This is a genomic window from Modestobacter roseus (assembly GCF_007994135.1).
Taxonomy (GTDB): Bacteria; Actinomycetota; Actinomycetes; order Mycobacteriales; family Geodermatophilaceae; genus Modestobacter; species Modestobacter roseus.
On record NZ_VLKF01000001.1, the window covers coordinates 1,038,090 to 1,093,621 of the forward strand.

Genomic DNA, 55,532 nt, shown 5'->3' on the forward strand with positions numbered 1-55,532 from the left:
GCCAGCTCGCCGGCCGAGGAGCGCCAGCCGGGGGAGAACTGGTTCTGCACGCTCACCAGTGCCGGGCCGACGATCTGTCGGGCGCTGTCGATCTGGGCGACGTCGGCGTTGGAGATCCCGGCCAGCTGCACCAGCCCGTCGTCGACGAGCGAGCGCAGCGCACCCATCGACTCCTCCCACGGCACCGCCGGGTCGGGCCGGTGGAACTGGTACAGCCCGATCGCCTCGACGCCCAGCCGGCGCAGCGAGGCCTCGCAGGCCCGGCGCAGGTAGGACGGCGACCCGTCCAGCTCCCAGTCGGCGCCGCGCCGGGTGTGTCCGCCCTTGGTGGCGACCAGCACGTCGTCGGAAGAGCCGGCCGAGCGCAGCGCCCGGGCGACCAGCTCCTCGTTGTGGCCGAACTCCGCCTCGTCGCGGGCGTAGGCGTCCGCGGTGTCGATCAGCGTCACGCCGGCGTCGAGCGCCGCGTGCACCACCGCCTCCGCGTCGGCCGGGGACGGGCGGTCGTCCTTGGTGGACAGGGGCATCGCCCCGAGCCCGATGGCGCTGACGGTGCGGTCGCCGATGCGTCGCTGCTGCATGGGCCTGTCGTGCCCCGCGGGTAGCGTCGCAACCGTGAGTTCGCTGTTCGACCCCGCCCCCGACGAGGACGGCGCCGCGCCCGTCGACCCGGGTGCGCCGCTGGCGGTCCGCATGCGGCCCCGCTCGCTGGACGAGGTCGTCGGGCAGTCCCACCTCCTCGGCCCCCGGGCGCCCCTGCGCCGGCTGGTCGAGGCCGACGAACCGATGTCCCTGGTGCTCTACGGCCCGCCCGGCACCGGCAAGACCACGCTGGCGCACGTGATCAGCCTGGCCACCAAGCGCCAGTTCGTGCAGCTGTCCGCGCTGGACTCCGGGGTCAAGGAGGTCCGCGCCGTCATCAGCTCGGCCAAGCGCGAGCTGACCATGGCCGGCCGGCGCACCGTGCTGTTCATCGACGAGGTGCACCGCTTCTCCAAGACCCAGCAGGACTCCCTGCTGTCCGCGGTGGAGGACCGGATCGTCAGCCTGATCGCGGCCACCACGGAGAACCCGTTCTTCTCCGTCGTCAGCCCGCTGCTGTCCCGCAGCCTGGTGCTCGCCCTGCAGCCGCTGGGCGACGACGACGTCCGCACGCTGCTGCGCCGGGCGCTGACCAGCGACCGGGGCCTGGACGGCGCGGTGACGCTGAGCGCCGAGGCCGAGGAGCACCTGGTGCGCATCGCCGGCGGCGACGGTCGCAAGGCGCTGACCGCGCTGGAGTCCGGGGCGGGGGCCGCGCTCGCCGCCGGCGCGACCGAGATCGACCTGCAGACGCTGGAGACCGCGGTGGCCCAGGCCGCGGTCCGCTACGACCGCGCCGGCGACATGCACTACGACGTCGCCAGCGCGCTGATCAAATCCATCCGCGGCTCCGACGTCGACGCCGCCATGCACTACCTGGCCCGGATGGTGGAGGCGGGGGAGGACCCCCGCTTCATCGCCCGCCGGCTGGTCATCTCCGCCAGCGAGGACATCGGCATGGCCGACCCCACCGCCTTGCAGACCGCGGTCGCCGCAGCCGAGGCGGTGGCCTTCATCGGCATGCCGGAGGGGCACTTCCCGCTGGCGCAGGCGGTCGCCCACCTGGCCACCGCCGCCAAGTCCAACGCGCTGACCGTGGCGATCGGGGAGTCCGTCGGTGACGTGCGCGCCGGGCTGGCCGGCCCGGTGCCACCGGGCCTGCGCGACGCGCACTACGCGGGGGCGAAGAAGCTCGGCCACGGGAAGACCTACTCCTACCCGCACGACCACCCCGACGGCGTCGTGCCGCAGCAGTACCCGCCCGACGCCCTGGTGGGCCGCGACTACTACCGGCCGACCGGCCGCGGCGTGGAGGCACAGATCGGCGTCCGGCTGGCCAAGCTGCGGGCGATCGTCAGGCGACCGCTGCGGGAGCATCGCAGCGAGGGACGAGCGAGGAGCGGACCGGAGCAGGGCGCCTGACCAGTGCGCACGGCCGACGGCGGGGCTGACCGTCGGCGGACACAGCTAGGGTTGCTCGACCGGTGGTCGGACCACCGCGCACGCAGAAGACGACGAAGGGGACCCACCACGTGTCCGCAGGAGAGATCGCCGGGCTGATCGCAGCCATCGCGGTGGCGTTGCTGGTGCTCATCGTGGCCGTGCCGCTGATGAAGCTGGGCCGCACGCTGGACGAGACCACGCTGACCATCCGGCAGGTCCGGGAGCAGAGCCAGCCGATCCTGAGCCAGGCGTCGACGACGGTCACCCACGTCAACGCCAACCTGGAGCGGGTCGACGACATCACCGGCAACGCGGCCAACGTCTCGAGCAACGTGGCCGCGCTGACCAGCGTCTTCGCCGCCACCCTCGGCAGCCCGCTGATCAAGGTGGCCGCGTTCAGCTACGGCGTGCGCAGCGCCGCCCGCAAGAAGCGCGAGGGCCAGGCGCTCGCCGACGCCCAGCGCTCGGTCAAGGACGAGCGGCGGGCCCGCCGCTCCGCCCGGAAGGCCGCCTGATGCGCCGGCTGTTCTGGCTGACCATGGGGGTCACCATCGGCGTCCTGGTCGTGCGCAAGCTGTCCCAGACCGCGGAGAAGCTGACGCCGCAGTCGATGGCCGGCAACCTCGCCGACGGGCTCCGCGAGCTGGCCGACGCGATCGGTGACTTCGGTGCCGACGTCCGGGCCGCGATGGTCGAGCGCGAGGAGGAGCTGCGCGCGGGCACCGGCCTGGACGCGCCGCTGCCCGACAGCTCGCAGGTCGAGCTGCCCTCCCGCCGCGGCGCGCACGCCGCGGACAGCTGAGCCCCACCCTCCCCGCTGCCCCGACCGGGCAGCACCCGCTGGCTGGAGAACCGAGACCCACCGCATGCAGACCGCCGAGATCCGCCGCCGCTTCCTGGAGCACTTCGAGCAGCGTGGGCACACCGTCGTCCCCAGCGCCTCGCTGGTGTCGCCCGACCCCTCGCTGCTGTTCACCGTGGCCGGGATGGTGCCGTTCATCCCGTACCTGACCGGCCGGGAGCCCGCCCCGTACCCGCGGGCCACCAGCGTGCAGAAGTGCGTCCGCACCCTCGACATCGAGGAGGTGGGCAAGACCACCCGGCACGGCACGTTCTTCCAGATGAACGGCAACTTCTCCTTCGGTGACTACTTCAAGACCGAGGCGATCCAGTACGCCTGGGAGCTGGTGACCGGGTCGGTGGCCGACGGCGGGCTGGGGCTCGACCCGGAGCGGATCTGGCCGACCGTCTACCTGGACGACGACGAGGCCTTTGCGGCCTGGCGCGCGTACGTCCCGGAGGAGCGCATCCAGCGGCGCGGGATGGACGACAACTACTGGTCGACGGGAGCGCCCGGCCCGGCCGGTCCCTGCTCGGAGATCCACTACGACCGCGGTCCGGAGTTCGGGCCCGGTGGCGGCCCGGCGGTCGACCCGACCGGCGACCGCTACCTGGAGATCTGGAACCTGGTCTTCATGCAGTACGAGCGGGGCCCGGGGGAGGGCAAGGACTTCCCGATCCTCGGCGACCTGCCCAAGCAGAACATCGACACCGGCATGGGCCTGGAGCGGGTGGCCTACCTGCTGCAGGGCGTCGACAACATGTACGAGATCGACGAGGTCGCCCCGGTGCTGCGCCGGGCCGCCGACCTGGCCGGCGTCCGCTACGGCGCCGACCACGAGGCGGACGTCCGGCTGCGGGTGGTCGCCGACCACGTGCGCAGCGGGCTGATGCTCATCGGCGACGGCGTCACCCCCGGCAACGAGGGGCGCGGGTACATCCTCCGGCGGCTGCTGCGCCGCGCCGTCCGGTCGATGAAGCTGCTCGGCGTCGACGAGGCCACGCTGCCGGAGCTGCTGCCGGTGTCCCGCGACGCGATGAGCGCCAGCTACCCCGAGCTCGCGGGCGACTTCGCCCGGATCTCCGGGGTCGCCTACGCCGAGGAGGAGGCGTTCCGGCGCACCCTCACCGCGGGGACGGCGCTGTTCGACACCGCGGTCGGCCAGGCGAAGCAGTCCGGCACGCCGGCCCTGTCGGGTGCGCAGGCGTTCTCGCTGCACGACACCTACGGCTTCCCGATCGACGTCACCCTGGAGATGGCCGCCGAGCAGGGCGTCACCGTCGACGAGTCCGGGTTCCGCGCCCTGATGAAGGAGCAGCGCGACCGCGCCCGCGCCGATGCCCGGGCCAAGCGCACCGGCTCGGTCGACGTGCTGGCCTACCGCCGGCTGCTCAGCGAGTTCGGCCCGACCGACTGGCGCGCGTACGACGCCCTGCGCACCGACTCCCGCGTGCTGGGCGTCGTCGACGAGTCCGACGACGCCACCAGCGGCGACGCCGAGCCGGTCGTCGGCGCCGGCGGCATCACCCGGGTCGTGCTGGACCGCACCCCCTTCTACGCCGAGTCCGGCGGTCAGGTCGCCGACGCCGGCGAGCTCACCTGGGACGGCGGCCGCGCCGAGGTCATCGACGTGCAGCGCCCGGTCAAGGGCCTGGTCGCCCACCAGGTGCGGGTCCTCGAGGGCGAGCTGCGCGCCGGCACCGAGCTCACCGCCCAGGTCGACCGCGAGTGGCGGCTGTCGGCGTGCCAGGCGCACTCCGGCACGCACGTCCTGCACGCCGCGCTGCGCCAGGTGCTCGGCCCGCAGGCCCTCCAGTCCGGCTCGTACAACCGACCCGGCTACCTGCGGCTGGACTTCGCCTGGCAGGGCGCGCTCACCCCGCAGCAGCGGCTGGACATCGAGGACGTCGCCAACGCCGCCGTCCGCGCCGACCACGGGGTCCGCGCCCTGTACATGACGCTCCCCGAGGCCCGGGAGTTCGGCGCGCTGGCGCTGTTCGGTGAGACCTACGGCGAGCAGGTCCGCGTCGTCGAGATCGGCGGTGAGTGGTCCCGTGAGCTCTGCGGTGGCACCCACGTGCGCGGGAGCGCGCAGATCGGCACCCTGGCCCTGACCGGCGAGAGCTCGGTCGGGTCCGGTGCCCGCCGGGTCGAGGCGGCCGTGGGCCTGGAGGGCTTCCGCTACCTGGCCCGGGAGCGCGACCTGGTGCGCCAGCTCGCCGACCTGCTCAAGACGCCGCAGGACGGCATCGTCGACCGGGTCAGCGGCATGCTGTCCCGGCTCCGCGACGCCGACAAGGAGCTCGCCGACCTGCGCGCCCAGCAGACGCTGGCCGCCGCCGGTGACCTGGCCGGGGCGGCGACCGACGTGGGCGGCGTCGCGGTGGTCACCGGGGCGCCGGCCGGCCTGTCCGGTGGCGACCTGCGCAGCCTCGCCCTGGACGTCCGGGGCCGCCTCGGGGAGAAGCCGGCCGCGGTCGTGCTCGCCTCCGCGGCCGACGGCAAGGTCGCCCTCATCGCCGCGGTGAACCCGGCCGCGCAGCAGCGCGGGCTCTCCGCCAACGACCTGCTCAAGGCGGCGGCCGGCCCGGTCGGCGGCCGTGGCGGCGGCAAGCCGGACGTCGCCCAGGGGGGCGGCACCGACCCCGCGGGCATCCCGGCGGCGCTCGCCGCCGTCCAGCAGGCGATCGGGGCGGCCGGCTCGTGACCAGTTCGTCCGACGGGCCCGGTACCGGACCGGGGGAGGAGCCGATCGCCCGGACCGGCCGTCCGCCGGTGCCCGGCCGGGCACCGACGGACGACGGTCCGGCCGGACCGCGGGGCGGTGAGTGGGCCGGCGAGGCGCAGCACGGCACCGGGCAGCACCACACCGGGCAGGACCACACCGGGCAGGACCACACCGGGCAGCACGGCACCGGGCAGCACCACACCGAGCGCGTGCCCTTCCCGCTGCCCGCGCTGCACCGGTCGTCGCCGCAGGCCCCGCAGACCGGCGAGCTCCGCCTGGGCGGCTACCCACCCCAGGTCCCCGGCGCGGCCCGCCGCGCCGAACCGGCCACCGCAGCGGAGCGCACCGCCGGGGAGTCCACCGTCGAGGAGCCCACCGCAGCGGCCGAGGACGCCGACCCGCGGAACCGACCGTGACCGAGCCGGACGGGTCCGGCGCGGTCTGGGTCCCGGGTCGGCGGCTGGGCATCGACGTCGGCACGGTCCGGGTCGGCGTCGCCCTCTCCGACGCGACCGGCATGCTCGCCAGCCCGTTGGAGACCGTGCGCCGCGCCAAGGACCAGCGGGACCTGGACCACCTGGCTGGGCTGGTTGTGACACACGAGGTGGTCGAGGTGGTTGTGGGATTGCCAAAGCACCTCTCCGGTGCGTCAGGGTCCTCGGCAAGAGATGCCAGCGCATACGCTCAGGATCTGGCCAGCCGCATCGGGGACGTCCCCGTGCACCTCGTCGACGAAAGGCTCTCCACCGTGACCGCCGCCACTCACCTGCGTGCCCGGGGCATCGACAGCCGCCGGCAGCGGTCGGTGATCGACCAGGCCGCCGCGGTCGTCATCTTGCAGAGCCATCTCGACAGGCGACCTCGCACTGGCCCCGACTCCGGGGGGCGCACCTCGTGACCGACCCGACGACGCCGCGCCCGCGCGGCCGACACTCCGGACTCGACGCGGTCGAGGGCTCCGGACGCCCCGCCGCCGAGCTGCTGGCCGCCTGGAACGGCGCCACGACGGGGCTGGCGGACGACCAGGACGACCGTCCCGCCGGCCGGCCCGGCCGTCGGCGGCACATGGCCGAGTCCGACACCGGCGCCCTGCCCGGCTCCCGGGTGCTGCGCGGCGGCGCCGCGGCTGCTGCGACGCCGGCCGGCTGGGCCCGCGCCGCCGGCACGGTGCCCGCCGCGCGGCCGGCCGCGGACGTCGCACCGCGCACCACCGAGCTCGACGTCCCACCGCTGGCACCGGGCCGTGTCCCGTCCGGCCGGCGGGTCCCGGCCGGGCGGACCCCCGACGACGACCGCCCGCAGCCGCGCGCCGGCGACCCGGTCGAGCCCGCACTCGACGACGACCGCTTCACCGTGGGCGACACCGACCCGAGCTGGCGCGCCGGGCGCCGGCTGGTGCCCGATGTGCCGCCGCCGGCCGGCGGCCTGGGCGTGCTCGTCGGTGCCCGGCCAGCGGCTGCGGCCACGGCGCCGGCGCTGAACACCGGCGAGATCGCCACCGAGGTCCACCCCGTGGTCCGGGCCGACGGTCCCGCCCGGGAGCAGGACGCCGACGAGTTCGGTGCCGACGACGACACCGCCTGGACCCGCGACGACGCCCTCGCGTGGTCGGAGCAGGAGTGGCGCCAGGGCGGTGACCTGGACGGGGACGAGGGCCGCACCGACCACGGATCCCCCGACAACGTGCACCATGGCGGCATGGAGTCCGACGACCAGCACCCCGACGACGTCCCGCACGACGGGACCGGTGGCCTGGACGTCCTGGGCGGCGGCGGCTCCGGTGGCGGCGGTCGCGGCCGTCGCGGCGGGTCCAGCCGTGGCGGAGGCGCACCGAGCGGCCGTCGCCGCCCGGTGACGATCGTGCTGTCGCTGCTGGTGCTCGGCGGGCTGGTCGCGGGCATCGTGTTCGGCGGGCAGGCGCTGTGGCGCACGCTCAACCCGGCGTCGGAGGACTACACCGGTGCCGGCACCGGCGCCGTCGAGGTGCGGGTGAACCAGGGCGACTCGTTGCGGGCGATCGCCGGTGCGCTGGAGTCCGCCGGCGTCATCGCCTCGACCGGTCCGTTCCTGGAGGCGGCCGAGGCCGACTCCTCGGCCACCGGCATCCAGCCCGGCGTCTACGCGATGCGGGAGCAGATGTCCGGCGCCGCGGCCCTGGACCTGATGCTGCACCCCGAGACCCGCATGGTCACCAAGGTCACCCTGCGCGAAGGCCTCACCGTCACCCAGACGCTGGCCCAGCTGGCCGAGGCGACCGGCATCCCGCTGGCCGAGTGGGAGGCGGCCGCGGCCGACCCGGCGGCGCTCGGTCTGCCGGCCTACGCCGGCGGCATGCTCGAGGGCTTCCTCTTCCCGGCGACCTACGACGTGACCCCCGACGACACCCCCACCTCGGTCCTCTCGGCGATGATCACGCGCGCCGACCAGGTGCTCACCCAGCTGAACGTGCCGGCCGAGCGGCGGCTGGAGGTCGTCACCAAGGCCAGCCTGGTGCAGGCCGAGGCCGGCAACGTCACCGACATGGGCATGGTGGCGCGGGTGCTGGAGAACCGGCTGGCCGACGGCATGGCGCTGCAGCTGGACACCACCGTCAACTACGCCAACGGCAAGAGCGGCATCACCACGACGGCGGAGGACCGGGCCAACCCGTCGCCGTACAACACCTACGCGAACCCGGGGCTGCCGCCGGGCGCGATCAGCAACCCTGGCGAGGACGCGATCGCCGCGGTGCTCAACCCGACCCCGGGCGACTGGCGCTACTTCGTGGTGGTCGACCCCGACACCGGGGAGACCCGCTTCGCGGTGACCGGCCAGGAGCACCAGCAGAACGTCCTGCTCTTCCAGCAGTGGCTGCGGGACAACCCGGGCAACTGAGCGGCGGGCCGGGGGTGGGCGGGCGTGCCGCCGTCCTCGGCCGGCCGGTCAGCCACTCCTTGTCCCCGCTGCTGCACCGGGCGGCCTACGCGGCGCTGGGCCTGGACGGCTGGACGTACGACGCGCTGGACATCGGCGCGGAGGACCTGCCGGTGCTGCTGGCCGGGTTGGGCCCCGAGTGGCGCGGCTTCTCGGTGACCATGCCGTGCAAGCAGGCGGCGGTCGAGGTCGCCGACGAGGTCGACCAGCTGCCCCGGCTGCTGCACGCGGCCAACACGCTGGTGCGCACCGACCGCGGCTGGCGGGCGGAGAACACCGACGTCCAGGGCGTCGGGATGGCCTTGCAGCTGGGCGGGGTCGAGCAGGTCGACCACGCCGCCGTGCTGGGCGCGGGCGGCACCGCGGCCGCCGCGGTCACCGCCCTGGCGTCGCTGGGCGCCCGGCGGATCGACGTCGTCGTCCGGGAGCCGGCCCGCGCCCGGGACCTGCTGCGGGTCATCGACGAGCTGGGCGTCACCGCCGACGTGCAGCGGCTGGACCGCACCGGCACCGTGGCAGCACCCGTCGTGGTGAGCACCGTGCCCGTGGCCGGGCAGTCGGCCGTGGCCGACCTGGCCTGGTGGCGCGGGCAGACGGTGCTCGACGTGCTCTACGCCGGCTGGCCCACCCCGCTGGCGCAGCGGGTGCAGGAGGCCGGCGGCGCCACGATCAGCGGCCTGGAGGTGCTGTTCTGGCAGGCCACCGCGCAGGTGGAGCTGATGACCGGGCTGCCCGCGCCGATCGCGGCGATGCGCGCCGCGCTGGACGCCTGACCCGCCCCCGGTGATCGCCGCGTTGGCCGCCGCCGGCGCCCTGCTCGGTGGGCTGCTGGGCCCGCGGCTGGCCGCCGCGACGGTGCGGCTGGCCCGGCGTGACCCCACTGCCCGGCCGGCTCCCCGCCGCGTCGTCGCCACCTGCCTGGTCGCCGCGGCGGCGATCGCGGCCGCGCCCGTCCTCGCCGGCCTGCGGCCGGCCGCCGTCGCGCTGGCCTGGTTCGGCGGGGCCGCCGTCGTCCTGGCCGGGGTCGACCTGGCCAGCCACCGGCTGCCCGACCGGGTCACCGCGCCGGCGGCGCTCGGCGTCGCCGCCGCGCTCACGGTGGACGCCGCCGTCACCGGCACCTGGCCGGCCGTGGGCCGGGCCCTGCTCGCCGCCGCCGTGGCGTGGGCGGTGCTCACCGGGGTCCGGCTGGTCGACCCCCGGTCGTTCGGCGGCGGGGACGTCAAGCTGCTCGGGCTGCTCGGCCTGCTGCTGGGCTGGGCCGGGTGGGACGTGCTGCTCACCGGGGTGTTCGCCGGGCTGCTGATCGGCGCGCTCGGGTCGCTGCTGCTGATCGCCACCGGTCGCGCGCAGTGGCGGACGGCGATCGCGTTCGGCCCGCCGCTGCTGCTCGGCGCCTACGTCGCCCTCGCCCTGGCGGGACCGCTGCCGGGAGCCTGAGCCCGGGCGCCCGGGGTGAGCCCAGGGCCCGCGCCGGGCGGCTGGCATGATCTGGCCCATGTTGCGCTGGCTGACCGCCGGTGAGTCGCACGGCCAGCAGCTCACCGCCATCCTCGAAGGTCTCCCCGCGGGCGTGCGGGTGCAGACCACCGACCTCGACGCCCAGCTCGCCCGCCGCCGCCTGGGGCACGGCCGCAGCGCTCGGATGAGCTTCGAGGAGGACGTCGTCACCCTCACCGGCGGCGTCCGGCACGGGATCACCCAGGGCGGGCCGATCGCCGTCCAGATCGGCAACACCGAGTGGCCCAAGTGGTCCACCGTGATGTCCGCCGACCCGGTCGACCCGCAGGTGCTCGAGGGGCAGGCGCGCAACGCCCCGCTCACCCGGCCCCGCCCCGGCCACGCCGACCTCGCCGGGCTGCAGAAGTACGGCTTCGACGACGTGCGCCCCGTGCTGGAGCGCGCCAGCGCCCGGGAGACCGCGGCCCGGGTGGCGCTCGGCACCGTGGCCCGCCAGTTCCTCGACCAGGTGCTCGGCGTGCAGGTGGTCAGCCACGTCGTCGGCATCGGTCCGGTCACCGTGCCGTCCGGCGTCCTCCCCGGTCCCGCGGACAACCCCCGGATCGACGAGGACCCGGTCCGCTGCGCCGACCCGGACACCAGCGGCCTGATGGTCGCCGAGGTCGACGACGCCCGGAAGTCCGGCGACACCCTCGGCGGCGTGATCGAGGTGGTCGTGCACGGCCTGCCGCCGGGTCTGGGCAGCCACGTGCACTGGGACCGCCGGCTGGACTCCCGGCTGGCCGGAGCGCTGATGGGCGTCCAGTCGGTGAAGGCCGTGGAGGTCGGTGACGGTCTGGAGACCGCCCGCCGCCGCGGCTCGGTCGCCCACGACGAGATCGAGCTGGTCGACTCCGTGGACGGGGGGCAGAGCCTGTCGCGGCGCACCGACCGCGCCGGCGGCATCGAGGGCGGCATGACCAACGGCGAGGTGCTCCGGGTGCGGGCGGCCATGAAGCCGATCAGTACCGTGCCCCGCGCCCTGGACACCGTCGACGTCAGCACGAAGGAGGCGGCGGTCGCGATCAACCAGCGCTCCGACGCCTGCGCCGTGCCGCGCGGCAGCGTGGTGATGGAGGCGATGGTCGCCCTGGTCCTCGCCGACGCCGTGCTGGAGAAGTTCGGCGGCGACTCGGTGCCCGAGACCCGGCGCAACGTGCAGGGCTACCTCGACGCGCTGCCGATCCGGTGACGTCCGCGACCGGTCCGCGGCTGGTGCTCGTCGGCCCGCCGGCATCGGGCAAGACCACGGTCGGCACCGCGGTGGCCGCCGCGCTCGGCGCGTCGTTCCGGGACACCGACGCCGACGTCGAGGCGGAGACCGGCAGCACGATCGCCGACCTGTTCGTCCAGCAGGGGGAGCCGCACTTCCGCGCGCTGGAGGAGCGGGCGGTCGCCCGGGCGCTCGCCGAGCACCCCGGCGTGCTCGCCCTCGGCGGGGGCGCGGTGACCAGCGAGGCCAGCCGTGCCCTGCTGGTCGCGCACGGCCGGGCCGGTGGCGCGGTCGTCTGGCTGGACGTCGACGTGCCGTCCGCGGCCCGCCGGGTGGGGCTGTCCCGGGACCGGCCGCTGCTGGCGGTCAACCCGCGCGCCATGCTCCGCACCATGCTCGAGGCCCGCGCTCCGCTCTACGCCGAGGTCGCCACCGCGACCGTCTCCACCAGTGACCGGGAGGTCGACGCCGTCGTGGCCGAGGTGCTCGCCAGCGTCCGTGAGGTGCGCCGGTGACCGCGCACCGGATCACCGTGGCCGGCGACCGGCCCTACGACGTCGTGATCGGCCCCGGCGTGCAGGCCGAGCTCGGCCTGCTGCTGGCGGGCACGCCCCGCGCGGTCGTCGTGCACAGCCGTGCGCTGGCCGCCGCGGCCGGGGCCGCGGTCGAGACGCTGCAGGAGGCCGGGGTCGCCGCCGAGGCGGTCGCCGTCCCCGACGGCGAGGCGGCCAAGACCGCCGAGGTCGCGGCCGGCGCCTGGGAGGAGTTCGGCCAGCTCGGGCTCACCCGCTCCGACGCGGTCGTCGGCGTCGGCGGGGGCGCGGTCACCGACCTCGCCGGGTTCCTCGCCGCCACCTGGCTGCGTGGCGTGCGGGTGGTGCAGGTGCCGACGAGCCTGCTGGGCATGGTCGACGCCGCGGTCGGCGGCAAGACCGGCATCAACACCCGGGCCGGCAAGAACCTGGTCGGCGCCTTCCACCCGCCGGCCGGGGTGCTCGCCGACACCGACGCACTGGCGGGCCTGCCCGAGGCGGAGTTCTGCGCGGGGCTCGCCGAGGTGGTCAAGTGCGGGTTCATCGCCGACGGGCGGGTGCTCGAGCTGCTGGCGGCCGACCCCAGCGGCCGGGCCGACACCACCGAGCTGATCGCCCGGGCCGTGCAGGTGAAGGCCGACGCGGTGGCCGAGGACCTCTACGACACCGGCCGCCGCGAGTTCCTCAACTACGGGCACACCCTGGCCCACGCCATCGAGCGGGTGGAGGACTTCACCTGGCGGCACGGTGAGGCGGTCGCCGTCGGCCTGGTGTTCGCCGCCGAGCTCGCCGGCCAGGCCGGGCTGCTCGCCGCGGCCGACGTCGCCCGGCACCGCGACCTGATCGCCGCCATGGGGTTGCCCACCACCTACCGGGGCGACTGGGAGCAGTTGCAGGCGGTGATGCGGGTGGACAAGAAGGCCCGTGGCGCCTCGCTGCGCTTCGTCGTCCTCGACGGCCTGGGCAACCCGAGCATCCTGACCGACCCCGACCAGGCCTGGCTCGACGCCGCCTGGGCCGCAGTGAACGATCAGTCCACCCACCCCGCCACCCCGACGGAGACAGCATGACCATCCAGGTGCTCAACGGGGCCAACCTCGGCCGGCTCGGCACCCGCGAGCCCGAGGTCTACGGCACGACCACCTACGCCGAGCTGGTGCAGCTGATCGAGGCCGTGGCCGCCGAGCTGGGCCTGGACGTCGTCGTCCGGCAGACCGACTCCGAGGCCGAGCTGCTCGGCTGGGTGCACGCGGCCACCGACGCCGGGGACCCGATCGTGGTCAACCCCGGCGGCTGGTCGCACACCTCCGTGGTGCTGCACGACGCGCTGGCCGCGGTCGCCGCGCCGGTCGTCGAGGTGCACATCAGCAACATCCACCGGCGCGAGCAGTTCCGGCACCACTCCTACGTCTCCCGCGTCGCCGACGGCGTCATCGCCGGCCTGGGCGTGCAGGGCTACGAGCTGGCACTGCGGTACCTCCTCGCCCAGGGTGCGCGATGACGCGCGACACCGCCCGCGAGGCGGGCCGCCGGGAGCGGCTGCGCGCCGTGGCCGCCGAGCAGGGCCTGGACGCCGTGCTGGTCACCAACCTGCTCAACGTGCGCTACCTGACCGGGTTCACCGGCTCCAACGGGGCGCTGCTGCTGCGCGCCGACGGGCGGGACCTGTTCGGCACCGACGGCCGGTACACCACCCAGGCGCAGGCCCAGGTGCCCGACGTGGAGCTGCTGGTCGACCGGGGCACCGCCACCGCGCTCGCCGCCCGCACCACCGGCCGGGTCGGTTACGAGTCGCACGAGGTGACCGTCGACGGGCTGCGCGCGCTGGAGCGCGCGGCCGGCGACGCCGAGCTGGTCAGCATCCGCCGCGCCGTCGAGGCACTGCGGGCGATCAAGGACGACGGCGAGGTCGAGTCGCTGCGCCGGGCGTGCGCGGTCGCCGACCGGGCGCTGGCCGAGCTGGCCGCCGAGGGGGCGCTGCGGCCCGGGCGCACCGAGCTCGAGGTGGGCCGGGAGCTGGACGCCCGGATGCTGGCGCTCGGCGCGGAGTCGCCGAGCTTCGAGACGATCGTGGCCACCGGCGCGAACTCGGCCATCCCGCACCACCGCCCCGACGCCACCGTGCTGCGCGACGGGGACTTCCTGAAGCTCGACTTCGGCGCGACCGTCGACGGCTACCACTCCGACATGACCCGCACCCTCGTGCTGGGGCAGGCCGCGGACTGGCAGCGCGAGGTCTACGAGCTGGTCGCCGCCTCCCAGGCGGCCGGCCGGGCGGCGCTGGCGGTCGGCGCGGACGTCGTCGCGGTCGATGCCGCGTCCCGCGACGTCATCGTGGCCGCCGGGCACGGTGACCACTTCACCCACGGCCTGGGGCACGGGGTGGGGCTGGAGATCCACGAGGCACCGGGGATCTCGGCGCTCGGCGCAGGTACCCTGGCCGCTGGCATGGCCGTCACCGTGGAGCCGGGTGTCTACCTGCCCGGGCACGGCGGTGTCCGGATCGAGGACACCCTGGTCGTCACGGCCGACGAGCCCGAGTTGTTGACCCTCACGAGCAAGGAACTGCTGGTTCTCTAGATGGCTACCACCAACGACCTCAAGAACGGCATCGTCCTCAACCTGGACGGCCAGCTCTGGACCGTCACCGACTTCCAGCACGTCAAGCCGGGCAAGGGCGGCGCCTTCGTGCGCACCACCCTGAAGAACGTGCTGTCGGGCAAGGTCGTCGACAAGACGTTCAACGCCGGCACCAAGGTGGAGACCGCGAACGTCGACAAGCGATCGATGACCTTCCTCTACAAGGAGGGCACCGACTTCGTCTTCATGGACGGCGACACCTTCGAGCAGATCTACGTCCCCGAGGCCACCGTCGGCGGCGGCGCGGACTACCTGCTGGACAACACCGAGGTCACCGTGGCGGTGCACGACGACACCCCGCTGTACGTCGAGCTGCCGGTGACCATGGAGCTGGTGGTGCAGCACACCGACCCGGGCCTGCAGGGTGACCGCTCGACCGGCGGCACGAAGCCCGCGACGCTGGAGACCGGCGCCGAGATCCAGGTGCCGCTGTTCATCACCACCGGCGAGAAGCTGAAGGTCGACACCCGCGACGGCCGCTACCTCGGCCGGGTCAGCTGATCCGCTGATGGCCGCCCGCTCCAAGGCGCGCAAGCGCGCGGTCGACGTCCTCTACGAGGCCGACCTGCGCAGCAGCGACCCGCTCCAGGTCCTCCGCGACCGGGTCGGCGACGACTCCCCGCCGGTGCCCGACCACGCCGTCCGGCTCGTGGAGGGCGTGGTCGAGCAGCAGGCGCGGATCGACGAGCTGATCGAGCGGCACGCCCAGGGCTGGTCGCTGGACCGGCTGCCCGACGTCGACCGCGCCATCCTGCGGATGGCCACCTACGAGCTGCTGTGGGTCGACGACGTCCCGGACGCCGTGGTGATCGACGAGGCGGTGACCTTGGCCAAGGCGCTGTCCACCGACGACTCGCCGGCCTACGTCAACGGCGTCCTCGGTGGCATCGTGAAGGCCGAGATCCCGACCTGAGCACCCAGCACGGAACGCCCACGGCCCACTCTGCGCGCAGAGTGGGCCGTGGGCGTTCCGTGCTGTGCCACGATCGCGCGGTGCCCGGCGGACCGTCGTCTGGCTCGAGGTCGACCACTCCCGCTCATCGATCTCGGTCGACCTGTCCCCGGGGCTGATCAAGGTCTCCCGCTCGACGAGTACCGCCGCCGACTGCCCAGATCTGCGATGTCGTGGCCACCCAGGCCGGGAAGCCACGGGACCGCAGATGTCGCGTGGGCCCGCCGGCGGGCACGTCTCGGATCCGACGCACGAGGGGCCCCGTCCGCGGTGCGGACGGGGCCCCTCGTGCGCTGCTGAGCTCAGCGCGGAGCGCGGCGGCGGTCGCCCCAGTTCGGCTCGTCGTCGTCCTCGGTGGCGTAGCCGACGCCGTCCGGGCCGGGGGAGAGCACGCCCCACTCGATGAGCCGGGTGGTCAGCTCGTCGGGGCTCATGTCGTAGATGATCGCCAGCGACTTGAGGTCCTCGGCGCGGATGGACAGCACCTTGCCGTTGTAGTCGTGGCGCTGGGCCTGGATGGTCGAGGCGTACCGGGCCAGCGGCCCCGCCTCGTCGGCCGGCAGCGAGCCCAGCGACTCCAGGTTCAGCACGATCTTGGTGCTCTTGGTGACGGCGCTGCTCGGGCGCGGGTCGGGCAGCAGCTCGGACACCGGGACGCCGTAGAACACCGCGAGCTCGGAGAGCCGCTGGACGGTGACCGCCCGGTCGCCCCGCTCGTAGGAGCCCACGACGACGGCCTTCCACCGCCCGTGCGACTTGTCCTCCACGCCCTGCAGGGACAGGCCCTGCTGGTTGCGGATCGCCCGCAGGCGGGCGCCGAGTGCCCGCGAGTAGTCGGTGCTCATCGTCTCTGCTCACTGACTGTCGTCGGATGGGAGCCGTACTGGTGACGCAGAGTACCGAGCCAGCGCGCCGAGCGACAGTCGGCCGCCCCCCGTGCGGGGCAGATCGTGCGATCCGGGCAGGGCGAAGGTCACATCCGCCGGTGCAGTACCGTCGTCGCCGGTCCCACTCCTTTAACGACCCGTCCAGTGAGGCGGGGAAGGAGGCCTGATGGCCGACTCGACAGACCTGCCCGCACCGCCCCTGCTCGGCGCCGACGACCTCGGTCGCGTCGTCGACCGGATCGCCCACCAGCTGATCGAGAAGGCGGGCAGCTCCCTCGCCGACCTCGTGCTCGTCGGCATCCCCACCCGCGGCGCCCCGCTGGCCCGCCGGCTCGCCGCCCGGGTCGAGGCCTTCTCGCAGCAACCCGTCGACGTCGGCAGCGTCGACATCACCCTCTACCGGGACGACCTGCGGCGGCGCGGCGTGCGTGCCCTGGAGGACACCCGGCTGCCCGAGGCCGGGATCGACGACCGGCTCGTGGTGCTCGTCGACGACGTGCTGTTCTCCGGCCGCTCGGTGCGCGCCGCCCTGGACGCGCTGCGCGACCTGGGCCGCCCGCGCGCCGTCCAGCTCGCGGTGCTCGTCGACCGCGGCCACCGGGAGCTGCCGATCCGCGCCGACTACGTGGGCAAGAACGTGCCCACCGCGCGCAGCCAGTCGGTCAAGGTGAAGCTCGCCGAGGTCGACGGGGTCGACTCGGTGACGGTGGAGGACGCGTGAAGCGGCACCTGCTGGAGGCCGGTGACCTCGACCGGGACGACGCGACCCTGGTGCTGGACACCGCCGCGCAGATCGAGGCGGCGCTGGCCGGCCGGGAGGTCAAGAAGCTCCCCACCCTGCGCGGGCGCACGGTGGTCAACCTCTTCTACGAGGACTCCACCCGCACCCGGATCTCCTTCGAGCTGGCCGCCAAGCGGCTCTCGGCCGACGTCATCAACTTCTCCGCCAAGGGCAGCAGCGTCTCGAAGGGCGAGAGCCTCAAGGACACCGCGCTGACCCTGGAGGCGATGGGCGCCGACGGCATCGTCGTCCGGCACGGGGCCTCCGGGGCGCCGCACCGGCTGGCCACCTGGGTCAAGGGCAGCGTGGTGAACGCCGGCGACGGCACCCACGAGCACCCCACCCAGGCGCTGCTGGACGCCTACACGATCCGGCAGCGGCTCGGCCGGCTGGACGGCGTGCGGGTCGCCGTCGTCGGCGACGTGCTGCACAGCCGGGTCGCCCGCTCCAACGTGTGGCTGCTGTCCACCCTCGGCGCCGAGGTCACCCTGGTCGCCCCACCCACCCTGCTGCCGGTGGGCGTGGGCAGCTGGCCGGTGACGGTCTCCTACGACCTGGACGCCGTCCTGCCCACCGCCGACGTGGTGATGATGCTGCGGGTGCAGGGCGAGCGGATGAACGCCTCGTTCTTCCCCAGCGCACGGGAGTACAGCCGCCGCTACGGCCTGGACGCCCGGCGGATGGCGGCGCTGCCCGACGAGGCCATCGTCATGCACCCGGGCCCGATGAACCGGGGCATGGAGATCGCCGCCGAGGTGGCCGACTCGCCCCGCTCGACCATCGTCGACCAGGTCGGCAACGGCGTGAGCGTGCGCATGGCCGTCCTGTACCTGCTGCTGGGAGGAGCTCCCGAATGACGCTCATCAAGGGCGCCCGCCCGTACGGCGAGGACGCCGTCGACATCCGCGTCCAGGACGGCCGGATCGCCGAGATCGGGCCCGACCTGTCCGTCGACGGCGCGCAGCTGGTCGACGCCGCCGGGCTGGTCGCGCTGCCGGGCCTCGTCGACCTGCACACCCACCTGCGCGAGCCCGGCCGGGAGGACGCCGAGACCGTCGAGACCGGCAGCCGGGCCGCGGCGCTGGGCGGGTTCACCGCGGTGCACGCGATGGCCAACACCGACCCGGTCGCGGACACCGCCGGCGTGGTCGAGCAGGTCTGGCGGCTGGGCCAGGAGGCCGGCCTGGTCGACGTCGTCCCGGTCGGGGCGGTCACCGTCGGCCTGCGCGGCGAGCGGCTGGCCGAGCTCGGCGCGATGGCCGACTCCGCCGCCCGGGTGCGGGTCTTCTCCGACGACGGGCACTGCGTGGCCGACCCGGCGCTGATGCGCCGGGCGCTGGAGTACGTGAAGGCCTTCGACGGCGTCGTCGCCCAGCACGCCGAGGAGCCGCGGCTCACCGTGGGCGCGCAGATGAACGAGGGCGACCGCTCCGCCCGGCTCGGCCTGGCCGGCTGGCCGGCCGCCGCCGAGGAGGCGGTGATCGCCCGCGACGTGCTGCTGGCCGGTCACGTCGGCGCCCGGCTGCACGTCTGCCACGTGTCGACGGCGGGCTCGGTGGAGATCCTGCGCTGGGCGAAGTCGCGCGGCGTGCAGGTGACCGCCGAGGTCACCCCGCACCACCTGCTGCTCACCGACGAGTGCGCGGAGGGCTACGACCCGGTGTTCAAGGTGAACCCGCCGCTGCGCACCGCCGAGGACGTCGAGGCGCTGCGCGCTGGGCTCGCCGACGGCACGATCGACGCCGTCGGCACCGATCACGCACCGCACGCGGCGGAGGACAAGGAGAGCGAGTGGGCCGCCGCCCGCCCCGGGATGCTCGGGCTGGAGCAGGCGCTCTCCGTCGTCGTGCAGACCATGGTCGAGCCCGGGCGGCTCGACTGGCGCGGCGTCGCCGACCGCATGTCGGTCCGGCCGGCGGCCATCGGCCGTCTGGACGGGCACGGCCGCCCGCTCGCCGTCGGCGAGCCGGCCAACCTGCTGCTGCTGGACCCCGCGCACCGGGCCACCGTCGACCCGGCCGCGCTGGCCAGCCGCAGCCGCAACAGCCCCTATGCCGGCCGGGAGCTCCCCGGCCGGGTGGTCGCCACGTTCCTGCGGGGCGTCGCGACCGTTCTGGACGGGAAGGCAGTCAGGTGAACCGGCAGCGAGTGAGCATCGCAGCGAGGAACGAGCGAGGAGCGGAGCGAGCGTGGCCGGGAACGGAAGCACAGTGAGTGAGGCACTGCTCGTCCTCGAAGACGGGCGCACGTTCCGCGGCGAGGCGTACGGCGCGGTCGGGACGACGGTCGGCGAGGCGGTCTTCTCCACCGGCATGACCGGGTACCAGGAGACGCTGACCGACCCCAGCTACGCCCGCCAGATCGTGGTGATGACCGCCCCGCACATCGGCAACACCGGGGTGAACGCCGAGGACGACGAGAGCCGCCGCATGTGGGTGGCCGGCTTCGTCGTCCGCGACCCCGCCCGCCGGCCGGCGAACTGGCGGGCCACCGGCAGCCTGGACGACGAGCTGGTCGCGCAGGGCGTCGTCGGCATCAGCGGCATCGACACCCGCGCGCTCACCCGGCACCTGCGCGACCGCGGTGCCATGCGCGCGGGGATCAGCACCGAGCTGGACGCCGAGCAGCTGCTGGCCCGGGTCACCGCCAGCGACGCGATGACCGGAGCCGACCTCGCCCCGCTGGTCAGCGCGAGCGACCCCTACGTCGTGCCGGCGGTGGGGGAGAAGCGCTTCACCGTCGCCGCGCTGGACCTGGGCATCAAGACCGCGACGCCGCGCTACCTGGCCGAGCTGGGCGTGGAGACCCACGTGCTGCCGGCCACCGCCACCGCCGAGGACCTGCTGGCGCACGGGGTGGACGGCGTGTTCATCTCCAACGGCCCCGGCGACCCGGCCGCGGCCGACTACGCCGTCGCCGCGGTGCGCGGGGTGCTCGAGGCCCGCCGGCCGCTGTTCGGCATCTGCTTCGGCAACCAGATCCTCGGCCGGGCGCTGGGACTGGGCACCTACAAGCTCCGCTTCGGCCACCGCGGGCTGAACCAGCCGGTGCTGGACCGGGTCAGCGGCACGGTGCGGGTCACCAGCCACAACCACGGCTTCGCCGTCGACGCCCCGCTGGACCGGCCGGTGGACACCCCGTTCGGCCCGGTCGAGGTCAGCCACGTCGGCCTCAACGACGACGTCGTCGAGGGGCTGCGGCTCGTCGACGCCCCGGCGTTCAGCGTGCAGTTCCACCCGGAGGCGGCCGCCGGCCCGCACGACGCCAACCCGCTGTTCGGCCGGTTCGTCGACCTCATGACCGCCTCGAAGGACGGCGCCGCGGTGACGCCCCCGCCGGTCGTCGAGTCCACCACCGGTGAGAAGGAGGCCTGAGGATGCCCAAGCGGACAGACCTCCAGCACGTGATGGTGATCGGCTCCGGGCCGATCGTCATCGGCCAGGCCAGCGAGTTCGACTACTCCGGCACCCAGGCCTGCCGGGTGCTCAAGGCCGAGGGCCTGCGGGTCAGCCTGGTGAACAGCAACCCGGCCACGATCATGACCGACCCCGAGGTCGCCGACGCCACCTACGTCGAGCCGCTGACCCCGGAGTTCGTCGAGCGGGTCATCGCCGCCGAGCGCCCGGACGCGCTGCTGGCGACGCTGGGCGGGCAGACGGCGCTGAACATCGCCATCGGCCTGTTCGAGAACGGGGTGCTGGAGAAGTACGGCGTCCAGCTCATCGGTGCCGACGTCGACGCGATCAACCGCGGCGAGGACCGGCAGCTGTTCAAGGAGATCGTGCGCTCGGTCGGCGCGGACGCCCCGCGGTCGAAGGTGTGCGCGACCGTCGAGGAGGCGCTGGCCACCGCTGCGGAGGTCGGCTACCCCGTCGTCATCCGGCCGTCGTTCACGATGGGTGGACTGGGGTCCGGGTTCGCCACCGACGAGCCGATGCTGCGCCGGATGGCCGGGCACGGGCTGGCCGACTCACCCGTCCACACCGTGCTCATCGAGGAGTCGGTGCTGGGCTGGAAGGAGTACGAGCTGGAGCTGATGCGCGACCGCAGCGACAACGTGGTCGTCATCTGCTCGATCGAGAACATCGACGCGATGGGCGTGCACACCGGCGACTCGGTGACCGTCGCCCCGGCGATGACCCTGACCGACCGCGAGTACCAGCGGATGCGCGACGTCGGCATCGACGTGCTGCGGGCGGTCGGCGTGGAGACCGGCGGCTGCAACATCCAGTTCGCCGTCAACCCCGAGAACGGCCGGCTGGTCGTGATCGAGATGAACCCGCGGGTGTCCCGGTCGAGCGCGCTGGCGTCCAAGGCCACCGGCTTCCCCATCGCCAAGATCGCCGCCAAGCTCGCCATCGGCTACACCCTCGACGAGATCACCAACGACATCACCGGGGTCACCCCCGCGTCGTTCGAGCCGTCGCTGGACTACGTCGTGGTGAAGATCCCGCGCTTCGCCTTCGAGAAGTTCCCAGGCGCGGACCCGCGGCTGACCACCACGATGAAGAGCGTCGGTGAGGTGATGGCCATGGGCCGCAACTTCACCGAGGCGCTGGGCAAGGCCATGCGCTCCACCGAGACGAAGGCCGCCGGCTTCTGGACCGAGGCCGCGCCCCCGGCGACCGCGGAGGAGCTGCTGGAGGAGCTGCGCACCCCGGTCGACGGCCGGTTGTACGTGGCCCACCGGGCGCTCGCCGCCGGCGCCACCGTCGAGCAGGTCGCCCGGGCCTCCGGGTTCGACACCTGGTTCGTCGACCAGATCGCGCTGGTGCACGAGCTGGGCGAGGAGGTCCGCGACGCCCCGGCGCTCACCCCGGAGCTGCTCCGGAAGGCCAAGCGGCACGGCCTGTCCGACCGGCAGGTCGCCGCGCTGCGGCCCGAGCTCGCCGGTGAGGACGGCGTGCGCATCCTGCGCTGGCGGCTGGGCATCCGGCCGGTCTACAAGACCGTGGACACCTGCGCCGCCGAGTTCGCCGCCCGCACGCCGTACCACTACTCGTCCTACGACGAGGAGAACGAGGTCGAGCCCCGCGAGCGCCCGGCGGTGCTGATCCTCGGCTCCGGGCCCAACCGGATCGGGCAGGGCGTCGAGTTCGACTACTCCTGCGTGCACGCCGTCATGGCGCTGCAGGACGCCGGCTACGAGGCGGTGATGGTCAACTGCAACCCCGAGACCGTCTCCACCGACTACGACGTCGCCGACCGGCTGTACTTCGAGCCGCTCACCTTCGAGGACGTGCTCGAGGTCGTCGAGGCCGAGCGCGCCGCCGGCCCGGTCGCCGGGGTCATCTGCACCCTGGGCGGCCAGACCCCGCTGGGCCTCGCGCAGCGGCTCAAGGACGCCGGCGTCCCGGTGCTCGGCACCTCGCCGGAGGCGATCGACGCCGCCGAGGACCGGGGCGAGTTCTCCCGGGTGCTCACCGACTGCGGGCTGCTCGCGCCCAAGCACGGCATGGCGACGACGGCTCCCGAGGCGAAGGCGATCGCGGCCGGCATCGGCTACCCGGTGCTGGTGCGCCCCTCCTACGTGCTGGGCGGCCGCGGCATGGAGATCGTCTACGACGACGCCACGCTCGAGGGCTACATCACCCGGGCCACCGAGGTGAGCACCGACCACCCGGTGCTGGTCGACCGGTTCCTCGAGGACGCGATCGAGATCGACGTCGACGCGCTCTACGACGGCACCGACCTCTACATCGGCGGGGTCATGGAGCACATCGAGGAGGCCGGCGTGCACTCCGGTGACTCCGCGTGCGCGCTGCCGCCGATCACCCTGGGCGGCACCGACCTGGAGGCCATCCGGCGGGCCACCGGGGCGCTCGCCGCCCGGATCGGCGTCCGCGGGCTGATGAACGTGCAGTACGCGCTCAAGGACGACGTGCTCTACGTGCTGGAGGCCAACCCGCGGGCCAGCCGCACCGTGCCGTTCGTCTCCAAGGCGACGGCGGTGCAGCTGGCCAAGGCCGCGGCGCGGATCGCGGTGGGGGAGTCGATCGCCGGGCTGCGCGCGGCCGGGGTGCTGGCGGCCAGCGGCGACGGCGCCGACCTGCCCGCCGACGCACCCATCGCGGTCAAGGAGGCGGTGCTGCCCTTCCACCGGTTCCGCACCATGGACGGCCACGGCGTCGACACGGTCCTCGGGCCGGAGATGAAGTCCACCGGTGAGGTGATGGGGCTGGACGCGGAGTTCGGCACCGCCTTCGCCAAGTCCCAGGCCGCGGTCTACGGCGACCTCCCGACCGGCGGCACCGTCTTCGTCTCGCTGGCCAACCGGGACAAGCGCTCGGCGGTGTTCCCGGTCAAGCGGCTGGCCGACCTCGGCTTCCACGTGCTGGCCACCGCCGGCACCGCGCAGGTGCTGCGCCGCAACGGCGTGCAGTGCGAGGTGGTCGGGAAGTTCAGCGCCGGCCCGGGCAACGTCGTCGAGCGCATCCAGGCCGGCGACGTCGACATCGTGGTGAACACCCCGTTCGGCACGCCGGGCAACAGCGGGCCCCGGCTGGACGGCTACGAGATCCGGGCGGCGGCGGTGACCGCGGGCATCCCCTGCATCACCACCACCCAGGGGCTGGCCGCGGCGGTGCAGGGCATCGAGGCGCTGCGCCGCGGTCACCTGGGCGTGCGCAGCCTGCAGGACCTGCACCGCGCGCTGGCCGCCGCCACCCAGCCCCAGGCGGGGGCATGACCGGCGGGCTGCTGACCGAGCCGGCGCCGGCGGCCCCGTGGCCGCCCGTCCAGCGGGTGGTGACGGTGGCCGGCCGGCGGCCGGTGGGCGCCTACGTGGAGCTGAGCCTCGCCGCCCCCGAGGTGGCCGAGCGGGCGGTGCCCGGCCAGTTCGTCGCGTTCGCGGTCGGCGGCCCCACCTCCGCGCACCTGCTCCGGCGCTCGATCGCGATCGCCGGGGTGGGCGGGGGTCAGGTGCAGGTGGTCGTCTCCGCGCACGGCCCCGGCTCCAGCTGGCTGGCCGGGCTGGCGCCCGGGGACGTGGTCGACGTCGTCGGGCCGCTGGGCCGCCCCTTCCCGATGCCGCCGCCGGGCACCCCGGCGCTGCTGGTCGGGGGCGGCTACGGCGCTGCCGCGCTGGTCGGGCTGGCCGGGCGGCTGCGGGCCACCGGCTCGGAGGTCGCCGCGGTCACCGGCGCGGCGTCGGCCGGGCGGCTGTGCTCGGTCCAGGAGCTCGGGTCGCTGGCCGCGCCCTTCGTGGTGATGACCGACGACGGCAGCGCCGGCCGCCGCGGCTGGGTCACCGACGCGGTCGCCGAGCTGGTCAACGGCGCCGGGGTGGTCTATGCCTGCGGCCCGATGGGCATGCTCCGCGCGGTCGCCGACGTGGCCACCGCCGCCGGGGTGCCCAGCTACGTCGCGGTCGAGGAGTCGATGGCCTGCGGCATCGGGGTCTGCATGACCTGCGTGCTGCCGGTGGTCGGCGGCGACGGGCGCACCCGCTTCGCCCGCTCCTGCGTGGAGGGCCCGGTCTTCGGTGGCGACCGGGTCCGCTTCGCCGACGTCGGCACGCTCCCGGCGGACGTCGTCGGCGCGGACGCCATGGGCCTCACCCCGCCCGCCGTGCCCACCCCGGCGGGTTCGCCCCCCACCCCGGTCGCGCCGCCCGAGGCGGACCCCGGCACCCCGGGAGCGTCGTCGTGACCGGCTCCGCCACGCCAGCTCCCGGCACCGGCACCCATCCAGGTTTCGGCGCCGAAACCCGGTCGGGAGTGGACATGGGGACGGCGATCGGCCGGGTGCCGGTGCCGAGCCCGGTGCTCACCGCGTCCGGCTGCTCCGGCTTCGGCCGGGAGCTGGAGCCCTTCGTCGACCTCGCCGCCCTCGGCGCGGTGGTCACCAAGTCGGTGCAGCTGCGGCCCCGCTCGGGCCGGCCCACGCCGCGGATGGCCGAGACCCCCAGCGGGATGCTCAACTCCATCGGCCTGCAGGGGCCGGGCATCGACGGGCTGCTGGCCGAGGACCTGCCGTGGCTGGCCCAGCGCGGTGCGCGGGCGTTCGTCTCGATCGCCGGCACCCGGGTGGAGGACTTCGCCGAGCTGGCCACCCGGCTGCGCGGCGTGCCCGGCGTGCTGGGCATCGAGGTCAACATCTCCTGCCCGAACGTGGAGAGCCGCGGCGAGGTGTTCGCCTGCGACCCGGTGGCGGCCCGCGACGTCGTCGCCGCGGTGCGCGCCGCGGCCGACCCCGCCCAGCCGGTCTACGCCAAGCTGAGCCCCGACGTCACCGACATCGTGACCATCGCCCGGTCGGTCGCCGACGCCGGCGCCGACGGGCTGTCGATGATCAACACGCTCCTCGGGCTGGTCATCGACCCGGACACCATGCGCCCGGTGCTCGGCGGCGTCACCGGCGGGCTCTCCGGCCCGGCGATCCGACCGGTGGCGCTGCGCTGCGTCTGGCAGGTGCACCAGGCGCTGCCGGACGTGCCGATCCTCGGCATGGGCGGCATCCGCAGCGGCCTGGACGCCCTGCAGTTCGTGCTCGCCGGGGCCAGCGCGGTCAGCATCGGCACGGCGGTGTTCAACGACCCGTCCGCGCCGGCCCGCATTCACGCCGAGCTCGCGGCCGCGCTGGCCGCCCGCGGCTTCGGCTCCCTCGCCGACGCCGTCGGCCACGCCCACCGGCCGGTGGACGCGTGAACCGCCCCACGCACGCCGAGGTCGACCCCTTCGGCGCCCGGCTGGCCGCGGCGGTGGCCGCGCGCGGCCCGCTGTGCGTGGGCATCGACCCGCACCGGCCGCTGCTGCTGGACTGGGGCCTGGGCGACGACGTCGACGGACTGCGCCGGTTCACCGATGCGGTCGTCGACGCCCTCGCCGGGCACGTGGCGGTGCTCAAGCCGCAGCTGGCCTTCTACGAGCGGCACGGTGCCCGCGGGGTGGCCGTGCTGGAGGAGGCCGTCGCCCGGGCCCGGGCGGCCGGCGCACTGGTGCTGCTGGACGCCAAGCGCGGTGACATCGGCTCCACCATGGACGCCTACGCCGAGTACCTGCGCAGCGACCACCCGATGCAGGTCGACGCGCTGACCGTGAGCCCCTACCTGGGGCCGGAGTCGCTGGCGCCGGCGGTCGGCACGGCACGGTCGTTCGGTGGCGGGCTGTTCGTGCTGGCCCGCACCTCCAACCCCGATGCCGCCACCTTCCAGCACGCGCTGGTGGGGGAGCGGTCGGTGGCGCAGACCGTGGTGGACACCGTCGGCCGGTGGAACACCCCCGACTGGCTGGGCGGCGACCCGGTACCGGACCCGGCCGCCTTCGCTGATGAGCAGCGCCGCTTCGGTGCGTCCACCGGCTCGTTCGGCGTCGTCGTCGGGGCGACGCTGCCCGAGCTCGACGTCGACCTGACCGGGCTGCGCGGCCCGGTGCTGGCCCCGGGGCTGGGTGCGCAGGGCGGCACGGTCGCCGACCTGCGCCGGCTGTTCGGCACCGATCAGGCCGTCGTCCCCACGGTCTCGCGGGACGTGCTCGCCGCCGGCCCGGACGCCGCGGCGCTCCGGGCCGCCGCCGACCGGTGGACGGCGGAGCTGACGGCGTGAGCCGGGCGGCATGAGACGGGTGCTGCCGTGGTCGGTGCTCGCGCTCGGCCTCGGACTCGCGGTGGCCGGCGTGACGACCTTCTGGCTGGCCAACACCCGGCCGTCGCACGTCGTCTACTCGGGTTCCTACGAGCCGCTGGTCCCCGGCACGTCCGAGGCGTACCGGAGCGAGCTCACCCTCACGTTCGACGCCGGTCCCACGGTGCTGTGGACCGAGCAGCACGTCGTCGGCGTCGGCCTGCTGCTGACGGGCCTGTTCGTGCTGGTCGGACTCGGCGGCTGGGTGCTCGGCCGGCGGTCGCGACGGGGCTGAACGGCGACACGCGCACTGACCAGCAGTGACGGAACCGGCGCACGGCGTGTCTGTGCGCGCGGGTCGCCGACCAGCACACCGGCCACCCGCCTCCGACACCGGGGCTGGCGTGACCGCTCGGTCTCGGATGACTAGGTTGACGGCCGAGGCTCACACCGCGGGCCGTCGCGATCGAGCTGGATCACCGAAGAACTGCGCCGGCACGCGCCGGACTGAACACGATTGGGTTGCTCCGTGCCCCTTCCCGAGTTGTCCCCCGAACAGCGCGCCGCCGCCCTGGAGAAGGCCGCCGCGGCCCGCAAGGCCCGTGCCGAGCTCCGCGAGAAGCTGAAGAGCAAGGGCACCACGGTCGGCGACGTCCTCAAGCAGGGCGAGACCGACGAGGTCATCGGCAAGATGCGCGTCTCCGCCGTGCTCGAGTCGCTGCCCGGCGTCGGCAAGGCGCGGGCGGCGAAGATCATGGAGCGCCTGGAGATCTCGCCCACCCGCCGGGTGCGTGGCCTGGGCGCCAACCAGCGCCGGGCGCTGGAGGCGGAGTTCGGCGGCGAGCACGTCGAGGCCGACCAGGTCCCCACCGAGGGTGCCCTCTGACCCACTGGTGGCTGGTCCCCGACCACCCCGGTGCGAAGATCAACGAGTGGCACGACAGAACCGCGCGCGGCTGACCGTGCTCTCCGGACCCTCGGGCGTCGGCAAGGGCACGGTGGTCGCGGAGGTCCGGCGCCGGCACCCCGAGGTCTGGGTGTCGGTGTCGGTCACCACCCGCAAGCCCCGGCCGGGGGAGGTCGACGGCGAGCACTACCTGTTCGTCGAGAACGACTACTTCGACTGGCTGATCGCCCAGGACGGTCTGCTGGAGTGGGCCGAGTACGCCGGCAACCGCTACGGCACCCCGGTCGCCCCGGTGGAGGAGCAGCTGGCCAGCGGCAGCCCGGCGCTGCTGGAGATCGAGCTCCAGGGCGCGCGGCAGGTCCGGGACCGGGCCCCGGAGGCCCAGCTGGTCTTCCTCGCGCCGCCGTCGTGGGGTGAACTGGTCAGCCGGCTGGCCGGGCGGGGCACCGAGGCGCCGGAGGTGCAGTCCCGCCGGCTGGCGCTCGCACAGGCCGAGCTGGACGCCGCCGGGGAGTTCGACGTCGTCGTCGTGAACGACGACGTGGCCAGAGCGGCAGACGAGTTGGTAAGCTTGCTGACTGCGCCTCCGCCCGCTGGTCCCTGACCGCTGCCGAGGGCGCACCCGAGGCGACCGTGCGGAGCCATCCGCCGCCCGCCCGCACACCGAGTTGAGGAGCACGCCCGCCCGTGTCCGGAGTCGCACCCGCCCCTGAGGGCATCACCAACCCGCCGATCGACGAGCTGCTGGAGCGCACCACCAGCAAGTACGGGCTGGTCATCTACGCCGCCAAGCGCGCGCGGCAGATCAACGCCTACTACAGCCAGCTCTCCGAGGGCCTGCTGGAGTACGTCGGCCCGCTGGTCGACACCGCGCCCCAGGAGAAGCCGCTGTCCATCGCGCTGCGGGAGATCAACGAGGGCCTGCTGACCCACACCGCCGGCGAGAACTGACCCGGCACCACCTGAACTGATGACGACGCCCCCGGCAGCTGCCGGGGGCGTCGTCGTGTCTGCGGGAGGATGGACGGCATGAGCCGGATCGTGCTGGGGGTGGGCGGCGGCGTCGCCGCCTACAAGTCCGCGCTGCTGCTGCGCGCGCTCACCGAGGCCGGGCACGACGTCCGGGTGGTGCCCACCGCCGCTGCGCTGCGCTTCGTCGGCGCGGCGACCTTCGAGGCGCTCAGCGGCAACCCGGTGTCCACCGAGGTCTGGGACGACGTCCCCGAGGTCGCGCACGTGCGCATCGGGCAGACCGCCGACCTGGTGCTGGTCAGCCCGGCGACCGCCGACCTGCTCGCCCGGGCCGCCGTCGGCCGCGCCGACGACCTGCTCACCGCCACGCTGCTGGCCACGCACGCACCCGTCGTCTTCGTGCCGGCCATGCACACCGAGATGTGGCTGCACCCGGCCACCCAGGACAACGTGGCCACGCTGCGCCGCCGCGGCGCCGTCGTGCTGCCCCCGCCGTGGGACGGCTCACCGGGCCCGACAGCGGCCCCGGCCGGCTGCCCGAACCGGCCGACGTCGCCGCGCTGGCGGCCGTCGTCCTCGACCACGGTGCCGCCGCACTGCCCCAGGACCTCACCGGCCGCCGCGTGGTGATCAGCGCCGGGGGCACCCGGGAGGCGCTGGACCCGGTGCGCTACCTGGGCAACCGGTCCTCCGGGAGGCAGGGCTGGGCGCTGGCCCGGGTCGCCGCCGCGCGGGGCGCCGACGTCGTGCTGGTCGCGGCCAACGTCACCGACCCCGCCCCGTTCGGGGTCCGCACCGTGGTCGTGGAGTCCGCCGAGGAGCTGCGCTCGGCCATGGTGGCCGAGGCGCCCGGCGCCGACGTCGTCGTGATGGCCGCGGCCGTCGCCGACTTCCGGCCGGTGTCGGTGGCGGGCACGAAGCTGAAGAAGGGCGGGCCGGCCGAACCCGCCGCCGTCGAGCTGAGCCGCACCGCGGACGTGCTCGCCGAGCTGGTCACCGCCCGGCCCGCCGGCCAGGTCGTCGTCGGCTTCGCCGCCGAGACCGGCGACGCCGAGGGCGACGTGCTCACCCACGCCCGGGCGAAGCTGGCTCGCAAGGGCGTCGACCTGCTGGTGGTCAACGACGTCTCCGCCGGCCGGGTGTTCGGCCGCGAGGAGAACGAGGTCACGGTGCTGTCCGACGACGGGACGGCCACGCCGCTGCCGGCGGCCCGCAAGGACGACGTGGCCGCCGGCATCTGGGACGCCGTCACCCGGCGGCTGCCCGTCACCTGACCCGCTCGTCCCCGCGCCGGACGTCGTCCGACGGGGACCGGACGCCGCCGGTAGGCTCGGCGGTCGAGCTCAGCACCGGACGCGGGTACGCGCTCGGCCGTCGATCGCAGGGAGAACCGAGTGGCACGCCGCCTCTTCACGTCCGAGTCGGTCACCGAGGGGCACCCCGACAAGATCGCCGATCAGATCAGCGACTCGATCCTGGACGCGATGCTCGAGCAGGACCCCCGCAGCCGGGTCGCGGTGGAGACGATGATCACCACCGGGCAGGTGCACATCGCCGGTGAGGTGACCACCTCCGGCTACGTCGACATCGCCGAGATCGTGCGGCGGACCATCCTCGGGATCGGCTACGACTCCTCCCGCAAGGGCTTCGACGGGGCCTCCTGCGGCGTCAGCGTCTCCATCGGCGCGCAGTCCCCGGACATCGCCCAGGGCGTGGACACCGGGTACGAGGCGCGCACCGCCGGGCTGACCGACGCCCAGCAGCGCGCGGTGATCGCCGACGACCTCATCGAGCGCCAGGGCGCCGGTGACCAGGGGCTGATGTTCGGCTACGCCTGCGACGAGACCCCCGAGTTGATGCCGCTGCCGATCGCCCTGGCGCACCGGCTCTCGCGGCGGCTCTCCGCGGTGCGCAAGGACGGCTCGGTGCCCTACCTGCGGCCCGACGGCAAGACCCAGGTCACGGTGGTCTACGAGGACGACCGCCCGGTCGCCGTCGACACCGTGGTGGTCTCCAGCCAGCACGCCGAGGACATCTCCATCGAGACGCTGCTCGCCCCCGACGTGCAGGAGCTCGTCGTCGAGCCGGAGCTGGCCGCCCTCGGCCTGCCCACCACCGGCTACCGGCTGCTGGTCAACCCGACCGGCAAGTTCGTGATCGGCGGGCCGATGGGCGACGCCGGGCTGACCGGACGCAAGATCATCGTCGACACCTACGGCGGCATGGCCCGGCACGGCGGCGGTGCGTTCTCCGGCAAGGACCCGTCGAAGGTCGACCGCTCGGGGGCCTACGCCATGCGCTGGGTCGCGAAGAACGTCGTCGCCGCGGGCCTGGCCCGCCGGTGCGAGGTGCAGGTCGCCTACGCCATCGGCGCCGCGCACCCGGTCGGGCTGTTCGTGGAGACCTTCGGCACCAACACCGTGCCCGAGGAGGCGCTGGAGAAGGCGATCAGCGCGGTGTTCGACCTGCGCCCGGGCGCGATCGTGCGCGACCTGGACCTGCTGCGCCCGATCTACGCCCCCACCGCCGCCTACGGCCACTTCGGCCGCACCGACGTGCAGCTGCCGTGGGAGCGCCTGGACCGGGTCGACGCGCTGACGTCGGCGGTGGGCGTCAACTGACCACGGCGCTGCCGATCGACGACGACCCGGGCCTCCGCACACAGCGGGTAGCCCGGGTCGTGGTCGATGTGCCGCTGGCGCACCTGGACCGGCCCTTCGACTACGCCGTCCCCGACGAGCTGGCCGAGCAGGTCGTGGCCGGTTGCCGGGTCCGGGTGCGCTTCGCCGGCAAGCTCGCCGACGGCGTCGTGCTGGAGCTGGCCGGCAGCACCGACCACACCGGGAAGCTGGCCCCGCTGGCCAAGGTGGTCTCCGCCGAGCCGGTGCTCACCCCGGAGGTCGCCGAGCTGGCCCGCTCGGTGGCCGACCGCTACGCCGGCACGCTGACCGACGTCCTGCGCCTCGCGCTGCCGCCCCGGCGGGCCGCCCCGGAGAAGCGGCCCCGGCTCGACGCCCCGCCCCCGCCCGAGGCGCCCGACCCGGCCGGGTTCGCGCGCTACCCGACCGGGCCGCAGCTGCTCTCCGCGGTGGCCGACGGAGCGCCGGCCCGGGCGGTGTGGACCGCGCTGCCGGGGGAGGAGTGGCCCACCCGGCTGGCCGAGCTCGCGCAGGCGGCGCTGAGCGGGGGGCGGGGCGCGCTGGTCGTCGTCCCCGACGGCAAGGACCTCGACCGGCTGGCCGCCGCCGCGGAGGTGCTGCTGCCGGCCGGGTCGGTGGCGGTGCTGCGCGCCGACGCCTCACCCGACGTCCGCTACGGCCGGTTCCTGGCCGCCTCGCGGGGCAGCGCGCAGGTGGTGCTCGGCACCCGCGGCGCCGTCCTCGCCCCGGTGCGCGACCTCGGGCTCGTCGTCGTCTGGGACGACGGCGACGACCTGCACGCCGAGCCGCGCGCCCCCTACCTGCACGCCCGCGACGTGCTGGTGCACCGCGCGCACCTGGCCGGCTGCGCGGCGGTCGTCGCCGGCACGGCGCGCACCGCCGAGGGGCAGCTGCTGGTGGAGTCCGGCTGGGCGCACGAGCTGGTCGCCGACCGGGCCACGCTGCGCACCGCCGCCCCGCGCGTGCAGGCCGTGGGCAGCGACTTCGAGCTGGCCCGCGACGCCGCCGCCCGCACCGCCCGGCTGCCCACCCTCGCCTTCGACGTCGCCCGCAAGGCGTTGCAGGCCGGCACCCCGGTGCTGGTGCAGGTGCCCCGCTCGGGCTACGTCCCCTCCCTGGTCTGCGACCGCTGCCGGGCGCCGGCCCGGTGCGCCCACTGCGCCGGTCCGCTCGGCGTGGCGCCGCGCCCCGGTGCCGGTGGGACCCGGATCGCCGCCTGCCGCTGGTGCGCCCGCCCGGCGGCGACCTTCGACTGCCCGCACTGCCACGGCACCAAGCTGCGCGCCGCGGTGATCGGGGAGGCGCGCACCGCCGAGGAGATGGGCCGGGCCTTCCCCGGCGCCGCCGTCCGCGTCTCCGGCCGGGGCTCCGGCGTGCTGGCCACGGTGCCGGGCGGGCCGGCGCTGGTGGTCGCCACCCCGGGCGCGGAGCCGGTGGCCGAGGGCGGCTACGGGGCGGCGCTGCTGCTCGACGCCTGGGCGCTGCTCGGCCGGGCCGACCTGCGGGCGGGGGAGGAGACCCTGCGCCGGTGGATGAACGCCGCCGCGCTGGTGCGGCCCGAGCAACCGGTGGTGGTCGCCGCCGACGCGGGCCACCCGGTGGTGCAGGCGCTGGTCCGGTGGGACCCCGCCGGCCTCGCCGCGCGCGAGCTCGCCGACCGGCGGGAGCTGGGCTTCCCGCCGGTCACCCGGATGGCGTCGCTGTCGGCGTCGCCGGCCGCACTGGCGGAGTTCCTCGACGCGCTGCGGCTCCCCGACCACGCCGACGTGCTCGGCCCGGTGCCGGAGCCGCCCCGGCCGGGGCAGGAGGGTGAGCGCGAGCGCTACCTGGTGCGGGTGCCGCGCGGCGAGGGCACCGGGCTGGCCCGGGCGCTGCGCGAGGTGCAGGGGGTGCGCAGCGCCAAGAAGGCGCCCGAGCACGTGCGCGTGCAGCTGGACCCGCTCGAGCTGGCCTGACGGGTCTCGTCAGTCGGCCGACTGCGTCAGCAGCTCGGCGAGCTCGGCGTCCATCCGCGCGGCGGCGGCGTCCTCCGCGGCTCGCTCGGTGGCCCGCCGCCAGCGCACCGGCAGGGTGCACGCCGAGGTGCCGATGCCGGCCAGGACGCCGAGCAGCAGGTGCGGACGCCGGTGCCCGCGGCGGCGCAGCGCCCGGGCCAGCGGGCGGTGCACGGCGGTGACGCCCAGCCCCCACCCGGTGCTGACCAGACCCTGGTGCCGCAGCACCGCGTGGTCGGCCGGGTCGGTGGGCTCCAGCGGCATGCCCTGGAAGGCCCGCCGCAGCGAGGGCAGGTCCTGGGCCACGGTGTCGGCGGCCACGGCGGCCATCACCGCCAGGTAGACGCGCCACCGGGCGGCGGACCGCGGTGGCAGGTCCAGGGCTGCCTCGGCGCCGCCGACGGCCACGCCGTCGACGACGCTGCTGACGACGGCGTGCACCCGGTGGGCGGCGAGGGAGGCCATGCCCCAGACGGTAGGGCCTGCACCGGAACCAGATGACCCTGCAGGCGCCGCCGCCCCCGCCGCCTACCATCGTCCGGTGAGCGTCACCCCGATCCGGATCATGGGCGACCCGGTGCTGCGCACCCCGGCCGCCCCCGTCGTCGACTTCGACAGGGAGCTCCAGCAGCTCGTCGCCGACCTGACGGACACGATGCACGCGGCCGGCGGCGCCGGCATCGCCGCGCCGCAGATCGGCGTGGGCCTGCGCGTGTTCACCTGGTACGTCGACGGCGAGGTCGGGCACCTGGTCAACCCCGACGTGACACCGGTCGGCGAGGAGACGGAGGAGGACGCCGAGGGCTGCCTGTCCATCCCGGGCTTCCGCTTCGACTGCCGCCGCCACCTCTACGTCGCGGCCACCGGCTGGAACATGCACGGCGACCCGATCCGGGTGGAGGGCTCGCACAAGCTGGCCCGCGCCATCCAGCACGAGACCGACCACCTCGACGGCGTGCTGTTCGTCGACCGGCTCGACACCGAGGCCCGGGAGGCGGCGCTGTCGGTGCTCGCCGACGCCGCCTGGCAGGGCGAGCAGGCCTACCTCCCCAGCGGTGAGCCGGCCCCCACCCCCGTCGTGAAGGTGAGCCCCCACTGAAGCTCCTGTTCGCCGGTACGCCGGCGCCGGCGGTGGTCGCGCTCGACGCCCTGCTGGGCTCCCGGCACGAGGTCGTCGCCGTCCTGACCCGGCCCGACGCCCCCGCCGGCCGGGGCCGCCGGACCAGCCGCTCCCCGGTCGCCGAGCGCGCCGACGCCGCCGGCCTCCCGGTGCTGCAGCCCCGGTCGCCGCGCGAGCCGGAGTTCCTCGACCAGCTCCGCGCCCTCGACGTCGACTGCGCCCCGGTGGTCGCCTACGGCGCGCTCGTGCCACCGGCCGCCCTGACGCAGCCGCGGCACGGCTGGGTCAACCTGCACTTCTCCCTGCTGCCGGCCTGGCGCGGCGCCGCCCCCGTGCAGCACGCGGTCATGGCCGGCGACGAGGTCACCGGTGCGGCGACCTTCCAGCTGGAGGCCGGGCTGGACACCGGCCCGGTCTTCGGCGTCGTCACCGAGCCGATCGGCGCCACCGACACCGCCGGCGACCTGCTGGACCGACTCGCGGTCAGCGGCGCCGGGCTGCTGGTGGCCACCCTCGACGGCATCGCCGACGGGTCGCTGCGCCCGGTGCCGCAGCCGGCCGAGGGGGTCAGCCTGGCCCCGCGGATCGAGACCGCCGACGCCCGCGTCGACTGGACCCTGCCGGCGCACGTCGTCGACCGGCGGGTCCGCGGCGTCACGCCGGCGCCGGGCGCATGGACGACCTGGCGGGGCAACCGGCTGCGGCTGGCCCCGGTCGAGCCGCTGCCCTCGTCGCTGGGCATGGAGCCCGGCGAGGTCTCGGTGGGCCCGACGGGCGTGCTGGTGGGCACCGGCCGCGGCGCCGTCCGGCTGCGCGAGGTGCAGCCCGCGGGCAAGAAGATGATCGCCGCCACCGACTGGGCGCGCGGTGCGCGCCTGGAGCCCGGCGAGCGGCTCGGCGAGCAGGTGGGCGCATGACCGGCCCGGAGCGGCGAGCCGGGCACAAGCGGCGCAACGACCCGGGCCGGGGCAACCAGCGCCCGCAGTCCCGGCGGCACCGGCCCACGCTGGACGGCGCCCGGCTGACCGCCTACGACGTGCTCGACGGCGTCTCCAGCCGCGACGCCTACGCCAACCTGCTGCTGCCCCAGCTGCTGCGCGAGCGGCAGTTGGAGCCCCGGGACGCCGCCTTCGCCACCCAGCTCGCCTACGGCACGCTGCGGGCCACCGGCACCCTGGACGCCGTCCTGGCCACGCTGGTGTCCCGGCCGCTGGCCGAGCTCGACCGCAAGGTGCTGGACCTGCTGCGGCTGGGCGCGTACCAGCTGATCGACCTGCGGGTGCCGGCGCACGCCGCCGTCGACACCACCGTCGCGCTCACCCGGGCCATCGTCGGCACGGGCGCCTCCGGCCTGGTGAACGCGGTGCTGCGCAAGGTCGCCGCCGGCGGTGACCGGGCCGCCTGGGTGGCGGCGCTGCAGCCCGCCGACGACGACGCCCGGCTCGCGCTGAGCACCGACCACCCGCGCTGGATCGTCGAGGCGTGGCGCGATGCGCTCGCCGACGGTGCCTCCGCCGACGATGCCGAGGTCGAGGCCGCGCTGCTGGCCGACGACGCCGCACCCGAGGTGCACCTGGTGGCCCGGCGGATCGACCGCGCGGAGCTGGCCGCCGAGTCCGGTGGCGAGCCTGGGCCGTGGTCTCTGTACGCCGTCCGGCTCGGCTCCGGTGACCCGGGCCGGATCGCCGCGGTCCGCTCCGGCGCCGCCGCGGTGCAGGACGAGGGCAGCCAGCTGGCCGCGCTCGCGCTGACCCGCGCGCCGCTGGACGGTCCCGACGTCCGCTGGCTGGACATGTGCGCCGGCCCGGGCGGCAAGGCGGGGCTGCTGGCCGCCGTCCGGCCCGCCGGGGTGCACCTGACGGCCGCCGACCGCGCCCCGCACCGCGCCGAGCTGGTGCGCAGCGCGCTGGCCGGGGCGGACGACGTGGAGGTCGTCGTCGCCGACGGCACGGCCCCGCCGTGGCCGGAGGGCTCCTTCGACCGGGTGCTGCTGGACGCGCCGTGCACCGGGCTCGGTGCGCTGCGCCGCCGGCCCGAGGTGCGCTGGCGGCGCACCGCGGACGACGTGGCGCCGCTGGCCGAGCTGCAGCGGCAGCTGCTGGACGGCGCGCTGGCCTCGGTACGGCCGGGGGGAGTGGTCGCCTACGTGACCTGTTCGCCGCACACGGCCGAGACGGTCGACGTCGTCGACGCCGCCGCGGCCCGGGACGACGTCGAGGTGCTGCCGGTGGCCCCGCTGTTCGGCGAGGTGCCGGGCATCGAGCGGGGGCGCTACGGGCAGCTGTGGCCGCACCGGCACGGCACCGACGCGATGTTCCTGGCGCTGCTCCGCCGCACCCGCTGACCTCAAGCCGGCGGGTCGGCGAGCCAGCGACGCGCCTCCCGGACCTCCCGCTCCCAGCTGACCAGGTCCCCGGTCAGCTGGGCGGCGAGCAGGCAGGCCAGCACGGACAGGGTGGCCGGCAGCCGGTCGGACGCCGCGCTGACCACCACCACCGCGCCCATGGTGAGGAGGCCGGCCGCCGCGCCGAAGCGGCGCCGGCCGATCCGCTGCTGCCGTTGCCGCGCGCAGCGGGTCACCTCGCCGGCGCGGGCCCAGCCGAGCGGCCGGCCGCGCCGCAGCGAGAGGTCCACGCGCGCCCGTGCGTGGCGGGCGCTGCGGTCGCCCCAGCGCCGGTTCCCGAGCCGGATGAGCACCCCCAGGCCGACCACTGCGCAGGCCAGCGCGGGATCCACCTCCATGGTCAGCAGGACGGCGGCGTACACCACCCCGAAGGCCAGCGCGGCGGCGTCCTCCGTGGCCAGCCGCCGGCGGGCGGAGCGGCGGACCTCGTCCTCGTCCCGGTCGACGGCCGCGACGTCGCGGGCTGCCGGCGGGCCGCTCATGCCGGCGGGTCGGCGACCCAGCGCCGCGCCTCGGCCAGGTTGCGCTCGCCGAGCCACAGCTGGACGACCGCGCCGGCCACCAGTGCGGCACCGAACACCGCCAGGCCCACGGCCGGTGGGTCGCCGAGCAGCGCGACCACGGTGATCGTCGTGCAGACGGCGACGACCAGCCCCCAGCCGATCCGCCGCAGCCGGGCCCGGCGCAGCCGCTGCTCCGCGCGCGCCCGGACCATCCCGGACTGTGCCCATCCGGCGAGCCGCCGGTGGCGCAGCGCGAAGTCGGTGCGGGCGCCGTCGGTGCGGGCTCCCCGGTCGCCCCACCGCCAGGCGGCCGCGCGCACCAGCGCGAAGATCAGGAGCAGCACCCAGGACAGGGCCGCCGGGGCGTCACCGCCGCCGAGGACCAGGAAGGCGTAGCCGGCGGCGTAGGCGAGCAGCACGGCCTCCACGACCAGCCGCCGCCGGCGGTCCCAGGAGCGCAGCTCGGCCTCGCCCTGCCGGATGGCGGCGTCGTCCTCTGCGCTGCGGTCCCTGGGCACCGGCGCACGGTAACGGGTGAGGAGGGAACCCCCTCGTCCGGACGCGGTCGCGCCTCTAGCCTCCGGTCCCGTGCCGTGGCTGCCCGAGGACTTCGCCCACCCCACCCGCGCCGAGCTGCCGACCGGTGAGCACCTGCGGCCGATGAGCGACGCCGACACCGAGATCGACTTCCCGGCGGTGATGGGGTCCCGCGAGCGGTTGTGGACGGTGTACGGCCCCGCGTGGGGCTGGCCGCCGGCGTCGATGACCGTGGCGGAGGACCGCGCCGACCTGGCCCGGCACGCCCGGGAGATCGCCGCCCACGAGAGCTTCCTGTACGGGGTGTTCCCACCGGACGAGGCCGAGCTGCTGGGCTGCGTCTACGTCGACCCGCCGGAGAAGGCCGGCGACGCCGACGCGGAGGTGTCCTGGTGGGTGGTCGACCGGTTGGTCGGCAGCGACACCGAACGGGCGCTGGACGAGTTCGTGCCCGCCTGGCTGGCGACGCACTGGCCGCTGGGCCGGCCACGGTTCGTCGGTCGCGACCTGACCTGGGCCGAGTGGACCGCCCTGCCGGCACGGGACGCTGCGCAGTCCGGCCCGACCAGCGGGTGACCGCCGCCCGGTCGTGGTCGCGGCCCGGTTTGTCGCCCACCCGGCGGGGCAGGTTTCAGGATCACCGCCCCGAGGCCAGGGGGTGGCGAGCGCAGCCGGGGGAACGGGTGGCCGACGGGATCAGCGTGCGGGTGCACCAGCACGGCGACGTGGTGGTGCTGGTGGCGCACGGCGACGTCCGGGACGACCAGGAGTCGCTGCGCCGGTTGGTCGGGGTCGCGCTCATGGCGCTGGACGACCGACCGGCCGTGCTCGACGTCTGCGACCTGTACGTGCACCGGCGGGAGGGCCTGGAGGCGCTGCGCTGGCTCATCCGGCAACGACCGCCCGGCGCCCGCACCGTCGTCCTGGCGCGCACGACCATGCGCCGGCACATGGTGGGGGTCTTCGGCCGCGACGTGGCCTGGTACCCCGCCGAGGTGCAGACGCCCTGGGTCGGGGTGGCCGCCTCGCTGTCGCACCACCGGCGGCACCTGCCGGCCGCGCAGCGGAGCGAGCTGGACCTGGAGCAGCTGGTCCCGCTGCTGTGGGCGGCCGCCGAGCAGCGGGCGACGGCCCGGGTGCGGCCGACCTCCGGGGAGGTCTGAGGCCGACGGTGTGCGGTGGGTGCCCGTTCCCGGCCGGGAACGGGCACCCACCGCACAGTGCTGGTCGGCTCAGGCTGCTGGTCGGCTCAGAAGGGGAACTGGCGCTTGGTGTGCTGGACGCTCACCCAGTGGTCGGTGGTGAACTCCTCGATCGCCCACTCGCCGCCGAAGCGGCCCAGCCCGGACTCCTTCTCCCCACCGAACGCGGTGTTGTTCTCGTCGTTGAGCGGGGAGTCGTTGACGTGGGTCATCCCGGCCTCGACCTGCAGCGCGAAGTTCACCCCGCGCAGCACGTCCTCGGTGAAGACCGCGCTGGACAGGCCGTACTCGGTGTCGTTCGCGATCCGCAGGGCGTCGGCCTCGTCCCGGGCCTTGATGATCGTCGCGACCGGCCCGAAGACCTCCTGCCGGGCGGTGGCGACCTCGTTGCTCCCCAGCAGCACGTGCGGGGGCAGCACCGAGCCGATCGGGCCGGTCGGGTCGCCGCCGAGCACCTGCTCGGCGCCGTCGGAGCGGGCCTCGGCGAGCATCTGCTGGATGCCCTCGAGCTGCTTGCTGTTGATGATCGGGCCGATGATCGTGTCGTCGTCCCGGGGGTCGCCGGCCTTGAGGCCGCGCACCTTGGCGACGAACCGCTCGACGAACTCGTCGTGCACCGAGGCGTCGACGACGATCCGGTTGGTGATCATGCAGACCTGGCCCTGGTGGAAGAACTTGCCCCAGGCCGCGGCGTTCACGGCGTACTCCAGGTCGGCGTCGTCCAGCACGACCAGCGGGCCGTTGCCGCCCAGCTCCAGGGAGAGCTTCTTCAGCCCGGCCTTCTGCGCGATGCCCTTGCCCACCGGGGTCGACCCGGTGAAGGAGACCACCCGCGGCACCGGGTGCTCCACGATCGCGTCACCGATGTCGCGGCCCGCACCGATGAGCACCGACAGCACCCCGTCGGGGAGACCTGCCTCCTCGTAGATCTTGGCCAGCAGCAGGCCGCCGGTCACCGGGGTGTCGCCGGCCGGCTTGAGGACGACGGCGTTGCCGACGGCCAGCGCGGGGGCGACCGAGCGGTTGGACAGGTGCATCGGCACGTTCCACGGGCTGATCACCGCGACGACGCCGACCGGGCGGCGGTAGACCCGGCTCTCCTTGCCCTCGATGTCGGCGGGAAGGATCCGGCCTTCGACCCGGTAGGGGTAGGACGACGCCTCGTGGAAGTCGCGCAGGGTGATCGAGTACTCGAACTCGGCGGCCGGGGCGGCGGCGCCGCTCTCCCGGATGTGCCAGTCGACGATCTCGTCCTTGCGGGCTTCCATGATCCGGGCCGCGCGGCGCATCACGTCGGCGCGCTCGCCGGGCAGCCGCGCGGCCCAGTCGCGCTGCGCTTCCTTCGCCTTCGCGTAGGCCTCGTCGAGGTCCTCGGCGTTGGCCAGCGGGATCTCGGTGAGCGTCTCGCCGGTGTAGGGGTCGGTGTCGGTGGCAGTCTTGCCGGCCCGGCCGGCGCGCCAGGTGCCGGCGATCGGCATCCGGTCGAAGCCGTCGTAGCGGGTGGGTGCTGGGGTGGCCGTCGTCATGGGACGGGGCCGTACCCGGTGGTGTGCAACGGAACCCCGCCGACGAATGCTCAGTAGTAGGGGCTGCTGCCGCCGTCCGCTGCGCCGGCCGCCCGCAGGTTCCGCCGGTGCACGAGCTCCAGGTGGTCGGTCACGGTCGTGCAGATCCAGGCCAGGGACCCGGTCGGCACCAGCTCCGGCGCGAAGACCGCCTCGGGCCACCGACCGCGCGCCCCGCAGGCCGTGGCCAGCACCTCGACCGCCGCCGCGACCTCTCCGGACGGCTGCTCCTCGAGCGCGGTGGGGACGCCGTACCGGGTGCCCAGCAGTCCCCGGCGGGTGCGCCAGCCGCCGAGTGCCACGCAGGCCTCGGCGACCTCGGGCATCGTGACGTCGCCGTGGTCGAGCCACCAGGTCAGCGGGTGCCCGGGCTCGGCCGCCATGCCGGTGAGCAGACGGTCCAGCGGCGGGAAGCCGGTGGGTGCGGGATGCAGGGAGATGCTGTCGGCCGTCTCGACCAGGCGGCCGACGTGCGCGGCGTCGACCAGCAGCGCCCCGCGCGCGGCGGCGTCCCAGATGTCGAACCGCCGCAGGCGGCCGCGCGCGTCGACGCACACCGCCGCGAGCCGTGCCGCGACACCGTCGGTCGGGCCCGCCATCATCACCGTCCAGTTCAGGGACTCTGCGAGGGTGAGCTGCCGTCGGTCAACTGGCGGCCAGCGCGCCGATCACCCCGCTTGCAACGGACAGCGCGATCCCCGCGTACCCGCAGATGAGCCCGGTCAGCGCGAAGCCGGCCCCGCCCGCGCCCTGCGCGGCTCGCGCCCGGCCCTTGTGGCTGAGCACCACGGCGACGATGCCCAGCACGAAGCTGGACAGCAGGTAGAGGAAGGGCACCCAGAAGGTGGCGGCGGCGATGATGCCGCAGATCATCCCGGCGGTGGCCAGGCCGTTCTGCTGCTGGTTGCCCGGGGTCGCGCGGTGCTGGCCGGTCTCTGTCATCACGGGGCTCCTGGTCATCGGTGGCCCTCCGGCGGGGCCTCCGTGATCGTGACGGTCGGTGAGCGGAACGGCCGGGCCAACGGGGCGTTGTCGCCCGATCGGGTGACGGTCCGGTCGACCGGCTGCCGATCGGGTGCCCGCTCCGGTGCAGGCGGCCGGTCAGGAGGCGACGAGGCCGAGCAGGAACGCGGCCACGACGCAGATGGCCCCGGCGGCCACGACCACCGGGAGCACCCGCTGCCACGGCGGGGCGGGCGGCAGGACGCGCGGCGGCCCCGGTGGGTCGGTCAGCCAGCGCCGGGCATCCCGCGCCGACCGCGCGACGGTCACCGCGAGGGCGGCGAAGAGGACCACCAGCGCTGCGACCGCGACACCGGCGAGGACCGCCCGGTCCCACGGCGCCGAATCGACGAAGAGCAGCGGCGCCACGACGAGGAAGGCGGCGACCCAGCGGTGCCCGGCCAGGGACGCGGCCTGGCGGTCGGCGCGTTCGCGCAGCTCCGGCCCGGGGTCGACGTGCGCCCGCAGCGCGTGCTGGATCCGCCGGGCCGCCACCTGGCGGGGTGCCGGCTCGCGCAGCCGGGTGACGCCGGTGCCCAGCAGCGACACCACGGCGACGCACCCGACCAGCCACCAGCCCAGCGGGCCGAGCAGCGCCGGCCAGTTCCCGCCCTGGACCACCACGAGAGCGGCCGCGTACGCGGTGGCCAGCGGCGGCACGGCCCAGGCCTGCCAGGCCGGGGGCCGGTCGGACACCGGCAGGTCGACGGACGGGGTCACGCCTGCTCCGCCCGGACGAACGGCGGGCTGTCGAGCCACTGCGAGGCGCACAGGAGCTGCCGGTGGCCGGCGACCGCCCACGCGGCGGCAACCAGGAGCGGTGTCACCGGTGCGGCCACGAGCGGGTCCTCCCGCAGGACGGCAGCGATGCCGCAGCCCACGGCCAGCCCGGCGAACACGGCGGCCGGCCCCCACAGATCGCTGGCCGGGCGGGCCAGCACGCCGCGGGCCAGCCGGTCGACCGCGTCCAGGTCACCGGGCCCCGGGTCGCGCCGGGAACGCAGGGCGTCGGCCGCCCGGCGCTGCTCGGCGACCTCCGCGGCCGGCGGCAGCCAGCGCCGCCACAGGACCAGGCCGACGCCGACGCACAGCACGGCACCGGTCCAGGAGGTGAACAGCGCGTCGATGCCCCAGGCCGTGGCCAGCAGGCTGAGGACGAGCCCGGCCGAGGGGAGCCCGACACCCACCCGGGGCGCAGCGAGGCGCCGCCGGCTCCGACCGCGAAGATCGTCGATCATGGCGGCAGAGTAGGAGCCCCCGCGCTGAGCTGCACGTTCCCCCGTGCCACCCGCATCGCCCCGAGGGCCACCGCACCGATGCCGGGGCAGTTGGGCCGGGGGCACCTCCGGTCACGGCACTGCCTACCATCGCGGAGTGTCCCGGCAACCGATGATCGCGCCCAGCCTGCTGTCCGCGGACTTCGCCCGCCTGGCCGACGAGGTGCAACGCGTCACCGACGCCGACTGGCTGCACGTCGACGTCATGGACGCCCACTTCGTGCCCAACCTGACCCTGGGCCTGCCGGTCGTGCAGGCCATCCAGGCGGTCAGCCCCGTACCGCTGGACTGCCACCTGATGATCGATGCCCCCGAGCGGTGGGCGCCGGGCTACGCGGAGGCCGGGGCGCGCAACGTCACCGTGCACGCGGAGGCCTGCACCGACCCGCGCGCCGTCGCCCGGGACCTCAAGGCCGCCGGTGCCCTGGCCGGGCTGGCGATCAAGCCCGGCACGCCGCTGGAGGCCTACCTCGACGTGCTCCCGGAGTTCGACACCCTGCTGGTGATGACCGTGGAGCCCGGCTTCGGCGGTCAGTCGTTCATGCCCGAGGTGCTGCCCAAGGTCCGTGAGGCCCGGCGGCTGGTCGAGAGCGGCCACCTGCAGCTGTTCGTCGAGGTGGACGGCGGCATCAACGCCGACACCATCGAGCAGGCCGCCGAGGCCGGCGCCGACGTCTTCGTCGCCGGCTCGGCCGTCTACGGCGCCGACGACCCCGCCCGGGCGATCGCGGCGCTGCGGGCCCTGGCCGCCCGGTGACCCCCGCGGAGCGCGCGGCCATGGCCCGCGCCCGCGAGCTCGGGCTGCGGGTGCTGGGCACCACGAGCCCCAACCCCGCCGTCGGCGCCGTGGTGCTCGACGCGTCCGGGGCCGTGGTGGGGGAGGGTGCGACCTCCCCGCCCGGCGGCCCGCACGCCGAGGTGCACGCCCTGGCCCAGGCCGGGGAGCGGGCGCGGGGCGGCACCGCCGTCGTCACCCTGGAGCCGTGCGCGCACACCGGCCGCACCGGCCCGTGCGCCGATGCGCTGATCGCCGCCGGCGTCGCCCGGGTGGTCGTCGCCGTCCCCGAACCCACTCAGCTCGCCGGCGGCGGCGCCGCGCGGCTGCGCGCCGCCGGGGTGGACGTCGAGCTGGGCGCCGAGCAGGTCGCGGCGGCCGAGGGGGCACTGGCCGGCTGGCTCACCGGCGTGCAGGAGCACCGCCCGTACGTCGTGTGGAAGGTGGCGACGACGCTGGACGGGCGGGTCGCCGCAGCCGACGGCACCAGCCGCTGGATCACCGGCCCGGACGCCCGCGCCGAGGTACACCGGCTGCGCGCCGGCTGCGACGCCGTCGTCGTCGGGTCCGGCACCGCCCTGGCCGACGACCCGCAGCTCACCGTCCGCGACGCCGCGGGCGCCGACGTGCCCCGGCAGCCGCTGCGGGTGGTGCTCGACCGCCGCGGCCGGGTGCCGGCCACCGCCCGGGTGCACGACGGCGCGGCGCCGACGTTCATCAGCGCCGCCGCCACCCCCGCGGCGCTGCTCGCCGAGCTGTTCGACCGCGACGTCCGCCGGGTGCTGCTCGAGGGCGGGCCGACGCTCGCCGCCGCCTTCCTCGCCGCGGGCCTCGTCGACGAGGCCGTGGTGCACCTCGCCCCGCAGCTGCTGGGCGCCGGGGCGGCGATGGTCGGCGACCTGGGAATCCCGACGATGGCCGCAGCGCTGCACCTGCGGGTCGTCGACGTCACCCTCCTGGGCGGGGACGTGCAGCTCCGGCTGCGGCCCGCCCGGCACACTGAGGGGCGGGCACACGACCGTCAGGACGCAGGAGGGAGCTGAGGTGTTCACCGGCATCGTGGAGGAGCTCGGCACCCTGGTGGCGCGCGCGGAGGGACCGGACAGCGCCGTGCTGCACATCCGGGCGGCGCGCGCACTCGAGGACGTCGCGCTGGGCGACTCGATCTCGGTCAACGGCGTCTGCCTGACCGTCACCGGCGTGGCCCACGACGAGGCCGACGGCACCGGCGTGTGGACCACCGACGTCATGGCCGAGACGCTGCGTCGCAGCAGCCTGGGTGCCACCGGCGTCGGTGACCCGGTGAACCTGGAGCGTGCCGTGACCGCGGCCACCCGGCTGGGCGGCCACATCGTGCAGGGCCACGTCGACGGCGTCGGCACCGTGGTCTCCCGCACGCCCGGCGACCACTGGGAGGTCGTGCGGATCTCCGCGCCGGCCGACCTGGCCCGCTACGTCGTCGAGAAGGGCTCGATCACCGTCGACGGCGTCTCGCTCACCGTCAGCGCGCTCGCGGACACGCCCGAGCCGTGGTTCGAGGTGAGCCTCATCCCGACCACGCTGCGCGAGACGACCCTGGGCAGCCGCGCTCCCGGTGACCCGGTCAACCTGGAGGTGGACGTCATCGCCAAGTACGTCGAACGACTGTTGGGAGCCCGCGCATGAGCTGGCAGCTGGACTCCGTCGAGGACGCCATCACGGCGATCAAGAGCGGCCGGGCGGTCGTCGTCGTCGACGACGAGGACCGGGAGAACGAGGGCGACCTGATCTTCGCCGCCGAGCTCGCCACCCCCGAGCTGGTGGCGTTCATGGTCCGGTACACGTCGGGCTACATCTGCGTCGCGGTCACCGAGGGCGACGCCGACCGGCTGGACCTGCCGCCGATGTTCCGGGTCAACCAGGACCGCCGCGGCACCGCCTACACCGTCACCGTCGACGCCCGCGAGGGCGTCACGACCGGCATCTCCGCCGCCGACCGGGCGCACACCATCCGGCTGCTGGCCGACGCCGGGACCAACGCCGCCGACCTCGCCCGCCCCGGGCACATCGTGCCGCTGCGCGCCAAGGACGGCGGGGTGCTGCGCCGGCCCGGGCACACCGAGGCCGCCGTCGACCTCGCCGTGCTCGCCGGGCTGCGGCCGGCCGGCGCGCTGTGCGAGGTGGTCAGCGAGAAGGACCCGGTGGGCATGGCCCGCGGCGACGAGCTGCGCGTCTTCGCCGACGAGCACGACCTGGTGATGATCTCCATCGCCGACCTCATCGCCTACCGCAAGCGCTTCGACAAGCTGGTCGAGCGGGTCGCCGAGGCCCGGGTGCCGCTGGCGCCGGGGGAGTTCACCGCGGTGGGCTACCGCAGCTCCTACGACGAGCGGGAGCACGTCGCCTTCGTCTACGGCGACATCGACGACGGGCAGGACGTGCTGGTCCGGGTGCACTCCGAGTGCCTCACCGGCGACGTCTTCGGCTCGCTGCGCTGCGACTGCGGTCCGCAGCTGCAGGCGGCGCTGGCCGCTGTCGCGCAGGAGGGCCGCGGCGTCGTGCTCTACATCCGCGGCCACGAGGGCCGGGGGATCGGCCTGCTGCACAAGCTGCAGGCCTACCAGCTGCAGGACTCCGGCGTGGACACCGTCGACGCCAACCTGGACCTGGGCCTGCCCGCCGACGCCCGGGACTACGGCACCGGCGCGCAGATCCTCGTCGACCTCGGCATCCGCACCATGCGCCTGCTGACCAACAACCCGGCCAAGCGCGCCGGGCTCGAGGGCTACGGGCTCAAGATCACCGGCCGGGTCGGTCTCCCCAGCCACGTCACCGCGGACAACCTCGGGTACCTGCGCACCAAGCGCGACCGGATGGGGCACCTGCTGGACATCATCGAGCCGGAGCCCGAGGGCGACGTCCCGGCCGAGCCGGTGCGGCGCGCCGACGAGCAGCCGATGTGACCGGTTGCCGCCCGGTCGACCGGCACACTGCACCGTCGTCACCGCGCAGCACGCGCACCAGCACGTTCGAGGAGAGGTCATGAGCGGGTCCGGAACCCCCCAGCAGGAGCCCATCGACGCCAGCGGCCTGACCCTGGGCATCGTCGCCGCCACCTGGCACCGCGACATCGCCGACTCCCTGCTGGAGCGGGCGGTCGCGTGCGCCGAGGCCGCCGGCATCCCCACGCCGACCGTGGTGCGGGTCCCCGGCGCCATCGAGCTGCCGGTGGTGGCCCAGGCGCTGGCCGCCACCCACGACGCCGTCGTCGCCCTCGGGGTCGTCGTCCGCGGTGGGACCCCGCACTTCGAGTACGTCTGCGACTCCTTCACCGCCGGGCTCACCCGGGTGTCGCTGGACGCCGGCAAGCCGATCGGCAACGGCGTGCTGACCACCGAGGGCGAGCAGCAGGCCCGGGACCGCGCCGGCATGGACGACTCCGGTGAGGACAAGGGCTGGGAGGCCACCGCCGCCGCCCTGCAGACCGCGCTGGTCCTCCGCGACCTGCGCGCGCCCAAGCAGAGCACCGGCTTCGGCGTGAACCCGGCGGGGGAGAGCGGCGCGTGAAGTCCTTCGACGAGCTGTTCGCCGAGCTGAGCGCCAAGGTGGCCGCCGGCGACGAGACCTCCGGCACCGTCACCGCCGTCCGGGACGGCGTGCACGCCGCGGGCAAGAAGGTCGTCGAGGAGGCCGCCGAGTCCTGGATGGCCGCCGAGCACGAGGGCGCCGACCGGACGGCGGAGGAGATCAGCCAGCTGCTCTACCGCGTGCAGGTGCTGATGCTCGCGCGAGGACTGTCGCTGCAGGACGTCTACGCTCACCTGTGACAACGGGCCCCCTCGCAGGGAGCCGGCCGTTCCACCCACTCATGTAGGAGTTCCCCAGTGCTGCGCGTCGCCGTGCCCAACAAGGGGGTCCTCAGCGAACCCGCCGCCGCGATGCTCGTGGAGAGCGGGTACCGGCAGCGGCGCAGCACCAGTGAGCTGGCCGTGTACGACCCGGAGAACGACACCGAGTTCTTCTACCTGCGGCCCCGGGACATCGCGATCTACGTGGCGGCGGGCACGCTGGACGTCGGGATCACCGGCCGGGACATGCTCCTGGAGACCACGCCCACCGACGCCGGGGGCGCGGTGGCGGCCGAGGTGATGCCACTGGGCTTCGGGCGGTCCTCCTTCCGGTTCGCCAGCCCGGCCGACTCCCCGATCGACGACGTGGCGGCGCTGGAGGGCCGGCGGATCGCCACCGCCTACCCCGGCCTGCTGCAGCGCTTCCTGGACGAGACCGGCATGAAGGCCGCGGTGGTCAAGCTGGACGGCGCGGTGGAGACCGCCTGCCGGCTGGGCGTGGCCGACGCCGTCTGCGACGTCGTCGAGACCGGGACGACGCTGCGTGCGGCCGGGCTGCGGATCATCGGGGAGCCGGTGCTGGCCAGTGAGGCCGTGCTGGTCGGGCGGGCCGGCGCCGAGGAGGAGCCGGCGGTGGCCCAGCTGCGGCGCCGGCTGCAGGGCGTGCTGGTGGCCCGGCGCTACGTGATGCTCGACTACGACTGCCCCAACGAGCTGCTCGCCCAGGCGACCGCCCGCACCCCCGGGCTGGAGGGTCCGACGGTCAGCCCGCTGCAGACCGAGGGCTGGTCGGCGGTGCGGGCCATGGTGCGCAAGGACGACACCAACCGGGTGATGGACGAGCTCTGGGAGCTCGGTGCCCGCGCCATCCTGGTCACCACCATCGCCGCGTCGCGGCTGTAGTCGGCGCCTCGCGTCTGTAGTCGGCCGCGTCGCGGCTCGGGTCGGATGGCCGGAACGGCATGCTGGGCGGCATGCGCCGCCTCGCCGTCCCGGTCCTGGTCGTCCTGTCGCTGGCGGCCTGCGACTCGGGTCCCGGGGACAGCGGGGCTGACGCGCCCAGTGCCTCCCCGTCGTCGTCGGACCCCGGGAGTGACGACTACGTGGTCCTGGCCGGGGAGCAGTCGGTCATGGTCAGGATCGACGCGGGCGACGGTGACGCCCCGGAGCTGTACACGCTGTCCTGTCCCCACGAGGGAGACGTGTTCACGACGTCGAGCACCCTCCCGGACGCGGATGCGGCCTGCGCGCACCTGGGGGCGCTGACCGACCCGTTCGCGGAGCTGCCGGGCGACCAGACGTGCACCCAGGTGTACGGCGGGTCGCAGACGGCGCTGATCGCCGGGAACTGGGCCGGGGAGGACGTGCGGCTGGAACTGTCCCGGACCGACGGCTGCCGGATCGCCCAGTGGGACCGGCTGGCTCCGCTGCTGCCGGTCGACGTGGGCTGAGCCGGACCGCTCGAGGCGGTCCGGCTCAGCAGATCAGCGGCGGGTGGTGCGGTCGACCAGGTCGATCGCGGTGCACAGCCCGAGGGACATCGCCCGGCCGCTGGTCGACCCGGTCGCCAGCAGCGCCGCGATCGCCGGGGCCAGGGCGCCGTCGCCGACCAGGCCCCGCAGCACCGCTGCGTACTCCCCGCTGACCTGACCGGCGGCGGCGTGCCGCAGCAGGGCCCGGGAGAGCTCGGTGGTGCGGCCGGCGGCCAGTGAGGTGACCCCGGCGCCGAACCGCTCGGCCGCCGGGTGCCCCAGCAGCACCAGCCCGGCGGTCAGCCCGGCCAGCACGTCGTCACCGGCCGGGGTGAGCCCGGGGCCCAGCCCGATCAGCCGGGTGGCGGTGCGCAGCGCCGCGTCCAGGTCGGCGCGGCGGACCGCCCCGCGGAGCGCCGCGAGCGGGCCGCTGGGGCCGGTCGGCAGGCCGGGCAGGGAGAACGCGCTGTGCGGCACGCCCTCGCCGTAGAGCGCGGTGCGCAGCTGCCGGACGCCCTCGGGCAGCAGCGCCGGGCGGGTGCTGGGCAGCTTCGGGCGGGGGTCCCACCAGGCGGCTGCGCTGACGGTCAGGTCGCCCACCTCCAGCCGGCCACCCCCGACCCGGGCCGGGGCGCCGGCCGGCACGGAGACCAGCGGGCGGCCGTTGGCCGGGCGGAAGAGCACGCACCCCAGCGGCAGGCGCGCGGCGTCGGAGGTCAGCACGCCGACGACGTCCGGCCCCTGGGGCGTGGCGACCGTCAGGTAGACGGCGGCGGGCACCGACAGCAGCACCCGGGCGGCGCGGACCGGGCCACGCAGCAGGTCGGCCACCCCGGTGCTCGCCTGCGCGGGCACCGCGGTGCCCGCGGAGCGGGGGAGCGGCAGGCCCGTCGGCCGGGAGCCGGACGGCAGGTGGATCGTGGGGACCCCGGCACGGGCGGCCCGCCCCGACCGGGAGGACGGTGCGGTCACGGTCGTGCCGTGTGCCGTCCGGGTACCCGGTGTCGCGGCGTCCGGCCCTCTGGTGTCCGGAGCCCCGGCGTCGCCCTGCCCGCCGGTGCTCTCGTCGATGGTGCGCATGCGGCCCTCCACCCGTGCGGTCGCCGGGAGGTGGCTGGCAGCGCCGGCCCCGCCCGGTGTGCTCATCGAGGGCCGGCGAGCAGCGCTGCCGCCGCTGGTGCGCGGAGACGGCCTACCATCCGACCCGGGACACAGGACCGGGCCGCGAACCCCGTGGCGCGCCGTCCGGCTCTGTATGGCGATTCTCGCCAAGCTCGGCTTCTGCCGTCCAGGGACGTCTGACAGGATTCTCGTCGGATCGGTGAAGTCAGGGCGCATTGGGGGTACACAGAGTGACTGAACGTGAGGCGTCCGTGACATACGCTGCGCACAGCGAGCGGGCGGCTACCTTCAGTGCCGTCCCGGCGTCGATCGAGCCGGTGCTCTCGCAGCTGCCACCGTCGGACCGCACCGCTCTGCAGGACAGCATGGGCCTCACCGTCGACCAGCTGCTGCAGCTGCCGGGCCTGGCCGGCACGGTGGTCGTGGGCGGCGCCACCGGCACGCGGCGGATCGTCCGCCACGTCGAGGTCCGCGACCCTGGCGACCTGGAGTCCGCGGCCGGGCCCGACGTGCTCGTCGTCCTCTCCGCCCGGCTGCCCCAGGTCGACGCCGCGCAGTGCCGCGCGCTGATCGAGGGGCTGCACCGCGGGGGCAGCGGCGCGCTCGCGTTCCGGTCCGAGGGCGGCCCCGGGTCCCCGCAGGGCGAGCTGCCGGCCGAGCTGCTGGCCGAGGCCGACCGGCGTGGCTTCCCGGTGGTGGCGCTACCGGAGCCGACCCGGCGCGACGAGGTCGTCGCCGAGGTGCTCGGCGCGATCATCGACAAGCAGACGCAGGCGCTGAGCCTGGCCAACCGGATGCACAACCAGTTCATCGACGTGGCGCTGTCCGGCGGTGGGCTGGCCGAGGTGACCGTCCAGGTCTCCACCTTCCTCGCCGGCGCGGCCGTCCTCGGCCTGGGGCCGGACCGCGAGGTCGCCACCAGCGCCGGCCCGCCGGAGGAGGTGGCGGAGATCCGCGACTGGCTCTGGCTGCTCGACGCCGCGGCCGACGACGCCTTCGCCGACCTGACGCCCTCGCGGCGGCTGTCGGGCAACCGGGCCGACCAGGGGGCGGTCACCCCGGCCGACGTCTTCGCCGACGCCGACATGTCCCCGGCCGACGGCATCCTGCTGGTGCCCGGCCACCACGAGCTCCCCGGCGGGGTGGGGGAGTACGCCGTCGCCCCGATCATGGCCGGCGAGCAGCGGCACGGCTGGCTGGTGGCGGTCAACCGGCACGGGCCGATGCTGCTGGGCGCCGGGGCGGTGCTCGAGCAGGCCGCGGTCATCGCCGCGCTCTCGGAGATCCGCTCCCAGGCAGTGCACTCGGTGGAGCTGCGCTTCCAGGGCGACCTGGTGCGCCGGCTGGTCGGTGGCTCGTTCGGGCACACCGAGCGGGCGCTGGCCTACACCCGGTCCTTCGGCTGGCGGCTCGACGGCCCGGTCATCGTGCTGGTGACGGCGACCGAGACGGTCGCCGACGCCGGCGCGGACCCCACCCGGGCGCTGGACGTGCTCGACCGGCTCGCCGACGGGTGGCGGGCGGCCATCGACAGCGAGGTGGCCGGGGCCGCCGTCGCCGGGCTGGCCACCGAGATCGTCACCGTCCTGCCGCTGGACGGCCGGACGCCGGAGGAGCTCTCCGCGCTCGTCACGGCGGTCACCGCCCGGGTCAACGCCCGGCTGCGCCGGGTGGGCCGGCTGCTGGGCACCGGCATCGGCCGGCCGGCGGAGTCGCTGTCGGCGCTGGGCGAGGCCTACCAGCAGTCCCAGCGCGCGCTCGTGGTCGGTCAGGAGATCCACGGCGGGAACGCGGTCACGCACTTCGACCAGCTCGGGGTGTTCCGGCTGCTGTCGCTGATCCCGGACAGCAACGAGCTGCGCTCCTACGTCGACGAGGTGCTCGGCCCGCTGGCCGACTCCGCCGACGTCGACTCCAGCGACCTGCGCGACACCCTGCGCGTGCTGCTGGAGACCAACCTCAACGTCGCCGAGTCCGCCCGCCGGCTGCACTTCCACTACAACACGATGCGGTACCGGATCGGCAAGCTGGAGCGGCTGCTCGGGCCGTTCACCACCGACCCGACGCTGCGGCTGAACCTGCTCCTGGCGCTGCACGCCGCGCGCATCCGGGGCCTGGACCAGCCGCACCGCCCGCCGATGGAGGGGCTCGCGGCCGCGGTCCTGGACGACGGGCTCGACCTCCTCGCCTGAGGCGTGACCCGCCGAAACAGGAACGTGACACCCGGGCTCTGGTGCCCGCCCCGCGCATCTGCCACTGTGCGATCCCTCAGCGCTGAGCTACTTCGCTCGGGCGGGTGATCGAGGAGGACCGATGGCGTTCGGCTGGAAGCTGCACGGGGACGGCAAGGCCCCGGCACTGGGTGAGGCGGTCGCGCCCGACGAGCGGTTGTCCTGGCCGCTGACGGTCGGGATCGGCGCGCAGCACGTGGTGGCGATGTTCGGTGCCACCTTCGTCTTCCCGCTGATCATGGGGCTGGACGCCAACCTGGCGATCATGATGAGCGGGATCGCGACGATCATCTTCCTGCTCATCGTGCAGGGGAAGGTGCCCTCCTACCTGGGCACCAGCGCCGCCTTCGTCGGCGGCGTGGCCGCGGTCCGGGCGCAGGGCGGGGACAGCTCCGACGTCGTCGGCGCGATCCTGGTCTCCGGCATCGTGCTCGCGCTGATCGGCCTGCTCATCCAGCGGGCCGGCGTGGCCGTGGTGAACAAGGTGCTGCCCCCGGCGGTGACCGGTGCGGTCGTGCTGCTGATCGGCTTCAACCTGGCGCCGGTCGCCGCGGGCCTGTACTGGCCGGCGGACCAGTGGGTGGCGCTGGCCACCATGGCGTTCGTCATCGTCGTCTCGCTGGCGCTGCGCGGCTTCTGGGCCCGGATCTCGATCCTGCTCGGCCTGGTCTTCGGCTACCTGCTCTCGCTGCTGCTGGACACCTTCTCCCAGGCGGTCACCTACGACGACGCGGGCGTGGGCACGGCGCACGACCGGGTCGACCTCAGCGGCATCGGCGAGGCGCGCTGGTTCGGGCTGCCCGAGCTCACCGCCCCGTCGTTCTCGGTGAACTTCGCGCTGCTGGTGCTGCCCGCGGTGATCGCGCTCGTGGCCGAGAACGCCGGCCACGTGAAGGCGGTCGGGGAGATGACCAAGCGCGACCTGGACCCGGTGCTCGGCCGGGCGGTCTTCGCCGACGGCGCCGCCACCGTGGTCGCCACCTCGGTCGGTGGCTCGCCCACGACCACCTACGCGGAGAACATCGGCGTCATGGCCGCGACCCGGGTCTACTCGACCGCGGCCTACTACGTCGCCGCCCTGGTCGCGATCCTGCTGGGGCTGGTGCCGAAGTTCGGCGCGCTGGTCAACGCCACCCCGGCCGCGGTGCTCGGCGGGATCACCGTCGTCCTCTACGGGATGATCGGCCTGCTCGGCGCCAAGATCTGGAAGGAGAACCGGGTCGACTTCGCCAACCCGATCAACCTGGTGCCGCTCGCGGCCGGGATCATCATCGGCATCGGCGACGTCCAGCTGCGGTTCAGCGCCGACTACTCGATCGGTGGCATCGCCCTGGGCACGATCGTCGCCGTCGTCGGCTGGCACGTCGCCCGGCTGCTCGCCCCGGCGGAGATGCGGGAGGCCCTCTACCGCGAGGGTGGCTTCGCCGACGGCACCGGCCCGGCGCTGGGGTCCTCCGGCAGCCACTCGACCGAGGGTCGAGCCAACGACCCGGGCGGCGCGGACCCCTCCGACGTCGACCGGATCAACCGGACCCGCTGAACCCGTCCCACCGGCCCGGTCCCTCCCACGGGGCCGGGCCGGTGGCGCGTTCGCCCTTTCCTGGAGGAGGACCATGACCGCCGGCATCGACACCCCCGACCGGCGCGGCCGCACCGGCCTGGACCGGGTCGGTCGCGACGTGACCGGCAACGACGACGTCCGCGTGCGGAACGTCGAGCTGCTGTCCAGCGACTGGTACGTGCTGCGCAAGACCACCTTCGACCAGCGGCACCGCGACGGCCGCTGGACCACCGAGACCCGCGAGACCTACGACCGGGGCAACGGGGCGACGGTGCTGCTGTACGACGTCGAGCGCCGCACCGTGCTGCTCACCCGGCAGTTCCGGTTCCCGGCCTACGTCAACGGCCACCCCGACGGCATGCTGCTGGAGACCGCGGCCGGCCTGCTGGACGACGACGACCCGGTCACCGCCGTGCGCCGGGAGGCCGAGGAGGAGACCGGCCACCGTGTCGGCGAGCTCACCCACGTGTTCGACGTCTTCATGAGCCCGGGCTCGGTCACCGAGCAGCTGCACTGCTACGCCGGACCCTACGACGCGGGCACCCGCACCGACGACGGCGGCGGGCTGGCCGAGGAGGGCGAGGACATCGAGGTCGTCGAGCTGGGCTTCGACGAGGCGCTGGCCCGGATCGGCACCGCGATCATGGACGCCAAGACGATCCTGCTGCTGCAGTGGGCGGCGCTGTCGGGGCCCTTCGCCCACTGAGCCGGTGCGTCGGGCAACCGGTTGAGCCCGGTCCGTTCGGGGCACAGGCGCGTCCGAGGCCGCGTCCGGCGGCCAGGAGGAGGCACGCATGACCGAGTCCACCCGTCCGCTGCAGGGGAAGGTCGCCCTGGTCACCGGGGCCTCGTCGGGCATCGGCGAGGCGACGGCCGTCGCGCTCGCCGAGGCCGGCGCCGCGGTGGCGATCGGCGCCCGCCGCCGGGACCGGCTGGACGCGCTGGCCGAGTGGATCGGGAGCAGCGGTGCCCGGGTGCTCACCCTCGACCTCGATGTCACCGACGAGCAGCAGTGCCGGACGGCGGTCGAGCGCGCCCGCAGCGAGCTCGGCGGGCTGGACGTGCTGGTGAACAACGCCGGGGTGATGCTGCTGGGCACGATCGTCGGCGCGGACACCGAGGACTGGCGCCGGATGCTGCACACCAACGTGCTGGGCCTGATGTACATGACCTCCGCCGCCATCGACGGCATGGTCGAGCAGGGTTCCGGCGACGTGGTGAACGTCAGCAGCGTGGCCGGTCGCACCGCCCGGCTGGGCGCCGGGGTCTACAACGCCAGCAAGTGGGCGGTGAACGCCTTCAGCGAGTCGCTGCGCCAGGAGGTGACCCAGCGCGGGGTGCGGATCGGGCTGGTCGAGCCCGGCGCCGTGGCCACCGAGCTCTCCAGCCACATCACCCAGGCCGACGCGCGGCAGCAGTCGCAGCAGATGGCCGAGAGCATGCGCACGCTCGACCCGGAGGACATCGCCCGCGCGGTGCTCTACCTGGTCACCCAGCCGCCGCACGTGGCGGTCAACGAGGTGCTGGTGCGCCCCACCGACCAGCAGCGCTGATCGTCACCGTTCCAGGACGGCCTTGAGGGTGGCCAGGTCGGCGGTGACCGCGGCGGCGTCGGCCTCGAACGCGGCGTCGTCCATGCCCTGCTGGCGGCGGAGGGTGAAGACCACCTCGCAGCCCTCGCCGTCGGGCAGCACCCGCAGCGGGTTGGTCACCGTGGGGCCGTCGGGCAGGACGACGTCGTGGTCGAGCACGCCGAAGGCGTTCTCCGGGGCCATCCGCACGCGCACCCGGCCCATGGGGGAGTCGGCCACCCATTCGCCGTCGAC

The 55,532-nt window shown here is 75.1% G+C and carries 61 protein-coding genes (2 of these 61 cut by a window edge); 49 read left to right on the forward strand and 12 right to left on the reverse strand.

The genetic code is table 11. The features are described from left to right. On the reverse strand, positions 1-581 hold the 5' portion of the coding sequence (locus tag JD78_RS04955) for an aldo/keto reductase (RefSeq protein ID WP_153360720.1). It extends 280 nt beyond the left edge of the window; the window shows 581 of its 861 coding nt (coding positions 1-581); the start codon lies at positions 579-581; the stop codon falls past the left edge of the window. Positions 582-615: 34 nt separating this feature from the next. Between JD78_RS04955 and JD78_RS04960 the strand changes: the two genes are divergently transcribed. The 16 genes from JD78_RS04960 (at position 616) to nusB (ending at position 15,306) form a co-directional block, all read left to right on the forward strand. Further along, complete coding sequence (locus JD78_RS04960) at positions 616-2,004, forward strand: replication-associated recombination protein A (RefSeq protein WP_153360721.1); 1,389 nt, start codon at positions 616-618, stop codon at positions 2,002-2,004. A 110-nt stretch (positions 2,005-2,114) separates the two neighbouring features. Further along, a complete protein-coding gene (locus tag JD78_RS04965; protein WP_153360722.1) occupies positions 2,115-2,540 on the forward strand; it encodes a DUF948 domain-containing protein in 426 nt (141 codons plus the stop codon). After that, the gene (locus tag JD78_RS04970; protein WP_153360723.1) at positions 2,540-2,827 is read left to right on the forward strand and encodes a hypothetical protein; all 288 of its coding nucleotides are present in this window, start codon (positions 2,540-2,542) and stop codon (positions 2,825-2,827) included. Before JD78_RS04965 ends, JD78_RS04970 begins: the two co-directional genes overlap by 1 nt. 64 nt (positions 2,828-2,891) lie before the next feature. Further along, on the forward strand, positions 2,892-5,573 hold the full coding sequence (gene alaS / locus JD78_RS04975; RefSeq protein WP_153360724.1) for an alanine--tRNA ligase: 2,682 nt from the start codon (positions 2,892-2,894) through the stop codon (positions 5,571-5,573). Further along, complete coding sequence (locus tag JD78_RS04980) at positions 5,570-6,010, forward strand: hypothetical protein (protein ID WP_166520991.1); 441 nt, start codon at positions 5,570-5,572, stop codon at positions 6,008-6,010. Before alaS ends, JD78_RS04980 begins: the two co-directional genes overlap by 4 nt. After that, positions 6,007-6,492, forward strand: coding sequence for a Holliday junction resolvase RuvX (gene ruvX / locus JD78_RS04985; protein ID WP_153360726.1), 486 nt, complete (start codon positions 6,007-6,009; stop codon positions 6,490-6,492). Before JD78_RS04980 ends, ruvX begins: the two co-directional genes overlap by 4 nt. Then, positions 6,489-8,468: an endolytic transglycosylase MltG gene (mltG, locus tag JD78_RS04990; RefSeq protein ID WP_166520992.1), complete on the forward strand. Its 1,980-nt coding sequence runs from the start codon at positions 6,489-6,491 to the stop codon at positions 8,466-8,468. The genes ruvX and mltG overlap by 4 nt, the downstream gene beginning before the upstream one ends. Positions 8,469-8,482: 14 nt before the next feature. Further along, positions 8,483-9,280: a shikimate dehydrogenase gene (locus tag JD78_RS04995; protein ID WP_243730975.1), complete on the forward strand. Its 798-nt coding sequence runs from the start codon at positions 8,483-8,485 to the stop codon at positions 9,278-9,280. Between the two features lie 10 nt (positions 9,281-9,290). Beyond that, complete coding sequence (locus JD78_RS05000) at positions 9,291-9,947, forward strand: prepilin peptidase (protein ID WP_166520994.1); 657 nt, start codon at positions 9,291-9,293, stop codon at positions 9,945-9,947. A gap of 58 nt (positions 9,948-10,005) precedes the next feature. Beyond that, positions 10,006-11,199 (forward strand): chorismate synthase, encoded by a 1,194-nt coding sequence (gene aroC, locus JD78_RS05005; RefSeq protein WP_153360727.1) that lies wholly within the window; start codon positions 10,006-10,008, stop codon positions 11,197-11,199. Beyond that, a complete protein-coding gene (locus JD78_RS05010; RefSeq protein ID WP_153360728.1) occupies positions 11,196-11,735 on the forward strand; it encodes a shikimate kinase in 540 nt (179 codons plus the stop codon). The genes aroC and JD78_RS05010 overlap by 4 nt, the downstream gene beginning before the upstream one ends. Continuing rightward, positions 11,732-12,823: a 3-dehydroquinate synthase gene (aroB, locus tag JD78_RS05015; protein WP_153360729.1), complete on the forward strand. Its 1,092-nt coding sequence runs from the start codon at positions 11,732-11,734 to the stop codon at positions 12,821-12,823. Before JD78_RS05010 ends, aroB begins: the two co-directional genes overlap by 4 nt. Next, a complete protein-coding gene (gene aroQ / locus JD78_RS05020; RefSeq protein WP_153360730.1) occupies positions 12,820-13,254 on the forward strand; it encodes a type II 3-dehydroquinate dehydratase in 435 nt (144 codons plus the stop codon). The genes aroB and aroQ overlap by 4 nt, the downstream gene beginning before the upstream one ends. Then, the gene (locus JD78_RS05025) at positions 13,251-14,333 is read left to right on the forward strand and encodes a M24 family metallopeptidase (RefSeq protein WP_153360731.1); all 1,083 of its coding nucleotides are present in this window, start codon (positions 13,251-13,253) and stop codon (positions 14,331-14,333) included. Before aroQ ends, JD78_RS05025 begins: the two co-directional genes overlap by 4 nt. Further along, positions 14,334-14,894 (forward strand): elongation factor P, encoded by a 561-nt coding sequence (efp, locus tag JD78_RS05030; protein ID WP_153360732.1) that lies wholly within the window; start codon positions 14,334-14,336, stop codon positions 14,892-14,894. Positions 14,895-14,901: 7 nt separating this feature from the next. Next, on the forward strand, positions 14,902-15,306 hold the full coding sequence (nusB, locus tag JD78_RS05035) for a transcription antitermination factor NusB (protein WP_153360733.1): 405 nt from the start codon (positions 14,902-14,904) through the stop codon (positions 15,304-15,306). Positions 15,307-15,647: 341 nt separating this feature from the next. Here nusB and bldD read toward each other — a convergent pair whose 3' ends face one another. Beyond that, the gene (bldD, locus tag JD78_RS05040) at positions 15,648-16,190 is read right to left on the reverse strand and encodes a transcriptional regulator BldD (RefSeq protein WP_153360734.1); all 543 of its coding nucleotides are present in this window, start codon (positions 16,188-16,190) and stop codon (positions 15,648-15,650) included. 208 nt (positions 16,191-16,398) lie between these two features. Between bldD and pyrR the strand changes: the two genes are divergently transcribed. The 16 genes from pyrR (at position 16,399) to JD78_RS05115 (ending at position 33,069) form a co-directional block, all read left to right on the forward strand. Then, complete coding sequence (gene pyrR, locus JD78_RS05045) at positions 16,399-16,953, forward strand: bifunctional pyr operon transcriptional regulator/uracil phosphoribosyltransferase PyrR (protein ID WP_153360735.1); 555 nt, start codon at positions 16,399-16,401, stop codon at positions 16,951-16,953. Next, positions 16,950-17,870: an aspartate carbamoyltransferase catalytic subunit gene (locus JD78_RS05050; protein ID WP_153360736.1), complete on the forward strand. Its 921-nt coding sequence runs from the start codon at positions 16,950-16,952 to the stop codon at positions 17,868-17,870. The genes pyrR and JD78_RS05050 overlap by 4 nt, the downstream gene beginning before the upstream one ends. Beyond that, positions 17,867-19,150 (forward strand): dihydroorotase, encoded by a 1,284-nt coding sequence (locus JD78_RS05055; RefSeq protein ID WP_153360737.1) that lies wholly within the window; start codon positions 17,867-17,869, stop codon positions 19,148-19,150. Before JD78_RS05050 ends, JD78_RS05055 begins: the two co-directional genes overlap by 4 nt. A gap of 73 nt (positions 19,151-19,223) precedes the next feature. Next, a complete protein-coding gene (gene carA, locus JD78_RS05060) occupies positions 19,224-20,387 on the forward strand; it encodes a glutamine-hydrolyzing carbamoyl-phosphate synthase small subunit (RefSeq protein WP_153360738.1) in 1,164 nt (387 codons plus the stop codon). Between the two features lie 2 nt (positions 20,388-20,389). After that, entirely contained in the window at positions 20,390-23,701 is a 3,312-nt protein-coding gene (carB, locus tag JD78_RS05065) for a carbamoyl-phosphate synthase large subunit (protein ID WP_153360739.1), read from the forward strand. Continuing rightward, positions 23,698-24,663: an iron-sulfur cluster-binding protein gene (locus JD78_RS05070; protein WP_153360740.1), complete on the forward strand. Its 966-nt coding sequence runs from the start codon at positions 23,698-23,700 to the stop codon at positions 24,661-24,663. The genes carB and JD78_RS05070 overlap by 4 nt, the downstream gene beginning before the upstream one ends. A 74-nt stretch (positions 24,664-24,737) precedes the next feature. Then, positions 24,738-25,661, forward strand: a complete 924-nt coding sequence (locus JD78_RS05075; RefSeq protein ID WP_153360741.1) for a dihydroorotate dehydrogenase — start codon at positions 24,738-24,740, stop codon at positions 25,659-25,661. Next, on the forward strand, positions 25,658-26,557 hold the full coding sequence (gene pyrF, locus JD78_RS05080; protein ID WP_153360742.1) for an orotidine-5'-phosphate decarboxylase: 900 nt from the start codon (positions 25,658-25,660) through the stop codon (positions 26,555-26,557). Before JD78_RS05075 ends, pyrF begins: the two co-directional genes overlap by 4 nt. A gap of 10 nt (positions 26,558-26,567) precedes the next feature. Continuing rightward, positions 26,568-26,870, forward strand: a complete 303-nt coding sequence (locus JD78_RS05085) for a hypothetical protein (protein ID WP_153360743.1) — start codon at positions 26,568-26,570, stop codon at positions 26,868-26,870. A 234-nt stretch (positions 26,871-27,104) separates the two neighbouring features. Further along, positions 27,105-27,461, forward strand: coding sequence for an integration host factor, actinobacterial type (mihF, locus tag JD78_RS05090; RefSeq protein WP_153360744.1), 357 nt, complete (start codon positions 27,105-27,107; stop codon positions 27,459-27,461). Positions 27,462-27,507: 46 nt separating this feature from the next. Continuing rightward, a complete protein-coding gene (gene gmk, locus JD78_RS05095) occupies positions 27,508-28,086 on the forward strand; it encodes a guanylate kinase (RefSeq protein ID WP_153360745.1) in 579 nt (192 codons plus the stop codon). A gap of 83 nt (positions 28,087-28,169) precedes the next feature. Further along, positions 28,170-28,433: a DNA-directed RNA polymerase subunit omega gene (rpoZ, locus tag JD78_RS05100; protein WP_153360746.1), complete on the forward strand. Its 264-nt coding sequence runs from the start codon at positions 28,170-28,172 to the stop codon at positions 28,431-28,433. Between the two features lie 78 nt (positions 28,434-28,511). Next, positions 28,512-29,084 (forward strand): flavoprotein, encoded by a 573-nt coding sequence (locus JD78_RS22000; RefSeq protein ID WP_243730977.1) that lies wholly within the window; start codon positions 28,512-28,514, stop codon positions 29,082-29,084. Positions 29,085-29,119: 35 nt separating this feature from the next. After that, positions 29,120-29,728: a phosphopantothenoylcysteine decarboxylase domain-containing protein gene (locus JD78_RS22005; protein ID WP_243731118.1), complete on the forward strand. Its 609-nt coding sequence runs from the start codon at positions 29,120-29,122 to the stop codon at positions 29,726-29,728. 120 nt (positions 29,729-29,848) lie between these two features. Next, on the forward strand, positions 29,849-31,075 hold the full coding sequence (metK, locus tag JD78_RS05110; RefSeq protein WP_153360748.1) for a methionine adenosyltransferase: 1,227 nt from the start codon (positions 29,849-29,851) through the stop codon (positions 31,073-31,075). A gap of 59 nt (positions 31,076-31,134) precedes the next feature. Then, positions 31,135-33,069: a primosomal protein N' gene (locus JD78_RS05115; protein WP_228395187.1), complete on the forward strand. Its 1,935-nt coding sequence runs from the start codon at positions 31,135-31,137 to the stop codon at positions 33,067-33,069. Between the two features lie 9 nt (positions 33,070-33,078). Here JD78_RS05115 and JD78_RS05120 read toward each other — a convergent pair whose 3' ends face one another. Further along, positions 33,079-33,573, reverse strand: coding sequence for a hypothetical protein (locus tag JD78_RS05120; protein WP_153360749.1), 495 nt, complete (start codon positions 33,571-33,573; stop codon positions 33,079-33,081). Between the two features lie 76 nt (positions 33,574-33,649). Here JD78_RS05120 and def point away from each other — a divergent pair, with 76 nt between their 5' ends. Genes def through JD78_RS05135 form a run of 3 tightly spaced genes read left to right on the forward strand, consistent with a single transcriptional unit; the run spans position 33,650 to position 36,572 of the window. Continuing rightward, positions 33,650-34,207 (forward strand): peptide deformylase, encoded by a 558-nt coding sequence (gene def / locus JD78_RS05125; protein WP_153360750.1) that lies wholly within the window; start codon positions 33,650-33,652, stop codon positions 34,205-34,207. A gap of 5 nt (positions 34,208-34,212) precedes the next feature. Further along, positions 34,213-35,145 carry a methionyl-tRNA formyltransferase gene (gene fmt, locus JD78_RS05130; protein ID WP_228395191.1) on the forward strand — a complete coding sequence of 311 codons (933 nt, stop codon included), beginning with the start codon at positions 34,213-34,215 and terminating at the stop codon, positions 35,143-35,145. Continuing rightward, complete coding sequence (locus tag JD78_RS05135) at positions 35,142-36,572, forward strand: RsmB/NOP family class I SAM-dependent RNA methyltransferase (protein ID WP_153360752.1); 1,431 nt, start codon at positions 35,142-35,144, stop codon at positions 36,570-36,572. Before fmt ends, JD78_RS05135 begins: the two co-directional genes overlap by 4 nt. 2 nt (positions 36,573-36,574) lie before the next feature. Here the strand turns inward: JD78_RS05135 and JD78_RS05140 are convergent, their stop codons facing one another. Both JD78_RS05140 and JD78_RS05145 read right to left on the reverse strand, forming a co-directional pair. Continuing rightward, entirely contained in the window at positions 36,575-37,114 is a 540-nt protein-coding gene (locus JD78_RS05140; RefSeq protein WP_153360753.1) for a hypothetical protein, read from the reverse strand. Beyond that, positions 37,111-37,653 carry a hypothetical protein gene (locus tag JD78_RS05145; protein ID WP_153360754.1) on the reverse strand — a complete coding sequence of 181 codons (543 nt, stop codon included), beginning with the start codon at positions 37,651-37,653 and terminating at the stop codon, positions 37,111-37,113. Before JD78_RS05145 ends, JD78_RS05140 begins: the two co-directional genes overlap by 4 nt. 70 nt (positions 37,654-37,723) lie before the next feature. Between JD78_RS05145 and JD78_RS05150 the strand changes: the two genes are divergently transcribed. Both JD78_RS05150 and JD78_RS05155 read left to right on the forward strand, forming a co-directional pair. Continuing rightward, the gene (locus tag JD78_RS05150) at positions 37,724-38,248 is read left to right on the forward strand and encodes an N-acetyltransferase (protein WP_153360755.1); all 525 of its coding nucleotides are present in this window, start codon (positions 37,724-37,726) and stop codon (positions 38,246-38,248) included. Positions 38,249-38,355: 107 nt separating this feature from the next. Then, complete coding sequence (locus JD78_RS05155) at positions 38,356-38,835, forward strand: hypothetical protein (protein ID WP_153360756.1); 480 nt, start codon at positions 38,356-38,358, stop codon at positions 38,833-38,835. Between the two features lie 86 nt (positions 38,836-38,921). Here JD78_RS05155 and JD78_RS05160 read toward each other — a convergent pair whose 3' ends face one another. From JD78_RS05160 to JD78_RS05180, 5 genes are all read right to left on the reverse strand, one after another. Then, complete coding sequence (locus tag JD78_RS05160) at positions 38,922-40,400, reverse strand: aldehyde dehydrogenase family protein (RefSeq protein ID WP_153360757.1); 1,479 nt, start codon at positions 40,398-40,400, stop codon at positions 38,922-38,924. A gap of 50 nt (positions 40,401-40,450) precedes the next feature. Next, the gene (locus tag JD78_RS05165; RefSeq protein ID WP_153360758.1) at positions 40,451-41,038 is read right to left on the reverse strand and encodes a hypothetical protein; all 588 of its coding nucleotides are present in this window, start codon (positions 41,036-41,038) and stop codon (positions 40,451-40,453) included. Positions 41,039-41,084: 46 nt separating this feature from the next. Then, entirely contained in the window at positions 41,085-41,381 is a 297-nt protein-coding gene (locus JD78_RS05170; protein WP_153360759.1) for a hypothetical protein, read from the reverse strand. A gap of 159 nt (positions 41,382-41,540) precedes the next feature. Beyond that, positions 41,541-42,161 (reverse strand): hypothetical protein, encoded by a 621-nt coding sequence (locus tag JD78_RS05175; protein WP_153360760.1) that lies wholly within the window; start codon positions 42,159-42,161, stop codon positions 41,541-41,543. Continuing rightward, positions 42,158-42,679 carry a hypothetical protein gene (locus JD78_RS05180; protein ID WP_153360761.1) on the reverse strand — a complete coding sequence of 174 codons (522 nt, stop codon included), beginning with the start codon at positions 42,677-42,679 and terminating at the stop codon, positions 42,158-42,160. Before JD78_RS05180 ends, JD78_RS05175 begins: the two co-directional genes overlap by 4 nt. Before the next feature lie 136 nt (positions 42,680-42,815). Here JD78_RS05180 and rpe point away from each other — a divergent pair, with 136 nt between their 5' ends. The 8 genes from rpe to JD78_RS05220 all read left to right on the forward strand — a co-directional run bounded on the left by rpe (position 42,816) and on the right by JD78_RS05220 (position 48,771). Beyond that, positions 42,816-43,475, forward strand: coding sequence for a ribulose-phosphate 3-epimerase (gene rpe / locus JD78_RS05185; RefSeq protein ID WP_243730979.1), 660 nt, complete (start codon positions 42,816-42,818; stop codon positions 43,473-43,475). A gap of 20 nt (positions 43,476-43,495) precedes the next feature. Next, positions 43,496-44,536: a bifunctional diaminohydroxyphosphoribosylaminopyrimidine deaminase/5-amino-6-(5-phosphoribosylamino)uracil reductase RibD gene (ribD, locus tag JD78_RS05190; RefSeq protein WP_166520997.1), complete on the forward strand. Its 1,041-nt coding sequence runs from the start codon at positions 43,496-43,498 to the stop codon at positions 44,534-44,536. Position 44,537: 1 nt separating this feature from the next. Beyond that, complete coding sequence (locus JD78_RS05195) at positions 44,538-45,158, forward strand: riboflavin synthase (RefSeq protein WP_153360762.1); 621 nt, start codon at positions 44,538-44,540, stop codon at positions 45,156-45,158. Then, complete coding sequence (locus tag JD78_RS05200) at positions 45,155-46,435, forward strand: bifunctional 3,4-dihydroxy-2-butanone-4-phosphate synthase/GTP cyclohydrolase II (RefSeq protein ID WP_153360763.1); 1,281 nt, start codon at positions 45,155-45,157, stop codon at positions 46,433-46,435. Before JD78_RS05195 ends, JD78_RS05200 begins: the two co-directional genes overlap by 4 nt. A gap of 79 nt (positions 46,436-46,514) precedes the next feature. Beyond that, on the forward strand, positions 46,515-47,039 hold the full coding sequence (gene ribH, locus JD78_RS05205) for a 6,7-dimethyl-8-ribityllumazine synthase (RefSeq protein ID WP_153360764.1): 525 nt from the start codon (positions 46,515-46,517) through the stop codon (positions 47,037-47,039). Beyond that, positions 47,036-47,299 (forward strand): phosphoribosyl-ATP diphosphatase, encoded by a 264-nt coding sequence (locus JD78_RS05210; protein ID WP_153360765.1) that lies wholly within the window; start codon positions 47,036-47,038, stop codon positions 47,297-47,299. The genes ribH and JD78_RS05210 overlap by 4 nt, the downstream gene beginning before the upstream one ends. A 57-nt stretch (positions 47,300-47,356) precedes the next feature. Beyond that, positions 47,357-48,223: an ATP phosphoribosyltransferase gene (hisG, locus tag JD78_RS05215; protein WP_166520998.1), complete on the forward strand. Its 867-nt coding sequence runs from the start codon at positions 47,357-47,359 to the stop codon at positions 48,221-48,223. Between the two features lie 71 nt (positions 48,224-48,294). Then, positions 48,295-48,771, forward strand: a complete 477-nt coding sequence (locus tag JD78_RS05220; RefSeq protein ID WP_166520999.1) for a hypothetical protein — start codon at positions 48,295-48,297, stop codon at positions 48,769-48,771. 33 nt (positions 48,772-48,804) lie between these two features. Here JD78_RS05220 and JD78_RS05225 read toward each other — a convergent pair whose 3' ends face one another. Next, complete coding sequence (locus tag JD78_RS05225; protein WP_153360767.1) at positions 48,805-49,872, reverse strand: oxamate carbamoyltransferase subunit AllH family protein; 1,068 nt, start codon at positions 49,870-49,872, stop codon at positions 48,805-48,807. A gap of 293 nt (positions 49,873-50,165) precedes the next feature. Here JD78_RS05225 and JD78_RS05230 point away from each other — a divergent pair, with 293 nt between their 5' ends. The 4 genes from JD78_RS05230 (at position 50,166) to JD78_RS05245 (ending at position 55,259) form a co-directional block, all read left to right on the forward strand. Then, the gene (locus tag JD78_RS05230; protein ID WP_153360768.1) at positions 50,166-52,106 is read left to right on the forward strand and encodes a PucR family transcriptional regulator; all 1,941 of its coding nucleotides are present in this window, start codon (positions 50,166-50,168) and stop codon (positions 52,104-52,106) included. Positions 52,107-52,227: 121 nt separating this feature from the next. Further along, positions 52,228-53,685, forward strand: coding sequence for a uracil-xanthine permease family protein (locus JD78_RS05235; protein WP_166521000.1), 1,458 nt, complete (start codon positions 52,228-52,230; stop codon positions 53,683-53,685). Positions 53,686-53,758: 73 nt separating this feature from the next. Next, positions 53,759-54,412: an NUDIX domain-containing protein gene (locus JD78_RS05240; protein ID WP_153362653.1), complete on the forward strand. Its 654-nt coding sequence runs from the start codon at positions 53,759-53,761 to the stop codon at positions 54,410-54,412. An 88-nt stretch (positions 54,413-54,500) separates the two neighbouring features. After that, complete coding sequence (locus JD78_RS05245) at positions 54,501-55,259, forward strand: SDR family NAD(P)-dependent oxidoreductase (protein WP_166521001.1); 759 nt, start codon at positions 54,501-54,503, stop codon at positions 55,257-55,259. A gap of 3 nt (positions 55,260-55,262) precedes the next feature. On the opposite strand, the gene JD78_RS05250 is transcribed toward JD78_RS05245, so the two are convergent. Next, positions 55,263-55,532, reverse strand: the 3' portion of a protein-coding gene (locus JD78_RS05250) for an SRPBCC family protein (RefSeq protein ID WP_153362527.1). Its footprint extends 123 nt past the window's final position; only the last 270 of its 393 coding nucleotides appear in the window; its start codon lies off the right edge, out of view; its stop codon occupies positions 55,263-55,265.

Coding starts and splice junctions, on each gene's coding strand:
- JD78_RS05135 (WP_153360752.1), top strand. CDS start 35,142: ATGACCGGCCCGGAGCGGCGAGCCGGGCACAAGCGGCGCAACGACCCG.
- JD78_RS22000 (WP_243730977.1), top strand. CDS start 28,512: ATGAGCCGGATCGTGCTGGGGGTGGGCGGCGGCGTCGCCGCCTACAAG.
- JD78_RS05180 (WP_153360761.1), bottom strand. CDS start 42,679: ATGATCGACGATCTTCGCGGTCGGAGCCGGCGGCGCCTCGCTGCGCCC.
- JD78_RS05240 (WP_153362653.1), top strand. CDS start 53,759: ATGACCGCCGGCATCGACACCCCCGACCGGCGCGGCCGCACCGGCCTG.
- ribD (WP_166520997.1), top strand. CDS start 43,496: ATGGCCCGCGCCCGCGAGCTCGGGCTGCGGGTGCTGGGCACCACGAGC.
- JD78_RS05120 (WP_153360749.1), bottom strand. CDS start 33,573: ATGGCCTCCCTCGCCGCCCACCGGGTGCACGCCGTCGTCAGCAGCGTC.
- JD78_RS05140 (WP_153360753.1), bottom strand. CDS start 37,114: ATGAGCGGCCCGCCGGCAGCCCGCGACGTCGCGGCCGTCGACCGGGAC.
- efp (WP_153360732.1), top strand. CDS start 14,334: ATGGCTACCACCAACGACCTCAAGAACGGCATCGTCCTCAACCTGGAC.
- JD78_RS05075 (WP_153360741.1), top strand. CDS start 24,738: ATGGGGACGGCGATCGGCCGGGTGCCGGTGCCGAGCCCGGTGCTCACC.
- alaS (WP_153360724.1), top strand. CDS start 2,892: ATGCAGACCGCCGAGATCCGCCGCCGCTTCCTGGAGCACTTCGAGCAG.
- pyrR (WP_153360735.1), top strand. CDS start 16,399: ATGGCCGACTCGACAGACCTGCCCGCACCGCCCCTGCTCGGCGCCGAC.
- JD78_RS05170 (WP_153360759.1), bottom strand. CDS start 41,381: ATGACAGAGACCGGCCAGCACCGCGCGACCCCGGGCAACCAGCAGCAG.
- carB (WP_153360739.1), top strand. CDS start 20,390: ATGCCCAAGCGGACAGACCTCCAGCACGTGATGGTGATCGGCTCCGGG.
- nusB (WP_153360733.1), top strand. CDS start 14,902: ATGGCCGCCCGCTCCAAGGCGCGCAAGCGCGCGGTCGACGTCCTCTAC.
- JD78_RS05055 (WP_153360737.1), top strand. CDS start 17,867: ATGACGCTCATCAAGGGCGCCCGCCCGTACGGCGAGGACGCCGTCGAC.
- JD78_RS05070 (WP_153360740.1), top strand. CDS start 23,698: ATGACCGGCGGGCTGCTGACCGAGCCGGCGCCGGCGGCCCCGTGGCCG.
- JD78_RS05225 (WP_153360767.1), bottom strand. CDS start 49,872: ATGCGCACCATCGACGAGAGCACCGGCGGGCAGGGCGACGCCGGGGCT.
- bldD (WP_153360734.1), bottom strand. CDS start 16,190: ATGAGCACCGACTACTCGCGGGCACTCGGCGCCCGCCTGCGGGCGATC.
- JD78_RS05235 (WP_166521000.1), top strand. CDS start 52,228: ATGGCGTTCGGCTGGAAGCTGCACGGGGACGGCAAGGCCCCGGCACTG.
- JD78_RS05025 (WP_153360731.1), top strand. CDS start 13,251: ATGACGCGCGACACCGCCCGCGAGGCGGGCCGCCGGGAGCGGCTGCGC.
- aroQ (WP_153360730.1), top strand. CDS start 12,820: ATGACCATCCAGGTGCTCAACGGGGCCAACCTCGGCCGGCTCGGCACC.
- ribH (WP_153360764.1), top strand. CDS start 46,515: ATGAGCGGGTCCGGAACCCCCCAGCAGGAGCCCATCGACGCCAGCGGC.
- JD78_RS04970 (WP_153360723.1), top strand. CDS start 2,540: ATGCGCCGGCTGTTCTGGCTGACCATGGGGGTCACCATCGGCGTCCTG.
- JD78_RS05220 (WP_166520999.1), top strand. CDS start 48,295: ATGCGCCGCCTCGCCGTCCCGGTCCTGGTCGTCCTGTCGCTGGCGGCC.
- JD78_RS05085 (WP_153360743.1), top strand. CDS start 26,568: ATGAGACGGGTGCTGCCGTGGTCGGTGCTCGCGCTCGGCCTCGGACTC.
- JD78_RS05200 (WP_153360763.1), top strand. CDS start 45,155: ATGAGCTGGCAGCTGGACTCCGTCGAGGACGCCATCACGGCGATCAAG.
- JD78_RS05165 (WP_153360758.1), bottom strand. CDS start 41,038: ATGGCGGGCCCGACCGACGGTGTCGCGGCACGGCTCGCGGCGGTGTGC.
- JD78_RS05245 (WP_166521001.1), top strand. CDS start 54,501: ATGACCGAGTCCACCCGTCCGCTGCAGGGGAAGGTCGCCCTGGTCACC.
- aroC (WP_153360727.1), top strand. CDS start 10,006: ATGTTGCGCTGGCTGACCGCCGGTGAGTCGCACGGCCAGCAGCTCACC.
- JD78_RS05160 (WP_153360757.1), bottom strand. CDS start 40,400: ATGACGACGGCCACCCCAGCACCCACCCGCTACGACGGCTTCGACCGG.